Source organism: Chryseobacterium sp. GM_Chr_2 (assembly GCF_026540445.1).
Taxonomy (GTDB): Bacteria; Bacteroidota; Bacteroidia; order Flavobacteriales; family Weeksellaceae; genus Chryseobacterium.
The window spans coordinates 115,344-173,014 of sequence record NZ_JALNUD010000004.1; the positions used below are offsets into that span (position 1 = coordinate 115,344).

Genomic DNA, 57,671 nt, shown 5'->3' on the forward strand with positions numbered 1-57,671 from the left:
AAAACTTCAATTAAGAAGATTAATATTGTTGAAACGAAATATTTTAAGCTACACTTGAATTTCATATTGATTTTTTGGCTAGATTTTTTTCATTAAAAAAACGGACTAAAGCCCGTTTTTAATTGATATTTTTACAAATATATTATTTTTTCACTTTCACGGTACAACCGATTGCGACAGTTTTCGTCATTTTTATCGGCTCATTTTTAATCAAAGCATTCACTGCATCCTGAACATAATATTCGGAAACATCGTTCGGATTTTCGTAATTATTATCGATAGCACCGATGTATTTCACGATATTTTTACCATTTTCTTTTTGCAGAAGAAACACATGAGGCGTTTTTGTGGCTCCGTATTGAGGGGAAATTTTCTGCCCTTCATCTACTAAATACGGAAAAGTAAAACCTTTCTGCTTTGCCCTTTCGATCATCTGCTTATAACCATCTTCAGGCTGCACATTAGGGTCATTTGGGTTGATGGCAATTACGGGATAACCCTGAGATTTATACTTTTTGTCTAACTCTACAATTCTGTCTTCATATTTTTTAGCATAAGAACAGTGATTACATGTGAAAACAACGATAAACCCTTTTGCTGATTTAAAATCTGCTAGAGAAACCATTTTTCCATCAACATTTTTCAGCTTAAAATCCGTAGCTTCATCACCAACTTCATAGCCTTTTATAGCAGATTTATTTTCATTATCATTTCCGTTTTTACCATGATCTATTGTTGTAAAACTCAGTAAGCCAAGCACAACAATAAAAGCAGTTATTAATAATTTAAAATTTTTCATAAATATCTGTTTATAAGTTTTTTACAATTATATTTTCTAATACATCTTTGCTCATCTCACCATCATTAAAATGAACTTTCTCGCCATTTTTATAGAAGATCGTCACCGGAATATTTCCATCCCAATCTTTTTCAAAACGGGGAATCCAGGTATTCATCCTTTTGATATCATCCAATAAAATAACTTCAGCGGTGAGATTTTTACTTTTAATAAATTTAATCACTCTTTCTTTATCTACCAATCTATCCAAGGAAACCAAGATCATTTTAAATTTTGGGTTATCTGAATATTTTTTGTTGATTTCCATAAAATGCGGAAGTTCTTTCACACAAGGAGCACAGGTGGTCGACCAAAAATTGACTACCAAAAGTTGATCTTTTTCTTGCTGAATTCTACTTTCAAGCTCTTCATATTTTATAGATGGAACATCTTTTTGTTGAGCATTGAAAACTGAAATAGAAAAAAGAAATAAAAATAGATGGATTATTTTTTTCATACTCAAATTTAATGAAAGGTTTCTTTTTCAACAATATTCACACGTTAAAATTATACAATCAGTCTGATTTAGGCGCTTTTTTTGCATTCACAATACATTCATCAAATCCGTTTACTATGAAAAAAGCACTTCTTTCTTTAATGCTTTTCTTCGGCATTATTGCATTTTCTCAAGCCAAAGAAGATTATATTCCTGAATTTAGTAATGTGAAAAATATTCCGGATTATGGGATTTTACGAACTCGAATGAAGCTAAATGATGTCGTCACCACAGCCAATACTCTTCCTGAATTTCCTGGCGGAACCGATACTTTTAAAAGACAATTTGCAGAAAAAATGGATGTCATTGATGTGAAATCAGACCAAATAAATACGCGAGTCTATTTCATTGTTGAAAAAAACGGATATGTAAGATTCGTCACTGCTACCGGAGATGATAAAAAGCATTCGCAAGCCGCTGAAATAGCCGTAAGAAGACTATTTGTAAGATGGAAACCCGCCACAAATAATGGTGAGCCTGTTCGTTTTTTATATACTTTCCCTTTGACGTTAAAGAAATATGATTAGTTAAAAATTATTTACCAATCATCTTTTTAATGGCATTCAGCTTCATTAGAGCCTCAATCGGTGTCAACGTATTAATATCAATTTTCGTCAATTCTTCACGAATATTTTCCAAAACAGGATCGTCTAACTGGAAGAAAGACAATTGCATATTTTCTTCTGTCACTCTTTTAATATTTTCAGAAGAACCACCACTTTGAGAACGGCTTGCTTCCAAAGTTTTCAGAATTTCATTAGCTCTGTTGACTACTTTTGCAGGCATTCCCGCTAATTTCGCAACGTGAATACCAAAACTATGCTCACTTCCGCCCGGAACCAATTTTCTTAAAAAGATAATATTCCCTTTATTCTCCTGAATTGAAACGTGGAAGTTTTTCACACGCTCGAAGTTTACCGTCATTTCATTTAATTCATGATAATGCGTTGCAAACAAAGTCTTTGCCTGAGTCGGATGCTGATGAAGATATTCCGCGATCGCCCAAGCAATGGAAACTCCATCGTAAGTAGAAGTTCCACGACCAATTTCGTCTAAAAGAATTAAACTTCTTTCGGAAATATTATTTAAAATATTCGCGGCTTCGTTCATTTCAACCATAAAAGTTGATTCCCCTGCAGAAATATTATCTGTTGCTCCTACTCTCGTGAAAATCTTATCTAAAACTCCGATTTCAGCATGTTTCGCAGGCACAAAACTTCCGATTTGAGCTAAAAGACAAACAATCGCAGTCTGACGAAGAATCGCCGATTTACCCGCCATGTTTGGTCCTGTAACCATGATAATCTGCTGAGAATCTTTATCTAAGAAAACATCATTCGGAATATATTTTTCACCTAAAGGAAGTGCATTTTCGATAATTGGATGTCTTGCTTCTTTTAAATCGATAGCGAAACCGTCATTCAAAACGGGCTTTGTATAACTCTCAGAAACAGCAAGTTCGGACAAACCAACTGCAACATCCAATTGCGCAATGATTTTAGAATTTTCCTGAATCTGATCGATATAAATCATCGTTTCAGCACATACATTTCTGTACAACTGATTTTCTAAAGCTCCAATTTTTTCTTCCGCACCAAGAATTTGGCTTTCATATTCTTTAAGCTCTTCGGTAATGTAACGTTCAGCATTTACCAACGTCTGCTTTCTCAACCAATCACTCGGAACTTTATCTTTATGTGTATTTCGGACTTCAATATAATATCCAAAAACATTGTTAAAATCAATTTTAAGACTTGTAATTCCGGTTCTTTCGATTTCTCTTTGGCACATTTCGTCTAAGAAACCTCGACCTTTAGATTGAAGACCTCTTAATCTGTCCAATTCCTCGGAAATCCCTTCTTTAATGACATTTCCTTTCGCTAAATTGACAGGAAGCTCTTCATTCAAATGATTTTGAAGGCATTTAATCAATTCATCTTGATCGTACAAAGGTTCCAGCCAAGCCAAAATATCAGCATGAGGATGAAGCAACCCTTTAATTGTATGAATATTAATTAAACTCTGACGAAGATATCCCAATTCTTTTGGTGAAATTTTTTCTGCCGCCAGTTTTCCCATCAATCTGTCTAAATCGGAAATCGATTTTAATAATTGGGAAATATCATATTTAAGCTGATCGTTTTCGTTTAAAAAATCAATTAAAGAAAGCCTTCTGTTGATTTCTTCGACGGATTTTAAAGGTAAAATAATTCTTCGTCTCAACAATCTCCCTCCCATCGGAGTTGATGTTTTATCGATAATATCTAACAAAGATTTTCCTTGTGCATTACTTGGGTAAACAATTTCAAGATTTCTCAATGTGAAATTATCCATCATTAGAAAATCCTCCTGTGGAATCACCTGAATTTTGGTGATATGAGCCAATAAATTATGATGCGTATCTTCTACCAAATAAGCGAAAATCGCTCCTGCCGCCGTAATTGCCAACGGTTGGTTTTCAACCCCAAAACCTTTTAACGAATTGGTTTTAAAATGACTCGTCAGTTTTTCGTAAGCGAAATTATATTGATACGCCCAATCTTCAAGCTTAAAGGCATTTTTATTTTTAATCTGCTCCGGAATCTGAACGCTTCGCTGATAAATAATTTCACTCGGGTCAAAAGTATTGACGATGTGAAGCAACTTTTCTAAATTTCCTTCACTCACCAAAAATTCTCCCGTAGAAATATCAACCAACGCAATTCCGAATTTCTCCTTTTCTTTATGAAGAGACAACAGGAAATTGTTCTTTTTTGAATTTAAAACCTGATCGTTGAATGTAACTCCGGGTGTTACCAGTTCCGTAACTCCCCTTTTTACAATTCCTTTGACTGTCTTTGGGTCTTCCAACTGGTCGCAGATCGCAACTCTCATTCCTGCTCTTACCAATTTTGGAAGATAAGAATCTACTGAATGGTGCGGAAATCCGGCCAATTCTATATGACCTTCACCGTTTGCTCTTTTCGTTAAAACGATTCCTAAAATCTGAGAAGTTCTAACAGCATCCTGCCCGAAAGTTTCATAAAAATCCCCCACTCTGAATAGCAAAAGCGCATCAGGGTATTTCGCCTTGATGGTGTTGTACTGCGTCATTAACGGGGTTTCTTTCTTCGCTGCCTTTGCCATTACAATCGTTCTTAAAAATTAGGTCGGTAAAAGTATGAAATAAATAGGAATTAGGTTGCAGGAATCAGATCTCGGCTTAAAGTTTTCACCATACTTAATTTATTCTATCCTTGTCAATATCTAAAATCTTGACAAAGATTATTAAAAAACTATCAGCAGACAGTTTATTTGATCTTAGCCAAAGCCTTCGAACTCTTTTTATACGCCCATTTCTGCTTGTAATTCACCCATTTAGCTTTAAAAAGTTTTCGCATTAATTTATCTGTATATCTCATAATGAAAACATGATACAACATATTGGCAAAAACATTCGGTTTATTCGGAAGCGCACGAAGCGACATCGAAAAACCAGGCTCTAAATATCGGTTGAAATGCCAAAATGCTCCCGGAATAAACAACGCATCGCCATGTTCCATAAAAATTTCAAAACCTTTGGCGTACTTCAGCGCAGGAAATTTTTCATAATCAGGATTTTCGTAATCTACATCATAAATGGTATGAACCGACAACGGAACTTTATATAAAAAGGCAGACTGCTTTTGATCAAACAGTAAAATTCTCTTTTTCCCTTCAAAATGAATATGTAAGAAATCCCCCAAATCTACATCATAATGCATCAAAACATGAGCTTCACTTCCACCGAAAAATAGGGTTGGAAGTCGCTTAAAAAATTTCATCCCTAAATCCGGATAAGTGAAATTTTTTAATAATTCAGGAAGACGATCTGTGATGATGTAAAAGAAAATTCGAAGATCAGAAGGATTACTTTTTATCGTATCAATATAATCCTTCATTTTCATTTTTGTGACTGGCGCATCTGTACTTTTATTCGCATCCGCAGGTTTGTTATCATATAAAGGAACTTCCTGTTCACCAGCTTTTTCACGGATAAAGTCGAAATTCCATTTGTCGAAAGCATCCCATCGACTTGCAAAATTTTTTATCAAAAGAGGTTTATGCTTTTTGAAGTAATTTTTCTGGAAATCTTCTTTACTAATATCTGTGACAACATCTACGTTTTGGAGGATCATTTTGATTTGGTATTTAAAATGAGATCTAAAAATAGTGTTTTTTTGAATTTTGAAAAAATTTTGAGGGTAGATTTATCTTCCTCAGATTTCACAAATATTTTACAGAATACAGCTCCGAACGGAATGAAAGTCTAATGAAGAATCCTTTTTCAACACAAAAGGCGCAAGGTTTTTATTTGAAAATTTCATGCATATTTTTCCTTTCGCAAAGGCATTTCATTCAGCAAATGATAGCATGAGCTTTAGTTTTAAACAAAATTTTAATTTTTTTAATAAAGTTCGGATAAAGCGAAAATTTTATCTTTGTGAAACCAAGAGAATTTATGAGAGTTTACAACACCAAACATTTCCTGAAAATCCTTTTCAGTTTACATAAGAGCGATACATTGAAAATTTTATTCCCAAGCATGATCCTTGTGGGATTATATTCGTGGGGAATTGAATATCTGGAACTTGAGTATTTTCATTTAACTTCAAAATCGGGAATCAGTAATGTGGGAATGATTCATTCTTTGTTGGGATTTGTACTTTCTTTGTTATTGGTTTTCAGGACAAATACGGCATATGACAGATGGTGGGAAGGCAGAAAACTTTGGGGAAAATTAGTCAATGACACACGAAATTTTGCCATAAAAATCAATACAATTCTTGGAGATGACAGACAAACTGCTGAACAAATGGCAAGATATTTAAAATTCTTTCCACATTTTTTAGCGAAACATTTATCGAAAGAATCTACAAGATTGGCGTTGGATGAAGATTATTCTGAAATTGAAAAAGAACTGAAAAACCACGGTCCGAGCGAGATTGTAATTTTAATGAGTCATAAATTAAATCAATTAAAAAAAGAAGGAAAAATTTCGGATATTGAAATGTTGTATTTAGACAGTCAATTATCAGGTTTTCTTGAAGTTTGCGGCGGTTGTGAGAGAATTAAAAACACTCCGATTCCGTATTCTTATTCTTCGTTTATCAAGAAATTTATTATTCTGTATGTTTTCGCCTTGCCGATTGCTTACGTTATCAATATCGGGAATTTTATCATTCCGTTGACGGTTTTTATTTATTATGTTTTGATGAGTCTTGAATTAATTGCTGAAGAAATTGAAGATCCTTTTAACAACGACGAAAACGATATTCCGATGGAAACTATTGCCCAAAATATTGAGAAAAACGTTCATCAGATCATGGGTTCAAGAAAATAAAAAATCAAGCCTTATAGCTTGATCTCTTTTATTTCGCCATCCTGTTTTATCTCTACAAACTTGCTTTCTCGGTTTCCTGCATTGTAGCCATAGAAAAACGTTTGATAGATTGGGGTAGAATACAAATATCCTCCGTAAGCGTTATAAGCATCCGATTGTCCGGTTTGTTTCTGATAACTTGCAGTTGCTGTAAAATTAATAATGGTTTCCAGATAATATTTTCCGGGTTTCAGTTTTTCGAATTTAAATCTTCCGTGGTCGTCAGTCAGGGCTTCAATTCTGTATTTAAAAGCTTCTTCAGACATATAAACGGTCGTCTTTTTATTTTCATACTTCTTTCTCATATCGTAAAACTCCTCAAAATAAGGAGTTACAGGAAAAAGCATCACCACGGTTCCTTTTTTGGCATAATGCTTTTCTGCCAGCAAAGGTTTGATTCCCCAGTTGTTTTTCTGCTTGGTGGAAGCCACACCTTCAATGGTTGAGTTCCCGAAACCGATCATGTTTTGTGCTAATTTTTTATCGAAAAAAGCCTGCGGATAGTATGTATTTTGTGCTTTGGTAAAAGTAAAAGCTGATACCATGGTCATTAAAACGAGTACATTTTTCATAGCTGATATTTTAGCCAAATATAGGTATTTCATAAAAGAGAATAAATACCCAAATTTGGGGAGAGAAATGTTAAAATTTTTCATGTATTCATGAACATTAATTCACATTATTGCAACAAACATTAATTTTAAACAAAAAGAAAAATTATGAAATATCCATTATTAATTGCCATCTGTACATTCGGAATCATGTCTGCCCAAAAACCTTGCGGATTCAAAGACGGATTGCAGGAAGGAAGCTGCAAACAGTTTTATGAAAACGGACAGGTAAAAGAAATTGCAGAATGGAAAAAAGGAAAACTGGAAGGTGATGCTATTTTTTATTATGACAATGGAAAAGTGCAGGCCAAAGGAGAATATAAGAAAGATTATAAGGTGAAAGAATGGTCTTACTTCAATAAGGAAGGTATTTTAACCTCAAAAGAAGTTTTTAGAAACGGCGAAAAAAATATTTATGACAACAGTTTGGTTGCCACTTTTTATAATCCTTCTGGAATCATTACTGAAATTTCAAATTTTAAATTTGGTAAATTGCAGGGCGAAAGTAAACTTTTTTATGAAAACGGGAAATCTGTAAAGCAAATCGGATATTACGATAACGGAATTGCCACAGGAAAATGGAAAATGCTTTACCCGTCTGGAAAAATCCAAAGGGAAACGGAATTCGTAAATGATAAATGGAACGGAACCAGAGTTCATTACCGCGAAAACGGAAGCATCGAGAAAACAGAAGTTTACAAAGACGGAAAATTAATCTCAACAAAATAAGACATTGGTACACAAATTAAAACTGGAAGAACTCAACAGAATAGATGTAGAAACCTTTAAATCGGTTGAAAAAATTCCTTTGGTCGTGGTTTTAGACAACATCAGAAGTATGCATAATGTAGGTGCAACCTTCAGAACGGCAGATGCATTTTTGGTTCAGAAAATTATTCTTTGCGGAATTACGCCTCAACCGCCACACCGGGAAATTCACAAAGCCGCTTTGGGAGCAACGGAAAGTGTAGACTGGAGCCACGAGAGTGATATTAATACAACCATTGCTGATTTAAAATCGCAGGGTTTTGAAGTTGTGGGTATTGAGCAAACAACAAGCAGCCAGATGATTACTGATTTTACGATCGATAAATCGAAGAAATATGCAGTTATTTTAGGAAATGAAGTTGAAGGAATCAGCGATGAAGCGTTGCCGAATATTGATTCTTTTATTGAAATTCCTCAATTGGGAACCAAGCATTCTTTAAATGTAAGCGTTTGCGGTGGAATTGTAATGTGGGAGTTTGCAAAGGTTTTGGGAATAAAATAAAAAAGATTTCTAATTAGATCTCATGTGATCTTTGTTGAGTGAAATCGAAGATTCGACGTAGTCAAACGCCTTTGTAAACTTACAAGCATGTAGTAGTCAAAAAAAAATTACTTTGCGAACTTTGTGTTAAAATAAAATTGAAAAAGCTTTAAAATAAAAAAACTGCATATGCCTAAGAGACAGTGCAGTTTGAAATAAATCTAATAAAAAGTAAAAATGAAAGGCGACAAAGGTACCTTTTTTTTCGACACGAACAAATTTTAATTTCAATTTTTTAAAATTTCAAGAAAAAAAGTTTCATTTTCAGAAAAGGTTTTATTTAATTTTTTATAAATTAGCACAATGTTTATCAAGGACTATATCTCAAAAGACTTCCCATGCTTTAGCCTTACTGACTCGATAGAATCAGCAAGGAACATGTTAGAAGACTTTGGATATTCTCATATTTTCATTAAAAAATCTCACCACTTTTACGGGGCCCTTGCGCAGGATTTTCTTTACGAAGAAGAAGGAACGCTGAAAGATTTGGAGCATCAAATCGAGCGTTTTGCTATTCCGGAAGACAATAATATTATGGACAGCATCCGGCTGTTTCATACCTTTAATGCCAACGTGGTTCCTGTGATTAATAAAGCGGAGAAGTATCTGGGATATATAAGTTGTGAAGATATTTTCCAGGATTTATCGAAATACGCATTATTTTCAGAATCGGGAGCCATTCTTACAGTAGAAACCCCATCCAGAAAATATTCGATGACGGAGATCGCCAATATTGTGGAGAGCAATAACTCGAAATTTTATGGTGCGTTTATCAGTTTCATGTCCGACGAGGTGATTCATGTAACGATAAAGATCAGCAATGAAAATCTAAGCTCCATTGATGAAACATTCGACCGATATGATTACAGAATTGTAGAAAAATATTATTCTGATGAAAAATCGGATTTGTTGAATGACAGATTCGGATTTTTCCAGAAATTTATAGAAATATAAACTAATGAAGGCAGCCATATATTCTCAGAAAAAAGATCTTGATACTTTTTTATATTTAAGCAAATTTATTTCCGAATTGGAAAGCAGAGGCGTAAAATCTGTTTTGTACGATGAGATGGCTGAAGCCCTTCAGTTTTCAAAGATTTTCGAAACCTTTAACAACAAACAGGATCTTATCGATAAAGAAGTCGATCTGTTTTTCACTTTTGGTGGCGACGGAACGATTGTAAATTCTCTAACCTTTATTGAAGATCTTGAAATCCCGATTGTTGGTGTAAATACCGGAAGATTAGGCTTTCTAGCGAGTTTCACCAAAGAAGAAGCCTTTAAAGAGCTTGATTCTATTTTGAAAGGTGATGTAAAAACCAGCCGCCGATCTGTTATTCAAGTGGTTTCGCCTGTTTTAGAAGATTTTTTCCCGTACGCTTTAAATGATGTTACCGTTTCCAGAAAAGAAACGACATCGATGGTAACGGTGGATTCTTATATTAATGATGAATTTTTAAATGTATTCTGGGGAGACGGTGTTATTGTTTCAACGCCTACCGGTTCTACGGCTTATTCGTTAAGCTGTGGCGGTCCTATCATTTCTCCGAACAACGAAAACTTTGTTATCACACCTATCGCTCCGCACAATTTAAATGTAAGACCTTTGGTGGTGAACGATAGTGTGGAAATTAAATTTAAAGTTGAAAGCAGGGTTTCACAGTACTCCCTTTCGCTGGATTCACGACTGATACATATAGAAACCGATAAAGAAATTGTAATTAAAAAGGCAGATTTCCAGATTTTACTGGTGCAGCCGAACGATTTAAGTTTCTACGAAACCATCCGCCAGAAGCTACTTTGGGGAAGGGATAAAAGAAATTAAGAATATTTTTAAAAATTATTACCTTTACAGGAATTTTACAAACCCTAATAATTTATATTAAAACGTAAAACATGAGCAGAATTTTCCCGGCAGGAGTTGCCACAGGTCAGTTAGTTACTGATATTTTTCAGCACGCTAAAGAAAACAAATATGCATTGCCTGCAGTAAACGTAATTGGTTCTAGCAACACAAATGCAGTTTTGGAAACGGCAGCAAAATTAAACTCACCTGTTATTATTCAGTTCTCTAATGGTGGAGCTGCTTACAACGCAGGAAAAGGATTAAGCAATGATGGGCAAAAGTCTGCAATTTTAGGAGCTATTGCTGGTGCTAAACACATCCACACGCTTGCAGAAGCTTACGGAGCAACTGTAATTCTTCACACAGACCACGCGGCAAAAAAATTATTGCCTTGGATCGACGGATTGATGGATGCTAACGAAGAGTTCTTCCAACAAACAGGAAAATCTCTTTATTCTTCTCACATGCTGGATCTTTCTGAAGAATCTTTAGAAGAAAACTTAGAAATTTCTGCTAAATATTTCGAAAGAATGGCTAAAATCGGAATGACTCTTGAGGTAGAAATCGGAGTAACCGGAGGTGAAGAAGATGGTGTTGACAATTCTGATGTTGACAACTCAAAATTATATACTCAACCGGAAGATATCGCTTACACATACGAAAAGTTAAAAGCAGTTTCTGATAACTTTACGATTGCTGCTGCTTTCGGAAACGTACACGGAGTTTACAAGCCAGGAAACGTGGTTCTTACACCAAAAATTCTTGATAATTCTCAGAAATATGTTCAGGAGAAATTCGGAACTGTTGAGAAGCCAATCAACTTCGTATTCCACGGAGGTTCTGGATCTACTTTAGAAGAAATCAGAGAAGCAATTGACTACGGTGTAATTAAAATGAACATTGATACTGACCTTCAGTTTGCTTACACAGAAGGTATCAGAGATTATATGGTAAACAATGTAGATTATTTAAGAACTCAGATCGGAAACCCTGAAGGTGAAGAAAAACCGAACAAAAAATTCTATGACCCAAGAGTTTGGGTAAGAAAAGGTGAGGAAACTTTCGCTGCAAGATTAGTTCAGGCATTTGAAGATTTAAATAACGTAAATACGCTTAAATAAATTATAATTGATAAGAGATGAATGATAGCTGATTTGTAAATCGCTTCTTTTATCTCTTATCATTTATCACACATCAATTATATACAATATGGCATTCGAGTGGTTTAAAAGAAAAGCACAAAATATTACGACATCTACTGATGAGAAAAAAGATGTTCCCAAAGGTCTTTGGCATCAGACTCCTTCAGGAAAAATTGTTGAGCATGACGAATTAAAGAGAAATAACTATGTTTCTCCAGAAGACGGATTTCATGTAAGAATAGGAAGTGCAGAGTTTTTTGATATCCTTTTTGATGAAGGTAAATTCACTGAATTGGATGCTAATGTTGAAAGTATTGACATCCTGAATTTCAAGGATACAAAACCTTACGCAGACCGTCTGAAAGAGGTAAAAGCAAAAACAAAACTGACAGATTCTATCAGAAATGCTGTTGGAACTGTAAAAGGAACTGAAATGGTAGTTTCTTGTATGGATTTCGCTTTTATCGGAGGTTCTTTAGGATCTGTAATGGGTGAAAAAATCAGAAGAGCGGTAGATTACTGTATCAAAAATAAACTTCCTTACATGATCATTTGCCAGTCTGGTGGAGCGAGAATGCAGGAAGCAACATATTCTTTGATGCAGTTGGCAAAAGTTCAGGCTAAATTGGCTCAGCTTTCAGAAGCAGGACTTTTATACATCGCTTACCTTTGTGACCCAACTTTTGGTGGAATTACCGCTTCTTTCGCAATGACAGCCGATATTATTATGGCTGAACCAAAAGCATTGATCGGTTTTGCAGGACCAAGAGTTATCCGTGAAACAATCGGTAGAGACTTACCGGAAGGTTTCCAGACTTCGGAATTCCTTCAGGAAAAAGGTTTTGTAGATTTCATCGTGAAAAGAACTGAAATACAGGAAACCGTTGCTAAAACAGTAAAATTATTAGCAGTAAATGCTTAATAATTTGTAACAAAATACTACAATCTCTCTCTAATTAGGGAGAGATTTTTATTGATGAGAACTTTTAAAATATTTTTTAATACGATCCGAAGCATGAGCTTTAAAAAGATTTGTCGTCTTTTAGGGCTTGTTCTCCCCCATCCTATTTTCGCCGTATTAAGTTTTCATGCTACCGTGCAGGCTTTTACCATTGCTCAGAAAAAGTTCCCGAAAACCGCTTCTAATAACGGAATAGGTAATGCTTTCAGACACGCACTCTGGTGCTGTTTTATTACGATGTACTGCTCAAAAGTTTCTTCTCCTGAGAAAGCTCTTGATTTCTGTAAAAAAATCACCGATATGCATGAAGAATTGTTTCCCAACAAACCTTTGGAAACTAAAATGGATCTTCATAATAACACATTCGGAATGAATTTTTACAGAGAATTATTACCCGGAATTCACCGCCAATTTTTTGAAAAAAGTTTTTTCATTGATGGATTGGAAAAGAAAATGAAAGAAGCCAAAGTTTTGAAAAATCTGGATGATAATTTTGACGGATTTTTGGTTTATCTTGATGAAAAGTAATCGTTTTATTTACAAATTTCAATTTCTTTTTACACTTTCATTGTCATCCTAAACGAAGCAAAAGCGAAGTCAATAATCTATTATTTTAAATTCATCTTCGTGAAATTTGTCATCCTGAAAGGATCTAAACATCGTTAAAATAACCGCTGAGATGCTTCCAGCATAACAAAAATGCCGTTCAATTTAAATTTATATTGAAATGCTTTGTCATTCCATTCCCGCAATGACTTAAAAATTCACCGTCTCTTTGTAATCTGAAGTTTTTTTGATAAGTTTAAACAATCTTAATTCAAACAAATGGTTCTCAGCAGAATTTGGTCGGCATTTATCATTATTGCCATTGCCATTGCCAGTATAAAATACGTCTCATCAAGTAACTACAAAACTATTTTCAATGATATGGTGGTAGGAAAAGGCGGCGATACGGTAAAAATTGCAACACAAAAAATGAATGTTGTTGCGCCGATCGTGCGAGACAGTTTGATGAAAAAAAACAGTTTTGAAGACAACCGAATTCATTATAAAACCGATTCTTTAAAACAGGAAGTAAATGTGTACCGCGTTCAGGAAACAGATGGCGTGATCGGGACTTCGGAAACCGCAGTGAAAATCTGTCTGGGATTGATTGGGATTATGGCTTTGTTCATGGGCTTTATGAGCATTGCAGAAAAAGCAGGCGGAATTAATCTTTTAAGCCGATTAATTCAGCCATTTTTTTCAAAATTATTCCCTGAAATTCCTAAAGATCATCCCGCTTTTGGGCATATGCTGATGAATTTCAGTGCTAATCTTTTGGGGTTGGATAATGCCGCAACTCCTTTTGGATTAAAAGCCATGGAAAGCCTTCAAAGTTTAAACCCGAATAAAGATACAGCGAGTAATTCGCAGATTATGTTTCTCTGTCTTCACGCCGGAGGAATGACGTTAATTCCGGTTTCGATTATCGCGTTGAGATCTTCTGCAGGTTCTAAAAACCCCACGGATATTTTCCTGTACTGCATGATCGCAACTTTTGCTGCGACTTTAGCTGCAATGATTATTGTTTCAATTTATCAAAAAATAAATCTTTTAAAACCTGTTCTTTTAGCCTATATCGGAGGAATTTCTGCATTGATTGGTCTTCTCGTTTGGTATCTAACTGGTTTGAGTAAAGAAGCCTTGGATATATTCAGTCAGATTTTAAGTAACGGCTTAATTCTTTTTATTTTCGTCGCAATTGTATTGGGTGCTGTTTATAAAAAGATCAATGTTTTTGAAGCTTTTGTAGATGGTGCGAAAGAAGGCTTTACAACGAGTGTGAAGATCATCCCCTATTTGGTGGGAATGTTGATTGCGATTTCACTTTTAAGAACTTCAGGCGTTTTTGAAGTCATTATCGACGGAATGAAATGGGTTGCTAATGCTTCCAATTTAGATGCACGATTTGTGGATGGGCTACCAACCGCTTTAATCAAACCATTATCCGGTTCTGGAGCACGTGGAATGATGATGGATACGATGGCGACTTTCGGTCCGGATAGTTTCCAAGGGAAGTTGGCGGCGGTTCTTCAGGGAAGCTCAGATACGACGTTTTACGTGATTGCCGTTTATTTTGGGGCAGTAGCCGTTAAGAATACGAGATATACGGTAATTGCTATGCTTTTGGCAGATTTAGTGGGTGTTATTACCGCAATTGTATTGGCACATCTTTTCTTTGCTTAAATGGTTAGAACATTTTACATCATATTTTTTTGTTTATTCATTGTCAGTTGTAAAAAGGACAATGTAAATGAACTTGTAAAAAGCAATTTTGCTCAAAATAAAAATCTAAAAGATTATATCGATTTCAAGTATGATAAAGTCATTGCCTTTGTCAGCGTAAATCCTATGGATTATTATGATGGAGATTTTGATAAAGAATTAAATGTAAAAAAGTTTAAAGATACAATCAGCAAAACGTTAAAGCCTTTTCAAATAAAATACCTTAACGATATCTTAAGCGGACGGGAAAATCAAAATCCATTCGCATCAGTTATTTTTACTGATTGCTTCTATCCTAGGCATAATCTTATTTTTCTTAAAGATAAAAAAATTATTAATTATATTTCCGTCTGTTTTGAGTGCAATAATATTAAAAGCAGTAAACCTCCACATGCAAACATGAAAAATTATATAGCTTTTTTTAATTCTATTAATTTAAAGATGTTTAATAACCCTATTGAACATTCAAAATATTATGATTCTATTAAATTAGCACACAAAAACGTAAACAATTTAAATAAAAAGAAATGATTACAGATAAAGAATTCACATTAAGATTAATACGCCAGTTAACTCAAGCATTAGAAAAGCTGATTTTAGATAAACCTGAAGAAAGTTTAATGCAGAAAGAATTGGATTTCGAAACATTAATGAAAGATATCTTCAAATTTGATTTTACAACGCTTGCATCGAAATCAAAAGAAGAAATTATTGCAATCGTGAACGAAAGACAAGAAAGAGATCACAAAGATTATTATGAAATGTTGGGGAATCTTTTCTATTTTAATGGTAAAGCGAGTCAGAATAATGACTTTTTAGACAAAGCAAAAACGTTTTACGAACTATATCTTCAAACCAGCGGAATATTTGCACTTCCCGTTATCAACAGAATCAACGAAATAAAAAAAGCACTTGAATAAAGTGCTTTTGTATCTTTAGAAAGTAATTTTATAAGATCCGGTGGAAGAAACATTCGCTTTTTCAGCTTTTACATATTTCTTAACCCAAGCCACTGCGTTTGATGAGATACAAGGATCTGACGTTCCGCTTAACCTTCTTGCAGAAACTACATTTCCCGCTTTATCTACAGTGTAAGCAACGGTAATTGTTCCGCTTGCCGTACAGCTGTTTGATGGTTGCGCTCCGCCCCTACCCATTGTTCCGGGAATAAAACCGATCAATTTCCTGTCGATTCCCACTTTACTGTCTCCGTTTCCGTCGCCTCCTAAAGGATCTCCTGCATTTCCGACTCCCGTCCCGTCTCCTTGACTTCCCGCTTTTGTTCCTCTTCCTTTAATTAAATTTCCTATAGCCGCATTTCCTTTTCCGTCACCGCTTCCGGTTTTAGAATTGGCGGTTGTGGCGCCCGCTTTTTTAGTATTTTTAGATGCTGATGTGCTTGTTGATGCTTTATCAGCTTTTTTAGATTCCTCTTTTTTAGGTACGGAAACTTTAGAATTATTTCCTGTAAGGACTTTATCTTTCGGTTCAGATTTTTTGGCAACAGGTTCCGGTTTAGGTTCCGGCTTAATGACTGTTTTCGTTTCAGGAACAGGCGTTTCAATAGGTTCCGGAGTTACTTCTTCCGTTGCCGCGGCTAAACTTCCTTCCTGTTCGGCAGGCTCTTCAATTCCGTTACCATTTCTGTTGTCTCCGAAATTGACAAGCATCGTCGTTATAACCTCAGGATCTTTCTCGATTTCAGGCTTTAATTTATATAAAAAAACAAACAACAGGATGGCAGACCAAACCAGGATAGAAAGCAATGCACTTTTTATCCGATCTCTATTTTCCTCGTCTTTGTTTACAATATGGCTTCTCATCTTGAAATGATCCTTACCGGAAATTCCGGTTGTATTATTTATCTTTAACCGTTGCAATGGCGATATTAAATTTATTTTTTTCAGCAATTTCCATTACAAATACCACGTCTTTGTGCATCGTATTTTCATCAGCACGAATGGTAAAAGATTTGTTGGTCTGGTTGGCCAATTTACTTACCACCGTGGGTTCCAACTGATCTCTTGACACCGGATTATCATCCACAAAATAAGATCCGTCTGGCTTCACGCTTACCACCAAAGGATTCGGAACATTATCTGCTGCCGTATCTGCTTTGGGTAATTTCACATCTATGGCACTCTGATTGGCCGCCGTAGAGGTAATCATAAAGAATATCAGCATCAGCAAGATAACGTCTGTCATCGCTGCTAAACTGAATTCAGGATTCGCTTTATTTCTTCTCTGAATCTTCATAAGAAAAATTATAAAGGTTTATTGATAAGATCTAAAAATTCACCAGACATATTCTGTGCTTTCAGTACAAATTTATCAATTCTCGTTAATAAAATATTGTAGAAAAAGTTAGCCGGAATTGCCACTGCAAGACCTACCGCCGTTTGTCCTAACGCCGTATAAATACCCTCAGACAAAGTTTTTGGAGAGAAAGATCCCGTGGCATGAGATAGATTAAAGAACGCAATAATCATCCCGATTACCGTTCCCAATAGTCCCAACATTGGAGCGATACTCGGTACCACTGCCAAAAGATTCAGGTTTTTCTCCATATTGGCAACTTCCACCTGAGCTTGCGACTCCATTGCGCTTACAATATCTGAAACGGGGCGCCCTAGTCTTGAAATACCTTTCTCTAAAATCCTTCCTTCCGGAGAATTCTGTCTTTTGCAATAATCTGCTGCCGATTCTATTTTGCCTTCTTTAATGAAGTCTTCAATATTATCCATAAAATTGGAATCTGTTTTCGAAGTTAATCTTTTGATAAAGAAAAAACGTTCAAAAAACAGATATACGGAAAATATACCCAATGCGATCACGGTAACCATCACTATTTTAGCGAAAGCCCCACCGTGGAACATGATCTTCCAAAATGAAAATTCTAAATCTTCTGCAGCCACTGCAGGTGTAGCAACTTGTGCAAACAACATCGTAGTAAGTTCCGTTAACAGCATTAATGTGTATTTTTATAAAAGTTTTAACGACAAAAATAATGGAATATTATTAATTCATGTCTTAAAAATAGCTTAAAAACAACTTAAAAAATTGTTATTTCTCAAAAATAGCAAATTTCTCTCCAAAACAGGTTTGAAAAGAAATCTGATCTATAAAAAAATAGGGAGGATGAAAATTAGAATTAATCTTCGTCTACCTCAATATCATCTTGCTTAAATTCGCATTTTAATCTGAAAGGAATCGGCGTATCAGATCCCGTATAGAAATCGTCAATGGTTCCTTTCCAGATCACCTGCAGCTCTCCGTCTTCACTTTTTTCAAATAAAAGCTCATTATCATAGATAAAAGCCTCTTCGTCGTCAAAAAGATCTACTTCGGTGTAAGTATCTTCATCAGAATCGTTGATTGTGATTGTTTTTCCTTCTATTTCCGCAGAGTCGATAGGAAAATCGAAAACTTCAAGCGAAAGCTGAGGAAAGTTGTACTGTAAAGAATCATCTTCTACGTGATCCAAACCGTCATCCGTAGTAATTTCAACCTCTAAAAAATGTTGCTGGTTGCTGTAAACTGCTTTACAATAAGTATTTCTAATATTGTACTTTAGCGTTTCGTCCGGATGGTAAATTTTTAAAATCCCTTTCATTATTTCTTAAAAAAGAACTGTAATAGTATGATTGTTAAACGTTAGCAACAAAGATAAAAAATAGATTGAACGTGAAAAATATTTTGAAAAGTATTTTTTAAAAATACGCTATAATTATTAATTCGGCATATTCCAATAATACTTAATTTTGTTTCACAAAGATTCTGAAAAATGAAAAACATTATATCGAAAAGTATTTTAGGCGTAGGGCTTATCATTGGTCTTGCTTCCTGTAAAAAGTCGGATTCACCTTTAACGAAAGTTACGCCCTCCAATCTAGATTCTATTGCTTCCAATTATTATGAGCAATATCTTAAATTATATCCCCTGGAAGCCACTTCTCAAGGTGATTTGAGGTATAATGACCAATTGCCCATCAATATCGATAAAGATTTTATTTCCGGAGAAGTAGCCTTTTACAATTCGGTTCAGAAACAGCTGGATAATGTAGATTATAAAAGTCTTTCGGATGAAGATAAAGTTGTCTATGATGTTCTGGATTTTACGTTGAAAGATAAAATTGAAGCTTACGCTTATCATCCTGAATATATTCCTTTCACGCAGTTTGGAGGTCTTCCTCTGAATTTTCCTTTGTATGGAAGCGGTGAAGGCAGTCAACCTTTTAAAACAGAAAAAGATTACAGTGACTGGCTTCAGAGAATGGAAAAGTTTCCGGATTGGATGAATGCGGCTCAGGATAATTTTAAAGAAGGAATTAACAATAAAATGGTTTTACCTAAAAAACTGGTTATCAAAATGATTCCTCAGATGAGAGCGGAAGAAATTGTTTCTACCGATCCTGACAAAAATATTTTCTACGGGCCAATTAAAAAGTTTCCGAAGAATTTTACTCAAGCTCAAAAAGATAAATTCTCAGCGCTTTACAAAGACGCCATCACTAAAAAAATCATTCCGGCTTACACTAAAATGGGTGATTTCTTAGAAAAAGAATACTTACCGAAAGGTCGTGATACCGATGGATACAACAGCCTTCCCAACGGAAAGGAAATCTATCAGTTTTATGCAAAAAGCTGGACGACCACCAATATTTCTACAGAGGAAATCAATAAAATTGGACTTCAGCAAGTGGCAATGCTTCGCGCTGAAATGGAAAAAGTAAAACAACAGGTTGGCTTTACAGGAACGTTGGAAGAATTCATCAATTTTGTAAAAACGGATGAAAAAGCAATGCCTTATAAGACTTCAAAAGAAGTTTTAGCCGCATTTAATGGAGTTTTAACGAAGATTACTCCAAAACTGAAAACCATGTTTAGTGTAACTCCGAAAACGAAATTTGAGATCAGACAAACGGAAAAATTCAGAGAAGCAAGCGCGAGTGCCGAGTATATCCAGGGAACTCCGGATGGCAAAAGACCCGGGATTTTCTATGTTCCGCTTCCTGATCCTTCGAAATTTAATGTCACTTCAGGAATGGAGTCTCTTTTCCTTCACGAGGCAATTCCAGGGCATCATTATCAGGTTTCTTTGCAACAGGAAAATACAAAACTTCCTAAGTTTATGAGATTCGGTTGGTTTGGAGCGTATGGCGAAGGTTGGGCGCATTATTGTGAAACTTTAGGTCCTGAATTCGGATTGTACACAGATCCTTATCAGAAAATGGGGTATTTGAGCGATCAGATGTTGAGAGCCGTAAGATTGGTTGTAGACACCGGAATTCATTCAGGAAAAATGTCTAGAGAAGAGGCTATTAAATATTTTTTAAGCAATATTTCTTACGATGAAGCGGGCGCAACTGCCGAAGTAGAAAGATATATGGCAATGCCCGGACAGGCTTTAGGCTACAAAATCGGTTCGTTGAGAATTCGTGAGTTGAGAGAGAAATACCAAAAACAGTTGGGTACAAAATTCAATTTGGCGAGTTTTCATGATGAAGTGTTGAGCCAGGGATGTCTTCCTTTAGATGTTTTGAACAGAAAAATGGAGCTTTGGGCTAAAAAGCAGAAGTAATTTTAAATAAAATAAAGGTCACAAATTAATTTTTGTGACTTTTTTTAGTTTTACGTTAAACAAGAATATGCAAAAAGTTGTTCATTTCATCTTAATAAATATCTTAATTTTTGGAATTATTGGTTGTAAATCTGATAAGAAAGAGACGCAACATTTTGAAAATTTTAACATCGATAAAACCTTGATTAACAACGATACGATCCGATTACTTTTAAAATATCCCGAACTACAATTATTCAACAATGAAAAGCTAGAAAGCAAAACACGAACAGCTTATATTGTTCAGAAAGCAAGTTATACAGACTCTTCGAAAAGAACATTTACTTTTGATGATTATAAATGTAAAGCTATTTCTAAAGAAGATACTCTCGAAATTTGGTTAAATAATAACAACGGTTATTTTGGAAATGGTGTTCTGATCAAAGCTTTTAACGGGAAATTCTTCATCAAAGATATTGATCCTAAAACATTAAAAGGAGAATTTAAATTAATTAAAAATTCAAAAATTATTGCTCAAAAACTAGTCCTTAATAAAGTTGATTTTAAGAAAAATGACAGCATTTACGGATTTATAGATTATTATGCTGATCTTGACAGCTTGGTTTCAAAAAAATTCAGAGGATATTTTAAAACAAAAATTAGATAAAAAAATGATCACAGAAAGCTTACAATCTCTTTTCACGAGAGATTTAAATAAATTAAAAGAAGAAATTGAAGCCTATACCAACGAAGAAGCTATCTGGAAAATAGATAAAAACATCTTGAATTCCGCGGGGAATTTATGCCTTCATTTGGTGGGAAATATCAATCATTTTATTGGTGCTTATCTTGGTGATACGGGCTATATCCGAAACCGTGAAATTGAATTCTCATTAAAAGACGTTCCGCGTGAAGAATTGATCTCACAAGTAGAAAAAACAATTGAAGTCGTAAATTCTTCCTTGGAAAAATTATCTTCTGAAGATCTTGAAAAAGAATATCCGCTGGAAGCTTTAGGTTACAAAATGACGACAGGATACTTTTTGATTCATCTTTTTGGGCATTTGGGTTATCATTTAGGACAAATCAATTACCACAGAAGACTGTTGGATTTGGAATAGTATCTTAAATTATGATGAACTAACCAATCCGTCAAAAATTCTGTCTAATTACCGCCACCCCTCCATTGGAGGGGAATTTTATGCGTGCACATTTTTATTTCTCAAACAGCATTTTTGTAATAAAATCTTTCTCACCGTTCCCTCTTGCCGGAGAATATTCTCTTCCGTAAAAGATAATCTGAAGATGAAGTTTATTCCAAAGCTCTTCCTTCCATAATTTTTTGGCATCTTTTTCTGTTTCTACCACGTTTTTTCCGGAGGTAAGCTTCCATTGTGTCATCAATCTATGAATATGTGTATCAACAGGAAAAGCAGGAAATCCGAAGCCCTGGCTCATCACCACAGAGGCCGTTTTGTGCCCTACTCCTGCCAATTCCTCAAGCTCTTCATAGGTTTGAGGTACAATTCCGTTATATTTTTCCAAAAGTTGCTCTGCCATTTTTTTCAGATTCTTCGCTTTTGTATTTGAAAGCCCGATTTCTTTGATCAGTTCTTTGATCTGAAATTCTTCCAGTTTTGCCATTCTTTGAGGTGTTCCGGCAACGGCAAAAAGATCGGGCGTCACCTGATTTACCTTTTTATCCGTTGTTTGAGCAGACAACGCAACGGCTACCATCAGCGTATAAGCATCGGTATGATCTAACGGAATAGGAACTTCCGGATATAGTTTTTCTAATTCAAGCTGAACCAATTCTGCTCTTTGCTTTTTTGTCATGTAACCACTAAATTTGAACAAAATTAAATTATTATGTTGAAAGTTGGAGATAAATTACCTGAATTTGAAGGAATCAATCAGGATGGAAACACCATAGAATCATCAAAATTATTAGGTAAGAAGCTGGTTGTTTTCTTTTATCCTCAGGCAAGTACACCGACTTGTACGGTGGAAGCCTGTAATTTAAGTGATAATTATTCAAAATTAGAAAAAGAAGGTTTTCAGTTGTTGGGAATAAGCGGTGATTCTGTAAAAAAGCAGAAAAATTTCCACAGTAAGCATGCTTTTCCTTATGACTTAATTGCGGATGAAAATCGTGATATTATTGAGAAATTCGGAGTATGGCAAGAGAAAAAAACGTTCGGAAAAACGTATATGGGTATCGTAAGAACCACTTTTATTTTTGATGAAAAAGGAGTTTGTACAAGAGTTATTGAGAAAGTGACCTCGAAAACTGCCGCCGAACAAATTTTGGAAGGATAGTTTTTCTTAAACACTAGTTTCACAAATATTTTCACGAAAAACACGAATCATTATTGTGGTATTTGTGAAAATATTCGTGTGATTTGTGGTTTATTTTAGTCTAATGTTTCGTAATACATTAATTCTTCAGAATCTTCCGGAATCATAACCATTTTTTGAAACTTCAATCCTAATTTTTCGATTAATTTTTGAGAAGAATAGTTATTTTTTGAAGTAATCGCGGAAATTTTCTTTAATCCAAAATCATCCATTCCGATAGATTTAACCTTTAAAGCAGCTTCATAGGCATAACCTTTTCCTTCAAACTCATCCAATAAAGAAAACCCTATATCTACAATCTCCAGACCTTCTCTTTCGAAGATTCCTACTCCACCAATTTTGTGATTTCCTTCTTTCGTTAAGATCAAATAATTTCCAAAGCCCAGCTTTTCAAACTGAGGCATAAAACGATTTTTGATGTAATTTTCCGCATCAGCAACCGTTTTTATATTTCGATCACCAATATGCTGGATGAATTTCGGTCTATTATACAAATCAAAAATAAATTCTCCATCATCCAAAGACATCGGACGAAGGATTAATCGTTCGGTTTCGTAGAAATTATCGGCGGGTAGATCGGGTTGATTTTTTAGGCTCATTTTTTGGTTCTTCCTTTTTTTCGATTTTTAAAAGTCTCGGATTATTCGGACATTTTTTGTTGTAAAGCTCGATATAAGTCCCGTTATCTTTTATATCTTTTATGGTTCCAGACGCTTTATTTACCGTTAAAGTAAAATGTTTTTTCTGGTAAGGGCATTCTTTGGAAGTCAATTTGCCGATTTCCAGATAATAATTCATTTTATCTTCCGAATAGCTGGCGGCGATATCTTTAAATTCATCATCGATAAGATAGCCGTCAATTGTTGCGATAATAGCTGCTTCTTCTGCATTATCTGTTTTTCCGACGAACTTTCTTAACCCATCAAAATCAGTCACATAATTGATATTCCCACCCGAGGAATATACGATGTAATAAAAGCTGTCTTCGCTAGGAAATAAGTTGAATCCCGCGGCCTGCGGAGTATAATCTTTCTTTTTCCCGGAAATTTTCACTTCATTATTTTTCCCGTATTCATTATGAACCAATACCCAAAAATCTACGCGCTCGTTGGGAATAATTCCGTTAAGAACGCTTGAAATATTAGCAAACTTTTTCTTTTCCTGAGCATAAGATAAAACGCTTACGATCAAGAATATAAACAGTGTAAATTTGGATATTATTTTTCTCATAGTGAAAAGACTTGGCAGAAATTATGCCAATTATTTTACATGAATTTATCTCCTTTTTTGAAGTTTTTCAGATCAAGAACATAATCTTTAATTATTTGATCGTGATCTCTTGGACAAATCAAAAGTGCTTTATCCGTATCGACAATGATATAATCATTTAATCCATCGATGATTACCGCTTTATTATTGTTTTTTAAACGGATAATATTTCCTTTTGAATTATAGGTTAAAAGATGCTTTAAATTGGCTGCGTTTTCATTCTCATCTTTTTCACCATTTTCATACACCGATGTCCATGTTCCCAAATCGCTCCAGCCCAAATCAGCGGGAATTACGTATACATTTTTAGCCTTTTCTAAAATTCCGTTATCGATAGAAATTTTCTGAACTTTAGGATAAATAAGTTCGATGCAGCTTTGCTCATTTCCCGCATTGTATTCACAAGCCGTAAAATGCTGTGTCATTTCAGGAAGATAGGTTTCAAAAGCATGATGAATACTTTTAACATTCCAGATAAAAATCCCTGCATTCCACAGAAAATCACCACTTTCTAGAAAGCTTTTGGCAATTTCAAGAATTGGTTTTTCGGTAAAAGTTTTTACTTTATAATAATCAGAATCGTGTTTATCAACAAACTGAATGTATCCGTATCCTGTATCAGGACGCGTAGGAGTAATGCCCAACGTCACCAGATATTCATGTTCTGACGCTATTTTAAAGGCAATCTCAATTTTTTCTAAAAAAGTTTCCTCTTTTAAAATCAAATGATCTGCAGGCAATACAACCATTGTTGCATTAGGATCAATTTCGGCAATTTTATTCGCCATATACAAATTGCAGGCAGCCGTATTTTTCATCAAAGGCTCTCCTACGATATTTTCCTGCGGAATTTCCGGTAACTGCTGATGAGAAAGCTCTACGTATTCCTTATTCGTAATCACGAATATATTTTCTTTAGGAATTAGCTTGCTGATTCTGTCATAAGTCTGCTGAATCATCGTACGCCCAACGCCTAAAATATCCTGAAATTGTTTTGGAAATTTCTGAGTACTCATTGGCCAGAATCTACTCCCGATTCCTCCCGCCATTATCACACAGTATTTATCTGATTTTGACATTCTTAAGTGCATTTTTCTACCCTAGCCAAAGGCTTGAAAGAATACTTCCTTCCGGTAGCCAGGTTCTGACAAAGATAGTTTTTTTTAATCAGACCTTCTAATAAATACTTTTCGTTGCGATAGATAAAATAATCTCCTTTCTTTAATGTCTCAATAAAAACTAAGTTATCGTCCTGTTTTTCAATATGAAAATACTTAACCAAGTCTGGGCTCGACATAAAATTGGCTTTTGGAGATTTAGAAAACTTTATGATGATTGGTCTTAATTTTTCCTCATAAACATCAATACTTTGCAGTAACATTTGCCTGAAAGTATCTTTCCATTCATTACCGTGAGGAGAAATTCTTCTTCCATAATTTTCGAATGCGATAAGATGAGCCAATTCGTGGGTTAAAACAAAGAAAAAAAGCTGAGGCGCTAAGGTAGAATTTACAGTAATTTCATGGGAATTATCTGGGAGCTTTCGGTAATCTCCCAGTTTTGAATTCCTATTTCGTGTAACTTTTATATGAATATAATAGTCTGCAAACCAGATTTTTAAATATTGCAGTGTATTTTGTGGTAAATATTTTTCTAAAGACTGAATAGACATTTTACAAACTTAATGGAATTCCCGCATAGAAATTCAACAATTTAAGACTGAAAAGATAATTAAATTTAGCCTGAGCCACAGAACCTTGAGCATTCGCGTAGTTATTTCTCGCAACATTTACATCATAAATTGTAGAACGACCTGCTGCATAGCTTTTATCCGCAAATTCTAATGCCAGTTTTGTACTTTTTTCCGCTTCTACCGATGAAACATAAATTTCATAATTTGCATCAACATCAAATTGTGCCTTCTGAACATTCTGTCTCACCGTTTGTTTTTGTTGCTCTAAAGTAATTTTCGCAGCACTTTCATTAATTCTCGATTGCTCCACCTGAAGTTTTGTAATTCCTTTATTAAAAATCGGAATACTTAAAGAAACTGCAGCCTGCTGACCAAAGTTATCTTTATACTGCGAGAAAAATCCTTTTTCAGGAATATACAATAATGCCGAACCTATATTATTCGTATTCAAAAGGTTATTATAAAAACTTCCGACCCCCGCACTTGCTGTAAGTGATGGATAAAAAGCGGTTTTATCAACTTCAATTTGAGCTTCTGCAGATCTGATTCTACTTTCTGCTGCTTTTATCTGTGGCTGTGTTTCATAAGCCGTGGTCAGAACCTCATCAACAGATTTCAATTCAGGAGTTAATTGATCCGGAACGGTAACATCTTCCACATCAAACTCTTTATATTCTTTTAATTGTAACAACTGAGCCAATTCAAACAAGCTTCTTCCCACATTGATCTCTGCAGATTTTAAATTTTGCTTTTCTCTTGCCAAAGCTGCTTCTGCTTCCGCCAAAACCGTTTGAGCAGTTGTACCTACCTGTGTGGTAATTTTTGCTCTGTCGTATTGTTTTTTGGCATTTTCTACCGCTGCTTCAGAGATTTTTACAATTTCTTTATTCAATAATGTTGTTAGATACTGCTGAGCAATCTGAAGAGAAATATCATTTTTTATGGTCTGAATATCCCATTGGCTTGCCTCAACATCAAATTCAACTTTTCTGATGTTTTTTTCAAGCCTTCTGTTATTATAAATCAGAATATCGGCTCCGATATTGGAACTGTTGCTGAATCTGTCGTTTCTCAAGCTTCCTGTTCCGAAGGAGGTCTGCCCGAAACTCACGGTATTTCCTACACTTGCAGAAACAGAGGGAAGATAGTTTTTCTTTGCGATTTTTAGGTTATTATCCTGGATTTGTTTTGAATATTCATTCTGAATGACCTGTAGATTATGCTCTGCCGCATAGTCTACGCATTCTCTTAGAGACCACTTTTTCTGAGCACTTAGCCCCAGACAAGTTAATCCAAAAACAATAATCCAAACTTTTTTCATATTAAGCTTTTTCCGAATTAGACGAACCAAATATAAAAAAGTTACAGTTTCAAAAAATTAATATTTTATTTTCAAAAACTTTTGACAAATTTGCATCATGACAAACGAACAGTATAACGAAGCCGTAGAGTGGCTATTCGTGCAGGCTCCCAACTATCAGATCGACGGACAAAAGGCATATAAACCGGGGTTAGAAAATATCACCAAGCTGTGTGATTTTTTTGGTAATCCGCAGGAAAAAATCAAATGTATCCATATCGGAGGGACGAATGGAAAGGGCTCTTCGAGCAATATGTTAGCATCCGTTCTTCAGGAAGCGGGCTATAAAGTCGGTCTATACAACTCGCCACACCTAATTGATTTTACTGAGCGTATTAAAGTTAACGGGAAAATGTGTGAGAAAGAATTTGTCTTTAATTTCATTCAAAAGCTTAAAAATTTACCTGAAGATATTCGCCCGTCATTTTTTGAATTTACTACGATTATGGCATTCGAATATTTTGCTCAGCAAAAGGTAGACTTTGCCATCATTGAAGTGGGATTAGGCGGAAGATTAGACGCGACCAATATCATCACCCCTCTGGTTTCAGCGATTACCAACGTTCAGCTGGATCATCAGAACATTTTGGGAGATACGATTGAAGAAATTGCAGGCGAAAAAGCAGGTATCATAAAACCTTATATTCCTATTATTTCAGGAGATGATAATGAAGTGGTGAAAAATATCATCCAACAAAAATCAGAGAAAGAAAATGCTCCTCTTATTGATGCTACTTTATTAAAAACAGATTTAAAATCTGACTTAAAAGGAAATTATCAGTTAAAAAATATTCGAGTTGTCTTAGCTTTAATTGAAGAATTAAAAAAATTAAATCTAAACATCTCTGAAGAAAATATTGAAAACGGTTTATCAAATGTTCATAAAAACACGGGATTTATCGGTCGTTGGTTTGAATTTTCACAAAATCCGCTTACCATTTGTGATACAGGGCACAATCAAGCAGGTTTGGAATATGTTTTTGACCAGCTAAAGGCAATTGATAAGCACAAACATATCATTTTGGGCTTCGTGAATGACAAAAAAATTGATGATGTCATGAAATTATTACCCGGAAATTCTGAGTTTTATTTTGCGAAACCAGCCATTAACAGAGGAAGACACCCAAAAGATTACGAGAATTTGCTAATTGACGCAAAAATTGCTTATAAAATTTTTGATTCTGTACAGGAAGCGTATCTTTCTGCAAAACAATCTTCTACAAATGAAGAAATGATTTTTATAGGCGGAAGTAACTTTGTTGTGGGAGAATTTTTAGAAAAAAATTTGGAGGTAATAAAATAAGTTGTATATTTGCACCACTCTAAACGAGGAAACAACAACAAGTCTAGAGGGTTCTTAGCTCAGTTGGTTCAGAGCATCTGGTTTACACCCAGAGGGTCGGGGGTTCGAATCCCTCAGGACCCACAGAAAAGGAAACGAAACCTTTCAAAAAAATTCGGGTTCTTAGCTCAGTTGGTTCAGAGCATCTGGTTTACACCCAGAGGGTCGGGGGTTCGAATCCCTCAGGACCCACAGAAATCTCTCTTTTTTAAGGGAGATTTTTTTGTTTTCTACTATTTTTCCTCTATTCATGGGAGTTTACAGCAATTCTTATTTAAATTCTCAATTTTTTAAATCTCATTATTTTTCAATTTTAAGGCAAACTTTTAGGTGTCCTATTTTTCTTTAAGGTGTCCTATTCAGATTTTACCATAAAAATCTATCTCCAAAATCATATTTCACTTCTTCAAATTTAACAATATGTTTTACTTTTTAGCAAAGATTCAGGTGTCCCTTCAGGTGTCCCCAAAAAGTTCTGGTGTCCCATCTCAAACCCCTATTAATACAACAAAATGAAAATACTATTCTATATAAGAAAATCTAAAATGAATGTAAATAACCTCTGTCCTTTGACCTGTAGAATTACCAATGAATTAGAAAGAAAAGAGTTTTCAACTGGTATATTTATAAACCCAAATTCTTGGAATGCCTCAAAGCAAAAGGCATTTCCTCATAACAAAATAAATAATCAAATCAACACTCAACTAAGCCTGATTAAACAAGATATTAATCAGGCTTTTTTATTCCTTCAAGTTCAGGAAAAGGACTTTGATGTAGATGACATCTACAGACAATACAAAGGAGAAAATATTAAGCAGGACAAATCCATTAATGAAATGTTTCACCTTCATATCACTAAACAGGAAAAACTGATTGGTATTTCTACCACTAAAGTGTCTGTAGCTAAGTTTTACCAGACACAAACTCATGTAAAGTCTTTCATAAAGCATCAGTACAAAAAATCTGATTATCTTCTGAAAGACATGACTATGGCATTTATTACTGAGTTTGAATTTTATCTTAAGACTGAGAAGCTGTTTAAGCAGAATACAGTCCACAAGACAATACAGAGGTTCAAACAGATAGTAAAGTTAGCTGTAGGACTGGATTACTTAGCTAAAGATCCTTTCCTACTCTATAAAAACAGGAAGCCTAAAAAACAAGTGATATTCTTATCTAAAGAAGAGTTAGAAGCATTAGAAAAGTATCAGTTTGCTTCTGAAAGATTACAGCAAGTAGCTGATATGTTCATATTCTGTTGTTATACAGGATTAGCTTATACAGAGATGTCAAATCTTAAAGTAATTGATATTCAGACAGGTTATGATGGCAATAAGTGGATTCATATTCACAGGCAGAAAACAAAGAGAGATTATGACATTCCTTTGTTATCTAAAGCTGAAAGTATTTTAGACAAATATAGAACAGAAACACAGCTTCTTCCTCTTATTACTAATCAGAAGTTCAATTCTTATCTAAAGGAGATAGCTGAGATTGTAGGTATCAATAAGACTCTTACACATCATATAGCCAGAAAAACCTTTGCTTCAACTATTCTCCTTTACAATGATGTACCTATGGAGATAGTATCTGAGCTACTAGGTCATTCAGAAATTGGAATTACTCAACAACATTATGCTAAGGTGGTTAAAAAAAAGATTGGTGAGCAGATGAGCAAGCTAAATTCTAAGCTAAAGTGACTTCATTATTAACTGCTTTGTATTATTTTTACAGAGCAGTTATATTTTATATTATGTCAGAAGATAGATTAATAAATAATTACTTTAATGATTTTCCAATAGATTTTTTCACTTTCAAGGAAGAAGATTTTAACAATAGTCTAAGTTCAGATGTATTTACTTTTGAAAAACAACCTTTAGAAATCCAAGATGGCTTTATTGGAAACTCTTTATATAATAAAATCAATTTTTCTGAAAAAGAAACAACTGTTGTCAATTGTGCTGTAGGACAAGGAAAAACTTCTGCGATCTTACATTCCATAAAAGAGTATTTAAATACACAAGATAGTATCAATACTTATTTCATTATTGCTGTACCATTAGTGAGTTTAGTGACCCAATACAAAAGGGATTTATTGGAACTAGGTTTTGAGGAAAATCAGATTTATAGTTACGAAAGTATTTCAGATAATATCCCTGAAAGTGGTGAAGATTATATTGATGTCAACTGTAAAATTCACCTTGTTACAGTTAATACCTTATTAGGTAATGCTGGAGAACATGCAATACTTCAATCTACCAGAAAGTATAACTACATTAAAGCCTTTTCCCATGAGCTAAGTTCTACAGGAAAACAATTAATTATTATTTATGATGAAATTCATGAAGCTATCAGAAACTTTACACCAACAGGTATTGCATATCTTTCTCATTTTTCAGGTGTTATAGGCAAGAATATTTTACTTAGTGCAACTTATAATATCCAATCAATCCCTGTGATTAAGCTATTAGCTAATCAGACTGATTACAAAATAAGAGTGTTGGAGTCTGAAAGAAAGGTTGTAAGAGAGCAAAGTCAATTGTTTTTACATTATCATAACCAATATGGAGTTAAGAATCATAAGGCTATTACAGAGATTATTCGTAGCCTTGTAACTAGAAATAAAAACATTGATGTTCTTTGTTATTCTAAAAAACTTTGCAAAGCCTTACTCAATACAGATAAGGAGCCAGGGAGAATGCTTTCTCAAAAATTTGGAACACTAAGAGACTGCACCTCCTCAATTGAAGGGAATCAAGGTGATAATGATGAAAATCTAAATAGAAACAGGTTTGATAATAGCTTCTGTAATATTGGAACAAACTTTAAATCTGGGGTAAATATTAATAAAACAAACCACGCCTTTGTTGTTGTCTTACCTCCTGCTAGTGCCAGAGGAACTTATGCCAATTATAGTAGTATCTATTCTGAGGGGATTAATGCTGTGATTCAAGCTATTGCCAGACAACGAACTACTGGAGAAATACATATAATCTTACCCAGACCTATTATGATGGATTATGAAAGCTTACCTAAGGACATGAATACTGTACAGAAAGAAAAGTTCATACAAACTTATAATAAAATCTGTATTCCTATTTCTACTGTTCCTTCTACGAATAATGTAAGAATTTTACCAACAAAATATATCTCATTCTCTGAGCATATTGAAGTGGGAAAAAGATGGTGGGAAAACCAGCAAGAAAGATTTAGAATACCTTTATTATTAAAACCAGATTTAAAACTGCCAGACTTTGATAGCTTCATTCTAACATATGGGGAAAAATGTACTTCGAGAGAAAGTTTTTTAGGAAGAGACCTATCTTCTTTTGTCACTTATGCAGCTTTCACAAATCAGTTTTTTAACACTAAACTTCATTCATATTATGCTCCTTCTGATGTTAACTATGACAATATAGAGGAAATTCTCACAGAGACATATTCAGATATTGAAGAAGATGAAAATATCAGTAGTAAATTCTACTTATTAGAATCTTCACTTGACTTATCCAGAGCTGATGATAGTTTAAAAAGGAGTTTAAGACAACAAACCCTAAACTTTGCATTAGATAATGAAACTAATATCTCAACAATAACCTCAGAAGATATAAAGCCTGCAATAAGGTTTATTATTTCATACTTCAATAACTTCCTGAATGAATCTCCAAATGAGCTAGAAACTCAGATTATTCATTTTAGAAGCCTTGTAGATCATAATATTATCATTAGAACCAACACTTCATATTATAAACCCTATGACATGTCTCAAATATTTTCTGGTCAAGCATCTAGTATCAAAAATATAATTGAACAGCTAAAAGGAATTTATCCTTTGGGAGAAGATTTTGCTAACTTTTTTGACAGTTATAATACACTATCTGATGAAGCTCTTGAGGATAGATTTTATGAATTTATTATCAAAACAAAGTGTAAAGCTGAGAGTCATCAACTAATGATTAATGGAATTAGAAAAAATTATCATAAGGTAATAAGAATCTTCTAATTACTTATTTTTCGTCACAAGTATATATGTATCAAACAAAAAACAAGTAAAATCCCTTTTCTTACCAAAACACAACCCCTGTAACCTAGTGGTATAGGGATTATATTATTTCTGTTAAATTATCTTTTCTATTTGAATACATTACACTCCTGCTGTACTAGCCTTAAAATGGATAGTTTCAGATAATGAAACAAGGGGTTCTTTTTAAATCTCCCCAACCTTAAAAATCTATGATTTAACAACGCACGAATTCAGAGGAGGAATCACTTCAGGGATTAGCTCTGCGAGCTTAAGTGATGCACAAAGCTAATCATTTCCAGTCACATACACAACTTTTTAAGCAATTTGAAGCTAATTGCCAAATTGTAATTTACTCATAAAAAATTTCATTTTTCAACTTTTTAAATTAATCATTATGCAATTAAAACAATCACAAAGACAACAAGTCAAGTTAAGACTTGGCTTGTCTGGAGCTAGTGGATTTGGAAAGACCAAATCAGCATTATTATTAGCCTATGGAATGACACAAGATTGGAGTAAAATAGCTGTAATAGACACAGAAAATTCTTCTGCTTCCTTGTATTCAGACTTGGGAAACTATAATGTATTGGATCTACAAGCTCCCTATTCACCTGAAAGGTACATTCAGGCTATTGAGCTGTGCGAAGGTTCAGGCATTTCAGTTATAATCATTGATTCAGCTAGCCATGAGTGGAATGGTACAGGTGGATGCCTTGATATTCATGAGAAGCTAGGAGGAAGGTTTCAAGATTGGGCTAATGTAACTCCAAGACATCAAGCTTTTATTAATAAGATTCTACAGTCTAATTGTCATATCATTACAACAACAAGAAGGAAAATAGCTTATTCTCTTGATATTGGAAGTAATGGTAAGACCCAGGTAGTAAAGCACGGGACTAAGGAAATCACAAGAGATGGCTTTGAATATGAGTTAACTATCAACTTTGAGCTCATTAATGAGAATCATTTGGCTAAAGCTTCAAAAGATAGAACAGGATTATTTATGAATAAACCTGAGTTTATTATTACATCTGATACAGGAAAAATGATTTTAGAATGGTGTAATTCAGGCTCACAAACCAATCCTTCTCAAATCTTTACACCTAGTTCTACAGGAAGAAACTCTATGCCTAAAATAGACCCAAAGGATGCTTTTGAATGTCATGATAATGAAAATGGATTTATTCCAAGTCAGGATTTATCAAACACTTCTGAGCAAGAGGTATTTGAATCCATTGGGAAATGTAACTCCATTCAAGAACTATATGCTCTTTACAAAGCATTTCCTCAGTTTCAAGCTAGTTTAAAGGTAGACTTTGAAGCTAAAAAATCATTAATTACTAATCTAACCAACCCTCAAAACTTTTCACAAAATGGACACTCAAAGTTTCAGTAAAACTCCTAACATTATAGAAGTAAGTGTAAGACCACAAGAAACCCCTGTAAATCTAAAGATAAGAAGTGTAAGCAATATTACTTCTGTAGAAAAGAAATCAATTAGAGATATTTTCCTAGATGATAATGAGAGTTTTGAAGATGCAGAAATATTTTATCAAAGTAAGATGAATGAAGAACATAAGCCTGAACCTAAAAATGAAGTTCAGGCTTTTTTAATGCCTGATTCTAAAGTACAGAATTTTGATGACACCTCTGCTGATCTAGGAAAAGGTGGAGTTATTGAGCACAAACCTTTTATTGTAGCAAATACATCTAAAGCAACATTACATCATCTACAAAATGATTGTATTATTCCTGTATTTAGTAAGGACAATGAGAAAACTATTGCACATCAGGAGTTTATTGAAGTTGTATTAAATGCTGTTCAGAAAGTCTTCCCACATCACAGTATTACAGAACCTGAAATAAGAGTTTCCCACCAAATTAAAGGCAGAATTCCAAGTGCAATCCATAAGCCTGTAAAAGAGCTTTTGGAGCATGAAAAAACCATTTATTATGAAAGGATGGCATTCATTATAAAAGTTCCAGCCATTACAGATATTGTGAATGGTAATGAACTTTCTCTTACTATTGGAGGAGTACGAAGTTACAATTTGGAAAACCTTTACAATAAGAAGTCTTTGGAGAAGTTTAAGTTCTTTATTGGATTTCAGAATCAGGTTTGTATGAATCTCTGTGTAAGTAGTGATGGTTTTGTTGAAGATATGAAGGTTGGAAGCTCGCAAGACTTATATACTAAGGCATTAGAAACCATGCGGAATTATAATACGGAGCTTCATCTCATGGAAATGAAAGAGCTTACTCAAGATTTCCTTTCAGAACATCAGTTTGCCCAGCTTATTGGAAAGTCAAGGCTTTATCAACATCTCCCAAAGTCAGAAAAACAGAATACTCCTCTACTTAACTTTACTGATAGTCACATCAATACTATGGCAAAGGATTATTATGAGGATAAGAACTTCTGTAGAATGGAAGATGGCAGGATTAATCTCTGGGATGTTTATAATCTTTTCACACAAGCTAATAAGTCTTCATACATAGATAATTTTCTAAATAGAAATTTGAATGCTTTTGAATTTTCAAAGGGTATTCAAAAGGCACTTAATTGTAGTTCTGATTATCATTGGTTTTTGAGTTGAATTGAATTGAGTTGTCCACCTCACTTAATTGTGGGGTGGTTTTTTAGATAAGCCAAATAATTTTTTTATAATCTTCAAATAATTTTTTTGCATATTCTGGTTCAATTGAGTTTATATAATAGATTTTTCCAAGAAGCCATTCTTTATAAAACCTTACATCTCCTTTTTGTATATAATGTATATGACTTTCCACACCAAAATTTAAACATCCATAAATATGCTTTTTTACTTCCTTTTTAAATTTTCTATGCACATGTACATCATTTGATACAGTTAATCCAGTGACAAGTTGCAATCTACCTTTTTTACTAATTTTAGCCTTTTTCCAATTTATTCTAAATCCTTCATCAATTATTATTTTAGATAATAATTTAAATGTTGGAGTCTCATCATAATTTCCTGAAAAAGTTATATCATCTGCATATCTAGAATAATTAACTCCTAATTTATTAGCTAAACGTGATAATCTGAAATCTAACCTATTTGCCACTAAATTTGATAAAATAGGGCTTGTTGGAGCTCCTTGAGGAAGTACACAATCATTTGCTTTGACAATTTCTCTATAAAGTTTAAACTCTTGATCTTTAAAAGTGTTTAAATATTCTTCAGGTAATTTTACTGTTGTTAATTTGGCAAAATCTAGTGCTAAGTTTTTTGCATATCCTAAAGACTTAAAGATCCCATATATCCTTCTCTCCGTTATTGAATCAAAAAATTTGAATAAATCTACATTTAATATTTCTTCCTGATTCTTGTGTGCTCTGGCATTATCTAAAATTGATTTTCCTTTTACAAAGCCAGTCGCATGTTCATTTATTATAATTTTATCAAGAATTTCAGTTTTAATAAAATTTTGAATATACCTGATATTACTATATGGAACTACTATTTGCCTGTAACCCCTACCATTTTTTTTCTTTATTTGATAAAATTTGTAAAGACTATTTCTAATAGTTATTATTTGTATTAGTTCAGAATATTCCATATTTAATAATATGGAAAAATGCTTTAAGGAGAATATGACAGGGAGGTTTTTGGATAAAAGATTATTGGCGTATTTGATGGATGAGTTTATAAACTCATCTGAATGGTTTCTTAGCCTAGCAACTCTTATAAATTCTTCTTGGTTAAAGGTCATAAGTTATTTACTCTATTCTGAATATATATCACAGATTAATTAATTTTTATGCTTTGTAGTGATGAAAAATAGGCTGGTTAGCTGAGGGTAATTTTTCATCAGTATAATGTAAAGAAACTTTACTTATTGCTTTGCTCAAAGAGCAAATCTTCTCTAAAAAGAGAAACAACTAAATATTTATGACCTTCCCAAGAATTGTTCTGGAATATATACTTTTCCTTCTTCCAAATTTAATAAATCTTTTTTCTTTCTTTTGGTTTCTTTTAGTTTATTTAGAATATTTTTATAATTATTTCTGCCTAAAATAGTTATGGAGTTCTTTTTGTCAAAATATCCTAGTTTTTGCCCTTCATTATAAATACCATCCAGTTCATTCAATGTTATATTTAATACTTGACAAATAATAGGTTCGCTAATATTTTTTATTTTTAGTCTTGTTAAAGCAAGAACCCTATAATTTATATCACTAAAATGAATTGATTTAAATTGGTTTATATCACTCACAATTTTTAATTCTTTAGCAATATTCATCCAATGTATAGTACTCATCCTAAATTCCTTGTATTTAGAAATTAAACTTTCACTACTTCTCGCAAATAATGGAGTCCAAGAATTTTTATTTGACCAAATAATAGGTATAGTATTATTAGGAGAGGTATGATTAAAAACAATTAAAGCTTGCGAATCACCGTATCCTAATGGATAATTAGTTGTTATTCTCTTTTCTTCATCAAAAATTGAGAATAAGTGTTGACCATAATTAAAACAAAAATTTTTTATACTAATCATTCTTTTCCTATATCCAAATACAGAGCCCAAATTAGAAAAGGCTTTTCTATAAGGTGTACCAATAATTTCATAGTTTGATACATTTTGTTCTATCTTTTTCTTAGCATCTTCCATATATGCAATACATAGAAATATTGTTGTTATATTTAATTTTTTGCTTAATAGTTGTTGCTTTATTTCATGATTAAAAAATTTAGTTACAGATTCACCTGTTCCAATAAAATCATCAATCAGCAAAAGAACATCATCATTTTTTATTTTTGTATGGATTTTTCTTAAATGTTGTAATATTTTGAATTTAAGATCATTATTTTTATAAGTTGGACTTTTTTTGAAGTAATAAATTAAATGACTTCCACTTTTACCAAACTCTCCTAAGAAAGATACATAGATAGTTTTATCAGGATATAAGTTTAATATTTTTGCTAGAAACGTATCTAATTCATTTAATATTGAAGGTGTGTTAAAGTATTTTATTTTTTCTGAAATTGTTAAGGCATTATCCCAATCTTCTTCTTCAAAATTACCAAGCCAATTTATTACATCAAGTTGAGTAATAGAATTCTCTAGCTTTAAGCAAATTTTATTAATTCTAGCTATCTGTTGATTTGAAAATTTGTAAAAAGATCTAGGCATAATTATATTATTTTTGAAACTTATTCTTAACTAATACCATTCTTCAGGAATTAATGCATCTAAATCCTTATCCCATTTTTCTACTAAGTGAAAGGAATCTGTATTTATATTTTCCCACATAGATGTAGGAACGTGCTCTAAAATAATTATTTGTATTTTATTATTAGTTCTCTTCACGAATTCATATGTAGTTTCAAATATTTTTTTTGTGTCAGCAATATCTTTTGATCCTTCAGTAAATTCTTTAGGGTAATATACTTGACTGGGTTGATCAAGAACTAAAAAAGTAGGAACATAGTTAACTTTACCTACCTCTTTAAGTTGATTAAGATATTCATGTAAACCAAATAATGTTGCTAAATGATATCCCATATAATTAGCACCACTTCCAATCCTTGAAAGAAAGTATTTATTCTTAGTTTTTATATCTTCAATCTTAATATTTAAACTTTCTGTAGGATCAAAATGTACTATTCTGTTATGCTTGTCTTCAATAGGTAAGAGTTTTGAGTATTCTGAAATAATATTACTTAATTTTTCAAGAGATGCTTTTTTATTAAATTTTTTATACAGCCCATCTAACTTTAATTTTTCTGTTGCAATATGTTCTTCTAATTTTTTAATTTCTAAAAAAAGTTCGCTTGAAGGTGATATTTTATTTAGATTATCAATAACATGTTCTATCTTTCCCGAAAATTCATATATTTTTTGAAGGGAATCATTCTCTTCTTTTTCCTTAGATAATAATAGATGTAAGTTCTCATCAATATCTGAAATAGCAATTTCATTTTGGTAAATTTCTAGTTTTAAAAAAGCTTTTTCCTTCTCAAAACTAAGTTCATTTGATTTTGCTTTTTTAAGAACTTCTAAATTCTTTAGCTTTTCTTCATTTAAATAAATTAATTCATTGACAGCCTTTTTTGAATTCTCACCACAGAATGGGCAAGTATCATTTCCTTTCCTTTGTAAAAACCATTCTATTGGTTGTAATCTTTGTTCCTTCTCTCTTGCTACATCATCTACATAAGAGACTCTTGAGTTATCTAGTTGGACTATTTTGTTATATTTAAATTTTAAATCTTCCAGTACTCTTACTATTGAATTTCTATCATTGTTAAGCTCAATTACTTTTTCAGAAAATCTATTTATACTACCATTTTTATATAATTCCCCGGAATTTACTCTCTTAACAATGCTGACTAACTCATTTTTAATCTCATCTACAGTGGAGTTTTGAATATTAATATCAGAAATTGTTAAGCCTAAAGAGATAGCCTGTGTGTAGTATTTGTAAACATTTGCTTGCCAATTTTCATACTGAGCTTTGATCTGTTCGAAAGTTATTACTTTTCTATTTTTTACTCTTTCCAACTCATTTATTTCTCTTTCTAAATCAATTATTTCATATGACTTATATCCTAATATTAATGGGAAAATTGTTTTCAACTTTTGCAAATGTTCCCAAGAATCAGTTTTATAGAACATTGTTGTTGGATTTGCAATAATATTTTGGGTCTGAAACTGAAATGCTGCTGTATCTCTAAAACTTGCAGCATGGTCAAAAGAACTTTGATTGTCTCCATTTTCAATATTTTTAAACCCCGCAATATCATTCATAAAAGATTTAAAGTAAGAAGTATTAATTGAGTAATCTTCTTTATTTCTTAACCATTTATTACTTCTAAGCTCAATTTTTTTATCACTATTCGATTCTTCTTTGTAGAAGTACATTTTAGATTTATGGTCATCAAAATTTTCTCTTCCAAAGAAAAAAAACTCATTATTGATTTTTACGTAGATTGCAAAAACTTCTGTAGTGTCTCTAATAAGTCCAATAGGTATGTTGCATTCACCACTACCCAAGCAATAATCAATTATATTTATTATTGCTGATTTTCCTTTTTGACTGGTGCCTGTTATAATATTAATTTTTCCCTCTTTAAAAGTTAAAAATCTAGGTTTTAGATCTTTATTTTTAGGGTATAGAATGATATTAAGTATTTGAAAATTCATTAAAATCTTATATTTAATTCTAATTGTATGTTTTTATCATCAGTTTTTGCAAACATATTACCCAGCCTCCTTGCTGTATCTTGTATATTTTTGATTGTATTTTCTCTACCAGAAAATGAGGGTATAGAAATTTTATTTCTTAGGTCTTCAGGTTTAATAGTGATTTCATTATTATCATTGATTGATAATAATTCTCTATTGAATGCAAGGTTTAAGGCATCAAATGTTTGAGGAGACATTTTATTTGCTCTTTCTTGTAACCCTAAAAGAATAGATTTATTTTTTATTAGAACAGTATATAATTCTGTTGATGACTTAAATGTTCTCATAGTATCTTGATGGTATACTATTGGTAAAACATAGAATAAATATTCAAGTTTGGGGAAATTATTCTTATTCTTTTTATTTACAGCCAAAACACAATAACCTTGTACAAAACTATAGCATGCCAAAGCTCCTATTCCAACATTTTGGATAATATCGTAAAGGTTAAATTCTTGTTTAAGATTTTTTATCATCTTCTAATAATTTTTCCCAATTTGGATGCCATCCAATTTCAGGGATATTTGACAACTTTAAAAAACTACCATTTTTTACATACATATTTTCAATATTGAAACCTATATCAAACTTAAATTTCATCTTTAAATCATTAATTATGTAAGTATATATTTGGAATCCTAACTGACCTAGTTCATCATCACTATACTCATGTATCTCTTTGCTTATAGTTGAATAGAAATGATTTTCCCATTCAATTTTACAATTTTGTAAAAAATCAATAAAATCCTCTCTGGTTAGGTTTCCTGTACTTATAATGTGAGTATGCTCAATTTCATATTTAATAAAGTCTTCTATAGAATTTGTAATAAAATGTTCTTTTGATTTACTATTTATATTCAACAAATTAATTTGCTGTACAAAAATCTCATCTTTTTTGGATTCAATATCTATAGGTAATATATTGATATCTTTTTTTGCTCTAAAAATTGCATTGACAATGGAAGATGATCCTAAACAAAGTTTTAATCTTTCACTAAATTGAAGTTTTGTAAATTCTGCGTGTTGACTACTTTTCCAATTATAAAAACATGTAGTTGTCAACCAGCCAAACAATTCTTCATATATTTTATTTTGCTGTTGGTTAGTATAAGAATCAATATGTAATTTAGTAATTATTGACTTTTTTACATCAGTACTCTCCTTGATTTCAATATTCTTACAAATACTTTCCAATTCTTTTTCATTTGCTAGAGCAAAATCTATCAGGGTCAAAATTTGTGATATAGTATTACCCCTCTTACCATCCTTTGTTTTGTAACCATTTAATTTTTTTTGCTGAGAGTTTCTTAAATCCTGAATTTTCTTTTTTACATCTTCAAAATTATTCTTTACAATAAACTTTAATAATGAAGTATCAGAAATTTCTTTATTAGTTGAGCAATATAATTTTGTATTAGAAGTTATTAGTCCTGTTTGAAGTTTTTGAATCCATAGTTGAATTGTCCTCCATAAGGCATATTCTGTATCTTTGAAAGTTGACCCACTTTCTAATATTGAATGTTTATCCTGTTCTAAAAGTAGTATAGAACCTTCTTCAGAATGAGCAGCAATATCATCTATTTTTTCTATTGAAATAGAGTGTGTTTTTTCCTCTAAATTACAAAGAAGAAAAAGTGCTCTTTCAAATTGAAATAAATAGCCTGATATAGAACCTATTGCGGAATCTGTCATTTTGAAATTTCATGGTAATATCAAATATAATTATTTTTTATTAAATCTAATAATATTGATTTTACATTATTTAATTTCCATATGGTTATAAGAGTATTTTTATAATTCTTTTAAATCATACATTAAGAAATGTGATTTCAAAGATTTGCATTCGTCACTGATTTTTTTCAATTCTATTTCTAAAATACTTTTTTGAGTATCTATAGTTAAACTGGTGAAGTATGGAATCTTTTTTTCTAATTGCTTTTTGATTGTAGATAGGAGTTTTTCTCTATCTGCTGTAGGTCTTTCTACATCACAAACCATATCAATAAAGTGTTTACTCGTGATATGCTCCAATTCATTAATTTCATTTCTGACAACTTTATTAAACTCTTCAACAGCTATTTTCGCATCTAGATTATAAAAAAAACTTTCATAAAATTTTTCAAAGCCTAAAAGAATTTCATCCTGATTAAGATCATCAGTATTTGCAACAATAAATCCAAAAGGTGCTCTATCATTAAAATCTGTATTACTCATTATTGTTGCACCTTTACATACAGCCAAATATAGCCCTAGTGCATTTTTATAATGAACATTCAATTTTCTTATAATAGGTATTATTTCTTGCCATTCAACATCTTCATTATTCTTTAAGTTTATACCACCACTATAGCCATGGATTTCAAAATGAAGAAAATAAAAATAATTATTTTCAATAGCTTCATCAACTATTTTATTTAAAATGTTAAAAAAATCCTCTCTATTTTCTATATCGTAGTATTCTAGATGTAAAACATTGTCTTCAAACTGTTTATATCGCAAAGTTGTTGTGTATAAACTATATCCAGTTTTTCTTTCATTAGTTGGTAATGATTCAAAGATAATTACTCCAAACCTTTTAACATCTTCACTTTTCATATGTAAATTAGTTTTAATTAAATAATATTACAATTTTTTATTCAAAAGGATCAAAAGCATTGTTGTAAAAAAAATATATAAAATAAAATTTTTTACAATTTATTCTCACGCAATCCTCCCCACACCAAACACCCCCACCTATGTTGGAATGGGGAAACTCCCCCTTACCTTTTTCTGAAAAAACAAGTTTTTCAGGCAGATTGAGCTTTAGTTGAAAGTAAAGTTTAGTTTGTTGGAATCTTGTTTCTCAGAGAGATCATTTTATAACTCAAAAACTTAGAACAATGGTAAGAATTATCAGTTACAAAACAAGACAGAAAGAAGATGGAACAAACTTTTATCTACTAGAGGTGCAGGGAGGTATTGAAATGGTATTAAGCAAAACTACAGGTCAATACTATGCTACAGCTAAGAGAGCAACTGTATCAACTACATTTGATGAAGAAACCTGCAAAGGCTTAATAGGCTCTCAAATGGCAGGTAAAATCTCCAAAATTACTACTGAACCATATCAGTACACAATCAAAGAATCTGGTGAGGAAGTTACTCTGAATCACAAATACATCTATCTTCCTGAAGGTGTAGAAAGTTCTGAGGAGAAACTAGCAAAGCAACTTGAAGAAGCCTTTGCATAAAAAATCAATACGTCCATTTTTCCTGAATCCATATATAGGTTTTAAGAATTTTGGACGTATTTAAATTTCTCTTAAATAACAAGAGAATGTTCATTCTGTGTGGTAATACTATATACTTCTGTACAAAATAGACATTTTTAATTCCTTATCTAATGTATCTATTAGAAAAAGTATGAGTTTTTGCAGGAGTATATATAGTAAATACAGAAACTCATACTTTTTAAGATTATTAATTCACTAACAACCTCAATCTTTATATGAAAACAAATGCAAAAGTTGCAGAATTACTTGTTTCTTACTCTGCACATATAGTGTCTGAACAAAAAATAAGTAATAGCGGAGAAACTTACAGTCTTATAACTAATCACTGGAATCTAGATACAATAGAAATGTTGGAAGAAGTAAAGATATTGCTACTCAATAAATCTAATAAGGCTTTGGGAGTTTATGATTTATCAAAAGGAGGAATGTCATCAAGCATCATAGATGTTAAAATAGTTGTTTCCATAGCATTAAAAACCCTAGCTAGTGGGATTATTATTGCGCACAATCATCCCAGTGGAAACCTCAGCCCTAGTAAAGCAGATATTGATATTACTGAAAAATTGAAATCAGCCTGTAATTTAATGGATATAACTGTCTTGGATCACTTAATAATTTCAAAAGATGATTATTACAGCTTTGCAGATGATGGACTTTTATAAATGGGTTGTTTATGCTTCCAATATCACAGAGCATTGTAACTGGTTATAAGTGCCAAAGTGCCATTTTATCCTGAGTTTAGTTTTTGAAATCAGTCCTAAAACATAAACAAAAAAATATCAATAGATTATATTTTAGTTTAGTGGTACAGAGCTGTATTGAAATGAGTTCTCAGATATTTTGGCACTTTGTCACTGATGAATCTCCTGTATTAATGAGATTATTTTAATTCTAAAATTATTCACACTCGCACATGGGAGCTAAATACCATTCCAAATAATCCAGATTCAAGGCAAATGGCTAAATCTTACTACATATATATCATAGCTAAATCATAATATTCTCTTGGCTACTAGATGAATCTGGGGAGCTAATAATGAATGAAATAAGATTACTCATAGGCTTCTAGATGAAAATGGGGGTTATACAAAAGAAATAAGCAGTAAAAATCTATATAACTGACAAATAGCCAAATTGAATTTTTTTGTAATTTTACTTTTATGCCTATTATTACCAATTCTACTTTTGGTCAATTAGTAAACTCTTCTGCTGGAAAAATCAGCAGAGAAAAATATGTTGATGATTTAACATTTTTCCTTCAAAATGTAATAAAAAATAAATTGCTTTACTATATTTTCAACTTTTATGAAAGGAAAAAGCTTTTTACTGCTAAATACCTTTTAGAAAATGAAAAAGAATTTATAAATGAGTTTTACAGGGCTCTAGAAGCTAGAAGTGATAATAAAACTTATGTTTATTCAAAAGGTGGAAAATATAAATATCATCTTTATGAAAATTGCAAATCTGTTAGTAGCGAGTACATTGATTTTATAATACCTGATGATATAAGATTATTAGGAGATGAAGCTGTTAATTATTTTAGAAAATGGTTTGATGATAGAGGTTACAAGAATATGTATTTACAAGCTAGGAATCGAGATGCTATTAATGCAAAAATTCAAGTTGCCTATAATAGTGTATTTCCAAAACTTTTTAAACTTAATAAAGTAAACGTAGAGTATAATTTCATCAGAGAACGGACAAATTCAGGAAGCACAAAAATAGCTCCCAATTTTGATCTGGTTTTAAATAAAAATGAATTGAACAATTTAATTGAGGAAAGAAAAAAACTAATTGGGGATAATCTTATTAGAATGAAAATGGCAAATTATGATTTTTTATTAAATAAAGATGATACTTTTATTTCAGAATATCTTTTAAAAAAATTTGAACATGACATCTGTTCTTTATATGGTTTAAGAAACATAAAAAAATTTTGGCAAAAACATTTAGCAATAAAGCAAAAAGTTTACGATAATTTAATTGAATTTTTTAAATGGACTTACAATTTCAAAGAGAAGAATTATGATGAAATTGATCTGGAAAAATTAGGATTTGAATGTTGCAAAATTTGCTTAAAGACACAATCTAGTCCTGAATATCAAGCAATGCTTTGATATCAACCTCTAAAGCTTCTGCAATTCTGTAAAGAGTAATTACTGTAGGATTTGTTCTTCCTGCTTCAATTCTTGATATATTAGTTGGGTCAATATTTCCTTCCATTCTACCCACTAAATCAGCTTGAGAGATACCTTTCTGTATTCTCAACTCTTTAATTCTTTTACCAATTAATTTTAATATTTCTGATTTTTCCAACTTGCCATATTTGTCAAGTCAAAGTTGTTGATTATATTTACAGTTTGTAATGTCATATATGGCAACATTGAATTTTACCTTTTTGTGGATTTCCGTAATGTATAAATATGAATTACAATTAATTTGCTAATTAAATAAACTTAAAAACATGAAAAAAACTTTACTATTATTCATCTTAATATGCTCTACATACCTATACTCTCAAACATCTCAATATGTAGAATTCCCGAACATAAATTCTGATGTATCTCCTAATAAGGCTAGAATTTATGTTATTAGACCAACAGGAAAATTAAGCCATTATTATATAACACTATCATCTAATGGAAATATGATAGGAAGGCTTGATTATAAAAACTATCTGTGTTGGGATGTAGATGCAGGTAAATACAATTTAGAAGGAGCTTTTGAGGGCAACAAGATCAGAAAGGATCAGACTGAAAATAAAGATTTCTTTACTGTAAATGCTAAAGAGGGAAAGACTTATTACATAAGACTTAGTCCAGCTTATGGTCTAACAACAGTAAAAGCTTCATTTGATATTATTGAACCTGACAAAGCAAAAGAATATATCAAGAAGTTTCCACAACCTAAAATAAAATATGTTGATTAATTAAAATAATAAACTTAGCCAATAATGAGAAAAATATTAATACTATTCGCCATAGTACCTTCAGCATATCTTTACTCTCAACAGAATGTATTCCAATATGCCACAACAGACAAAAAAGGAGTTGATTACTACTATAAACTGGAAGGAAACAATCTGTATGGAATATCACAAAAGGTATGGATAAAATACACCGCTGAATCTAAGCAAGTCAAAAACAAAAAAGGTAAATTAATTAGCTCTGGAGGAGGTAAAGTATTAACATTGTTTGACATATCTTGTCAAAACAATACTTATCAAATTCTAAATACAATCAAATACAATAAACATGGTGAAGTAATATGGTCTAATAACATACCTTCATCAACTGAGAATGTAGTTCCAGATTCACTTATGGAGGGGATCTATGAAACTATTTGTACAAAGGAATAAACTGTTCATTAATAAATAACAGACTTAACCACCTCAAAGCAGGTGGTTTTTTAATATCAAAACTAAAATGAAACCTAAAATACCATTCCGTATAGGTTACCAATATGATAACTGGGAGCTAGATTTGATAAGCATTGAAAATAGGATCAAAGATAGTGATTTGTATTCTAGCTACTTATGGGTAGGAAACAGGATGAAGAAGTTTCTTAATTTTACACCTGATAGAACAGAACTCATTTTTCATTGGGATAGATTGGAAGTAGTTATTCTTAGATTTAGCAATAAATCAAAAGGTTATTATGATAAATTAAATCAAGCCCTATTACAGAGATTTCCAGATTACACTACTGAAACCAATTCTGATGAGGATATAATCTTTAAATACAATACTTTAAAAGTAAGCTATTGGAATATTTATTATCCAAAAACAAATAAGATAAAAGTAATGTATTTCTCAAAATCTTTTCCTCCTAAAGAATTAATCTTAAAGTACAATCAAATACAATTACCACAAACCTTTGAGGAGTTAGAAAATATGTTTCAAGAACTCAAAAATGAAGTTACAGAATTACTAAACTTAAAAAAGGTTCGTCAACTAACAATATCTGAAGAACATCATATGAAAAAAAGCTACGAAAATAGTTTAGCATTAAGGTTCTATCTAAAAAAAGAAGGTAAAGTGAGTAATCAATTCATTACCTTTTACCTATATTTCTTATTCAAAGACAGAAGAAAATGGAGATGAGTTATGCATAGATAATTTTCACTAAAGGCATACTTTTAGGCATACCCTCATTAATAAAAAGATGTAAAATATTAAATATCAACCTGTAAACTAAAAGAATTCGAATCCCTCAGGACCCACAGAAATCTCTCTTTTTTAAGGGAGATTTTTTTTATATTATTTTTTTTATTTCAATTACAATCAATAATCATTTCTCTACATTTTATTAAATTTGACGTACCAAATTATGTCGAAAGATTAAAATGATTGTACTATGGACATTCTAATGTCGAAAAAGGAAATACTAAGACGCCTGAATACTTTGCGAATAAAACCTGAAGAAATTCAGCAGAGGAAATATGGCGTTTCTGTGAAATATTTCACAAATGATGAGCAAATTCCTTCTAAAAGAGTCGATTATGACATCGTTGTTGATTTACAAATCGAAGATCATAAAGGTTTTTTAGTTCTCAATAAAGAAAATATTTTATACGATCAGCATCCATCAGATAGCATGAGCGAAATTTTATCTGATGCCATTTCCCGGTCACTCTACCCTATTAAAACTCACATCAACGAAAAAGGAATTTCCAGCAACGAAATTATTAATCATGATGAAATAAAACAACGTTGGATTCAGGAACGCTCGAAAATCCTAGAAAAATATTCCGGAGCATCTTTAACCGACTTCTTTCTTACTGTTGATAAAAAACTAGACAACAAAGACAATTTGGAAAAAAATCTCAAAAATGATTGGTTTTGGAATTTATTTTTTCACCCCAAATTCATTGATTACGGAGAAACTCGTAAAGTTGAAATTCCACTTTATCTGTCTGTAATTCCTTACAAACCACCTTTAAAGTTTAACGGAACTCAAACCATTCATAAAATTCCTACAAATTATCATTCTTTTCAGATTGATTTTCAAAGCGACGAACAAACTGCTGCTGAATATTTCATTCCTAAAAATGGTTTAGCTCAACATTATTTTATGAGTTTGAAAGTGATATTTGATGTGGATCTTTATCATCATTTCCCAATGCATATTCAGGCTTATTTTGAAGTTTACACTAAAGACTGGGCTGGAAATAAAATTTTAGTAAAAAGAATAAATTATACCCAATTTCAAGAAAACACTGAACAATTTAAAGATAAAGAATTAGACAAAAACAGCCCTTTTATCACTGGCGGACTTGTTGTTTCCGAACCTAACAAATGGGGATTTTACAAAAATGAATATGAAAACGACTGGTAAATTTCAATTTGAATAAAAAACACTAATTTTACAACACCACACAAATTATATTAATATGTCTTTGAAAGAGAAAGTAGTACAGGGAGCCTTGTGCCAATGTCAGTTTGGGACTACTCCGGACAAATTAAAGGTACTCACACAACAGAAATATTTCATCAACGACCTTAATGGAAGTCAGAAACTGGCTGCAACACACAAAGATATCGGAACCACTTTCGAGAAAAATACTTTCGGCTCATGCAAGAAAAAAAATAACTCACCATGCACCGTTACGATAACGGAATGGAGCGGGTTTTATGAAAAAGAAAAATATTCTCCGCCAGACGGCTATATTTTACTACAAGACAGCAAGGCGACCTGCCCTGTCGGTGGAAAAGACTGTATTAGTATTATGAAAACCGGACAAATTGGTGAACCGTCACAAAGTGTTATTCAAAATGCTGATGATGAGCTTCAGTCTCATGTAAACCCGATTATCGATATCAAAAATTATCCTCTCACTTATCCATATGATCATTTAAATGCAAGATAATATGGAAGAAATCAGAAAAGGGATAAGAGCCTGTTATCATGAAATTGACGGGACAAAAGCGTTTACCATTGTTCCGGATTCCGTTATTTATATATTGAGCGGAAGAAAACACCGTTTTATTTTAGAAAATGACGCCACAGTTTTAGGCGAAAAAACGACCAACCCAAAAACCACGGTTACTGAAGCAAAATGGGCATTTATCTTATCCTATTTATGGGCGGAAGCAAAGAAAACACCTCAAAAAGAAATGCTTCCTTTATGGGCAGATCTCGGTGGCGGAAAAGACAGTGTAGAATTTTTAGGAATTGATAAACAGTACAAGCAAGGCTCAATATTAGAATTAAATCCGAGTTCTGATGATGTATGGTTGGGAAATTATCATCGAATGGAAGTTTTCAGTCACATCCCTGGAAAAGGTTTATTTTTTCATTTTCTGACGATTGATAAACCACATATTTATCTTGCGTATTTCGACAAACAGAAAGTAGATCCTGAAATCAAAGAATTTAGCCTGAAAGATGGTTATTATTCTTATGGTGAAGTGATTAAATTTCATGTGGCTACGCATATGCTTCCTCTGAAAATCAGCGATCAATATAAAAAACAATACGGAAAAATTGAAGAAGAACCCTCTTTTAAAGATCTTGAAGTAGAAATTCATATTACGGATGAAAATCATAAGGTTTTAAAAGAAGATCCGATTATAAAAGGCAAGTTAATTGACTATTCTCCTGCCGTGAAAGATGCCGCCGGAGTTAATATAAGCTCAGGAACCGCTAACATCAGCTATGAATTTCCGATTTTTATAGACCCAAAATGGAAGGATGATATTCATACCAAAGGTCAGAAGACCAAGGCTTATTCCGTCAATATTAAAATTACCAATACCAAAACAAAAAAAGAATATACAATAGATCTTAATCAAAACAAGATCAGAAAAGTAGCCCAATCAAAAAGAGATTTTGAAGATGTAGATGTTTCCCCGGTTTTTTGGGTAAAATACGAGTCGATGGACACCGTAATGACCAGAATGGAACAGAAAAAAGCCAACATGATACAATATATCGGCGATATTGATTACAGCATCAAAGAGAAAAACCCCTGTGCCTATTCTAAAATTACGATTAATGATGGTAAAAATGATTACGAAATTTTTAATGAATATGCCAATCAAAACGGTTCGGTAAAAGATAAATCTCAAAACTGGATCACTGTTATTGCAGGCGATAAAGAAGCCAAGGAAATAAAAATTACGGCAAAATATCTCAAAGATAAAGATGCGACACCGGAAAATGTGAGAACCGCGAAAAACGGTTATATGTGCCAAATGATCCTCAACGATGGTAAACCTCACAACGGCATACGAGATGTTTTTAAGATGGATTGGATCGTAGGGCAATATAAACCCTCGCAAGATCCAAAATTATTCATGGAAAGGATTTTAAGTTTTGCGAAAGCTCCTGCTCCGTCTTCACCCATGGTTTTTCATCCGTCAAATTCAGACAAAGCACCGAAACTGGCTGGCAATAAAGCTCCTACCGATCAGGAAATGAAAGGAACTCCGCAGCCTAAAGAAGTTCAGGAAGCCTTTAAAGGAGTTTCCGTTTCAGGAATTCAGGGTTTGCAGGAAGGAACTGATTTTACGATTAATGAAAGTGATGATTCCATTACCTTAAAGCTTAAATATCAATACAATAAATCATACGACGATAAGATTGCCAATTATCTTTACGGGGAACAGGATTATTTATCGAAAGGGCTTTTTAATAATAATTATAAAAATCTTTGGGTTATAAGATATTTAATTAAATTTTTCGGCAACGAGCAGCTTCATCAAACTTATTTTGTTCCCGTTACCACATGCAGATATCCTAATCAGATTGCGGGAATTCGCGTTTTTCCGGATATGAAATGGGTCTTTAATTTTAATTATAATATTGAAACACCGCTTTATTACAGTGCCACTACTCCACTTGAGGAATACTACAGTGGGTTCAGCGAAGGAAAAATAAATACCCAAAACAATACTACCCGAAAAGAAATAATGAACAAAACGGTAGATAATCGCCTTCAGCATTATGTAGGACGAAAAACTACCTTTGGAATTTATGTGGAATGTGAAGTAAATGGCGAAGACGACGTTATAAAACTCGGAAAAGATTTCAATGAAAAATTCCGGAAAATGCTTCAGCCACTGTTTTGGATGGTCAATAAAATTGATGGCGATTTGGGCGTTACCGATGCCCGAAATGAAAACAACAGGCTGCAAAACGCTCCAGGAACTCAAAAAGGATTAATGGCGAGGCTTAAAGCTTTACCGATGAGTTTTGAGCTTAATCCACCAAACATCGGGGTTGGTTTAGCCATCGGACTTGCCGGTTCGGAAAGCGGAAGGCAAACCTACGAGCTGGAAGGAAGATTAATTGCAGACCCAATCATTGGTGCTAAAGTAAAATTGGATATTTTAGCATTGGGAAGTAAATTTAAACCTTGGGGCGCGATTATTGATGCGCTAGACTTGGTTTCATGGCTTGCTAATCTTTTCAGCGGAGGACGTGTGGAAGTGAATTATGAATTGTATTTTGAGCTTTCAGCCTCCATTAAACTGATTGGTGAAGGCTCGGGCGATGGTGAATCTAAACCCGCTAACATCAGATATAATTTTGAAGATCAATCGCTGCAGGGCTCATTGGGATTACAGGGAGAATTGAAAGGTATTCTTCATGCAAGTTTTTCACTGAAAATTTATGTGAAAAATGAAAAAAACAAGTCGTTTGAAGCCGAAGAAAATAAAAAGAAATCTCTCGGATTGGGAATCGGAGCCGAAGCAAGCACAAGCGTTACCCTTACTTTGAGTAAAAATTTCGGTAAAAAAGATGATTGGGATGCCGATTTTTATTTTGCAGGAGTAACCTTAAAAATTTGGGCTGAAGCCGGATACTCCGATAAAACCGATGCGAAATCTGTGAAAATTATACCGGATGCAAAAAGCACCATAAATATTTTTAAAAATAAAGGCGAAGTAAAATGATAAAGAATTTTTTATTAACGGTTGGCTCCTGCACCCTATTTTTTGTGTGTTGTAGCAACGAGCAGAAAAATACCGCTGAAAATAATAAGAAAACCGAACAAACGACACCAAAAACAGGAGTAATGAAATCATACTTTTTAAACCACGAAATAAGAAATGTAGATTACGAAATATATATCAACGATTTATTGATTGGTCAATCTCATGATAACAATGGGGTTCCGGGGCCGTATAAGATCAATCAATATCTTTTTTCTAACGGAAAACAGGAAGTCACTATAAAACTAACTGCCAATAAGCAATATCAAAAAGAAATAACTGCAGATCTTTTAAATCAAATCAGCAGAAATACAGGAATTTACCTTTTACAAAATAAAGATTACGGAAATATTCAGGAGGTAAAAAAACTGGAATTCCCTAAGCTTGAAAAAGGCGTTCCGACGTATGAATTTAAATGGAATTTTGACGCAGACGCAACCCACGGAATTACCAACCTCAACAATTCTGAAGATTTAGCTAAAATAGATAAAGATGAGCTTCTAAAGCAGGTTTCTAATAAATATGACGAGTTGAGAAATATGCTTCATACGGGAAATACAGATCAATTCATGAAAGAAATTTCGAAGGCTAAAAATGATTTATTCATTGCCGACGGACTTCCCGAAAGCGAGCAACAGAAATATAATGAAAATCTTAAGAATTATTTCGCCTCACACAAAGACCTTCTCCCCGATTTCAGCAGCTTTACAATGAAAGTTTTAGGGCACGGACGAGCGGTGGTTTTAGAAAACATGGATCATAATAAGGGAATGGGCGTTTTAACGGCTGAAGACAAGCAACAAGGCCTATTAAATTCAAATTACATAATTTTGCATAAGCCAAAAGGTTCCACATCTTTTGAAGTTTTCAGATATAGCAGTTCGTTTTCTGAATTAAAATAAAACTTTAATTAATTATCATTAAATAAAAGTGAAACAACTATTTGCCTATTTAATTTTATGTTTGAGTTTCTCAACTATTCAAGCTCAAAAAGTAAAAAAAACAACCATACCGGAAGTCGTAAAACCTGTAAAAACAACAGACATTTATTTTGCAAATAATGCAACGTACAGCTATTATATTGATACCAAAAGCATCAATATTATTAAGCCCAAGCAAGTTTATTTAAAGATTTTGATTTTCGAAAGCAATGAAAAAGCTTTTCTCGAACTTTGCTCTCCGAACAAGCAAGTAAAGTTGATTGATCAGGATATTAAAAAATCTCATGTACAATATGATACAAAAGAAATAGAACTGGATTCTGAAATAAAAAACGGAATAATTACGTTAACCAATCCGCTGGATAAGAAGAAAATAACATTAAAAATCAACAGATCCGGCGAATATATTAAACTCACAGACATCAAAACAAAAGAAGTTTATATTGCTGAAGAAAAACAGAAAAATCTTCCGGCAAAAGCAATAAAGTAAAACCTTTCACAATTGAAAGGTTTTTTTATTTAAATTTTATCGATAATCTTTTGAATATTAAGCTCTTCAAGACAAGCCCAGTCATCACGATAGCATTCTTTATCTCCAAAAACAGAACATGGTCTGCATGTAAGATCTTTCACCTGAACGACGTCATTATCACTTTGTCCAAACCCAAGAAATCCGGCAAAAGGATGCGTAGCACCCCAAACGGAAACACATCTTGTTCCCACAAGGCTCGCTAAATGCATATTCGCAGAATCCATAGAAATCATCACTTCCAGTTCAGAAATTGTATGAAGTTCTTCTTTTAAGCTTAATTTTCCCGCTAAACTTTTCGTATTTGGGATCATATTTTCCCATTGTTCAAGGGTTTCTTTTTCAGCTTTTCCTCCGCCAAAGAAATAAATAGGTTGTTTTTGAGCCAGAATTTTTACCAGCTCGAAAGATTTATCCAAAGGCAACATTTTTCCTTTATGTTGGGCAAAAGGAGCAAAGCCAATTCCTGATTTTTCAACAGATTTTGGTCTTAATTGATGAGAAAGCTCAACTTTATAGCCCATTTCGCGAAAAACATCGGCATAACGTTCAACTGTTTTTTTTAACTGAACTTTATCCAGATTCCAAACATCAGTAAGTTTTTCTTTTTCTTCCTTTCCTTTATTGATTTTAAAAACCTTTAATCCTTTTCTTCTGTAAATTTTATCTAAAATTTTGGTTCGAATCACATCATGCAGATTAGCGATAAGATCGGGATTAAATTCTTTAATTAATTCATTAGACAATCTTCTTAATCCAAAGAAACCTTTATAATCATCAAGATTGATTCCTTTGAATATAACATTCGGAATATCAGCGAATAAATCCTCAAAATTACTTCGGGAAACCATAATAATTTCCACGTCCGGATTTTGTTCTAAAAATTCACGAAATACAGGCGCCGTCATGGCAACATCGCCAAAAGCGGAAAATCGATATGCTAAAATTCTGGTCACGACTAAGACTTCAGCTGATAAGCAACTGCATAAAATTTAATTTGCTTGGTCATCGCCATCAAACCGTTGGCTCTGGAAGGAGAAAGAAACTCCTGCAATCCGATTTCGGCAATAAATTCGAAATCAGAATCTAAAATTTCCTGAGTAGAATGCCCGCTGTAAATGCTTACCAGAAGAGAAACAATTCCCTTTGGCAATATACCGTCAGAATCTGCATCAAAAAATAATTTTCCATCTTTAAATTCAGCATCAATCCAAACTTTGCTTTGGCATCCCTTGATTAGATTTTCGTCTGTTTTTTTATCTTCCGAAAGGCCTTTCAGCTCTTTTCCAAGGTCGATAATATATTCATATTTCTGCTCCCAATCGTCAAGAAACGCAAATTCGTCGATAATTTCCTGCTGTTTTTCTTTAATGGTCATTTCTATACTTTCTTTGTGCAAAGATAACCAATTTAAAAAAGATAATTTAATTTAGATTTACTACGAAATATGGATTATCTTTCTTCTACTTTTTACCCTGTTAAATATATCCGCAGCAACTGTCTTCCCGTAGGGATCTAAGCATAGTATTAGAAAAAAGAACGGAAAGATTCAAGCCTAGATGCTTTTAGCATGACAAACTTGATCAAATAATTTAAAAAAATTAAATTAAACAGAAGCTCGTTCAAAAACCTCAAGCAACTTCACTTCTTCATTTTCCCAACAAAGTTGATTAGCCGCTTTTTCAAGTTCAGGTAGATACTTTCTTCGTCCTTTATCTAAAACTTTCTTTATTGCTTCTGCTATATTTTCAGGTTGATGATCTTTTATCATTTCGCCAACATCAAACTGGTTTTTGATATTTTGCAATTCCGGAAGACCAGATAAAATCACTGGAACTCTGGACTGAATACAATCTAAAACTTTATTTGGCAAAGAATAAAAATAGCTTTCTCCCCCGTTCTCTTCAATGCTCATACCGCAATCGGCTGAAGAGGTAATTTCGCGTAAATTTTCAGGTTTAAATTTTCCTATAAACTGAACTTTATCCTGAAGGTTTTCCTGAATAACTAATTCCTGATATTCTTCTTTTTTAGGCCCAAATCCAGCAATTTTAAATATTACATTATCTAAATGATGCATCGCCAAAATCGCCTTATCAATCCCCCGAAAAGGATTGATTGCTCCCTGATATAAAAGAATTTTCGGATTGTTATCGCGAATTTCATCTTTGAATTCAAATCTGCGAGGCGCATTCTGAACCACAACTGGATCTACATGATACTTTTTTTTGAACCATTTTGCATAGCTTCCACTGGCCGTAATCATGAATTTCATGTCAGGAATGAGCTTTTTTTCAAGATAACGCCACAATTTTTGTGACATTTTGCCCTGAATCGCAGGCATTTCCGAAAAAATTTCATGACTGTCGAAAACTAACGGAATATTCAGCTTTTTAGCAATCAAATAATTGGGAAGTAAAGCATCAATATCATTGGCATGAAGAATCGTGTTTTTATCTGCTTTTTTCTTTAACTCATGGTATAATTTCAAGTTGAATTCGAAATAAGCGGTTTTTAAACTTTTAGAAATTAATTTAATTCTGGAAAAAGAATAGGGTCGCGACATTTCTTCGGCGCCATTCCAGTCATTTCCGATGAGATCAATCTCGTAGCCGTTTTCATGTAAAGTTCTGCAAACCTTCTCTATACGCTGATCTGTGTATAAATTGCTGAAAGCAGAGGTTATAATTTTTTTTCTTTGCATTATTTCTTTTTAGCCAACAAAAGGTGGTAAATCTGAATAAAGCAAATTAATCCGTTCGGAATAATGATCGGCCAAAGCATTCCGCTGAAAATACCATATATGACAAAACAGATACAACCCACCATATTCACAATCCTGATTTTTCTGATATCTTTCAATATGAAACTCAGTACAATGAAAAGTGAAGCGGAATATCCGACATAGGTAGCAATTTCGGGATTCATGAGAAATTTTTAAAAGACAACAAACTTAATCATTTTCAATAAGATAATAAAATTTTTTCTGCCATAAAGTCATTTATTGATTTTTGGTAAAATATTTGCAATTTAGATAATGAATAAATGGCAATGTTGCTTTTATTCTAATGAGATATATTATGGATTATAAGTTTTCACAAGGTTTGAGCCAAGTGTTCAAACAAAGCAAGAGCGAAGCGAAAAGGCTCAAAAGTGAATTTCTTAATACAGAACATCTACTTTTAGGTATTATAAAAACAGAAAACTCTGCAAAAGAAATCCTTCAAAACCTTAATGCGGATTTAACACAAATCAGAAGAAAAATTGAAACTTTAAATACAGCAAGTCTTAGTCCTATTTCTGAGGAGGTTACCAATATTTCTTTCACAAAAATGGCAGATCATGCTATTAAACGTGCAGAGTTAGAATGCAGACAATATAAAAGTAATGAAATTAATACCGTTCATTTGCTTTTAGGCATTCTTTATAAATATGAGGACCCTACTTCAAATATCTTAGGAGCTTACGACATCGATTATGAAGGAGTTTCAAGAGAATATCAAACGATGCTTAAAAATTCTGGAGAGTCGCCACAAATGAGCGCTTATGACGATGACGATGAAAGAGAGGAATTTGAGCAAATGAGAAAGCCTACAGGAAATTTGGGTTCTGCTAAAAGTAAAACACCAACTTTGGATAACTTTGGTAGAGATTTAACTTCTTTGGCAAGAGACGGGAAATTAGACCCTGTAATCGGTCGTGAAAAAGAAATTGAAAGAGTTTCGCAAATCTTATCGCGTAGAAAGAAAAACAATCCGCTTCTTATCGGGGAGCCGGGAGTTGGTAAATCTGCGATTGCAGAAGGTTTGGCATTAAGAATTCAACAGAAAAAAGTGTCGAGAGTTCTTTACGGAAAACGTGTAATCACTTTGGATTTGGCAAGTTTAGTTGCCGGAACAAAATACCGTGGTCAGTTTGAGGAAAGAATGAAGGCTATTATGACCGAGCTGGAAAAAAACAGAGATGTCATCTTATTTATTGATGAGCTTCATACCATCGTTGGTGCGGGAAGTTCAACAGGAAGTCTAGATGCTTCGAATATGTTTAAACCGGCTTTGGCGAGAGGTGAAATTCAATGCATCGGGGCTACAACTTTGGATGAATACCGTCAGTACATCGAGAAAGATGGCGCTTTGGAAAGAAGATTCCAGAAAGTAATGGTGGAACCAACTTCTATTGATGAAACCATTCAAATCTTAAATCAGATCAAAGACAAGTATGAAGAGCATCACAATGTAATTTATACTCCGGAAGCGATTGCCGCGTGTGTCAATTTGACATCAAGATATATTACAGA

At 33.0% G+C, this 57,671-nt stretch carries 60 protein-coding genes and 2 tRNA genes (2 of these 62 cut by a window edge); 35 read left to right on the plus strand and 27 right to left on the minus strand.

Translation table 11 applies throughout. From position 1 onward, the window contains the following. The 3 genes from OXQ85_RS08205 to OXQ85_RS08215 form a co-directional block, all read right to left on the minus strand. Positions 1 to 65 carry the 5' end (the start) of a DUF2809 domain-containing protein gene (locus tag OXQ85_RS08205; protein ID WP_267403464.1) on the minus strand. Its footprint begins 328 nt before the window's first position, so 65 of the gene's 393 nt are visible here — the first part of the coding sequence; its start codon is at positions 63 to 65; its stop codon lies off the left edge, out of view. Positions 66 to 142: 77 nt separating this feature from the next. Then, a complete protein-coding gene (locus OXQ85_RS08210; RefSeq protein ID WP_267403466.1) occupies positions 143 to 799 on the minus strand; it encodes a thioredoxin family protein in 657 nt (218 codons plus the stop codon). A 10-nt stretch (positions 800 to 809) separates the two neighbouring features. Next, positions 810 to 1,295, minus strand: coding sequence for a TlpA disulfide reductase family protein (locus tag OXQ85_RS08215; RefSeq protein ID WP_267403468.1), 486 nt, complete (start codon positions 1,293 to 1,295; stop codon positions 810 to 812). Between the two features lie 116 nt (positions 1,296 to 1,411). On the opposite strand from OXQ85_RS08215, the gene OXQ85_RS08220 reads away from it, so the two are divergent. Further along, positions 1,412 to 1,861, plus strand: a complete 450-nt coding sequence (locus OXQ85_RS08220; RefSeq protein WP_267403470.1) for a hypothetical protein — start codon at positions 1,412 to 1,414, stop codon at positions 1,859 to 1,861. 7 nt (positions 1,862 to 1,868) lie between these two features. On the opposite strand, the gene mutS is transcribed toward OXQ85_RS08220, so the two are convergent. Further along, positions 1,869 to 4,460 carry a DNA mismatch repair protein MutS gene (mutS, locus tag OXQ85_RS08225; protein WP_267403472.1) on the minus strand — a complete coding sequence of 864 codons (2,592 nt, stop codon included), beginning with the start codon at positions 4,458 to 4,460 and terminating at the stop codon, positions 1,869 to 1,871. Between the two features lie 164 nt (positions 4,461 to 4,624). Next, positions 4,625 to 5,491, minus strand: coding sequence for a cupin-like domain-containing protein (locus tag OXQ85_RS08230; protein ID WP_267403474.1), 867 nt, complete (start codon positions 5,489 to 5,491; stop codon positions 4,625 to 4,627). 305 nt (positions 5,492 to 5,796) lie between these two features. Here OXQ85_RS08230 and OXQ85_RS08235 point away from each other — a divergent pair, with 305 nt between their 5' ends. Next, a complete protein-coding gene (locus OXQ85_RS08235) occupies positions 5,797 to 6,696 on the plus strand; it encodes a bestrophin family ion channel (RefSeq protein WP_267403476.1) in 900 nt (299 codons plus the stop codon). 11 nt (positions 6,697 to 6,707) lie between these two features. On the opposite strand, the gene OXQ85_RS08240 is transcribed toward OXQ85_RS08235, so the two are convergent. Continuing rightward, the gene (locus tag OXQ85_RS08240) at positions 6,708 to 7,307 is read right to left on the minus strand and encodes a hypothetical protein (RefSeq protein ID WP_267403478.1); all 600 of its coding nucleotides are present in this window, start codon (positions 7,305 to 7,307) and stop codon (positions 6,708 to 6,710) included. A 147-nt stretch (positions 7,308 to 7,454) separates the two neighbouring features. On the opposite strand from OXQ85_RS08240, the gene OXQ85_RS08245 reads away from it, so the two are divergent. The 10 genes from OXQ85_RS08245 (at position 7,455) to OXQ85_RS08290 (ending at position 15,792) form a co-directional block, all read left to right on the plus strand. Beyond that, positions 7,455 to 8,075, plus strand: coding sequence for a toxin-antitoxin system YwqK family antitoxin (locus OXQ85_RS08245; protein WP_267403480.1), 621 nt, complete (start codon positions 7,455 to 7,457; stop codon positions 8,073 to 8,075). A gap of 4 nt (positions 8,076 to 8,079) precedes the next feature. After that, positions 8,080 to 8,616, plus strand: coding sequence for an RNA methyltransferase (locus OXQ85_RS08250; RefSeq protein ID WP_267403482.1), 537 nt, complete (start codon positions 8,080 to 8,082; stop codon positions 8,614 to 8,616). A 417-nt stretch (positions 8,617 to 9,033) separates the two neighbouring features. After that, a complete protein-coding gene (locus OXQ85_RS08255; RefSeq protein ID WP_267403484.1) occupies positions 9,034 to 9,609 on the plus strand; it encodes a CBS domain-containing protein in 576 nt (191 codons plus the stop codon). 4 nt (positions 9,610 to 9,613) lie between these two features. Next, positions 9,614 to 10,480, plus strand: a complete 867-nt coding sequence (locus tag OXQ85_RS08260; RefSeq protein ID WP_267403486.1) for an NAD kinase — start codon at positions 9,614 to 9,616, stop codon at positions 10,478 to 10,480. A 71-nt stretch (positions 10,481 to 10,551) separates the two neighbouring features. Beyond that, positions 10,552 to 11,622 carry a class II fructose-bisphosphate aldolase gene (gene fbaA, locus OXQ85_RS08265; protein ID WP_267403488.1) on the plus strand — a complete coding sequence of 357 codons (1,071 nt, stop codon included), beginning with the start codon at positions 10,552 to 10,554 and terminating at the stop codon, positions 11,620 to 11,622. Positions 11,623 to 11,710: 88 nt separating this feature from the next. Then, on the plus strand, positions 11,711 to 12,565 hold the full coding sequence (accD, locus tag OXQ85_RS08270; protein WP_267403490.1) for an acetyl-CoA carboxylase, carboxyltransferase subunit beta: 855 nt from the start codon (positions 11,711 to 11,713) through the stop codon (positions 12,563 to 12,565). A 54-nt stretch (positions 12,566 to 12,619) separates the two neighbouring features. Then, positions 12,620 to 13,132: a hypothetical protein gene (locus tag OXQ85_RS08275; RefSeq protein ID WP_267403492.1), complete on the plus strand. Its 513-nt coding sequence runs from the start codon at positions 12,620 to 12,622 to the stop codon at positions 13,130 to 13,132. A gap of 297 nt (positions 13,133 to 13,429) precedes the next feature. After that, complete coding sequence (locus OXQ85_RS08280; protein WP_267403494.1) at positions 13,430 to 14,833, plus strand: spore maturation protein; 1,404 nt, start codon at positions 13,430 to 13,432, stop codon at positions 14,831 to 14,833. Then, positions 14,834 to 15,403: a hypothetical protein gene (locus OXQ85_RS08285; protein ID WP_267403496.1), complete on the plus strand. Its 570-nt coding sequence runs from the start codon at positions 14,834 to 14,836 to the stop codon at positions 15,401 to 15,403. It begins immediately after the preceding gene. Further along, complete coding sequence (locus tag OXQ85_RS08290) at positions 15,400 to 15,792, plus strand: hypothetical protein (RefSeq protein ID WP_267403498.1); 393 nt, start codon at positions 15,400 to 15,402, stop codon at positions 15,790 to 15,792. The genes OXQ85_RS08285 and OXQ85_RS08290 overlap by 4 nt, the downstream gene beginning before the upstream one ends. A gap of 15 nt (positions 15,793 to 15,807) precedes the next feature. On the opposite strand, the gene OXQ85_RS08295 is transcribed toward OXQ85_RS08290, so the two are convergent. From OXQ85_RS08295 to OXQ85_RS08310, 4 genes are all read right to left on the minus strand, one after another. After that, entirely contained in the window at positions 15,808 to 16,695 is an 888-nt protein-coding gene (locus OXQ85_RS08295) for a ferric siderophore ABC transporter substrate-binding protein (protein ID WP_267403870.1), read from the minus strand. A 34-nt stretch (positions 16,696 to 16,729) separates the two neighbouring features. Beyond that, the gene (locus OXQ85_RS08300) at positions 16,730 to 17,128 is read right to left on the minus strand and encodes a biopolymer transporter ExbD (RefSeq protein WP_267403500.1); all 399 of its coding nucleotides are present in this window, start codon (positions 17,126 to 17,128) and stop codon (positions 16,730 to 16,732) included. Positions 17,129 to 17,136: 8 nt separating this feature from the next. Next, positions 17,137 to 17,841: a MotA/TolQ/ExbB proton channel family protein gene (locus OXQ85_RS08305; protein WP_267403502.1), complete on the minus strand. Its 705-nt coding sequence runs from the start codon at positions 17,839 to 17,841 to the stop codon at positions 17,137 to 17,139. A 182-nt stretch (positions 17,842 to 18,023) separates the two neighbouring features. Then, complete coding sequence (locus tag OXQ85_RS08310) at positions 18,024 to 18,485, minus strand: hypothetical protein (RefSeq protein WP_267403504.1); 462 nt, start codon at positions 18,483 to 18,485, stop codon at positions 18,024 to 18,026. A 171-nt stretch (positions 18,486 to 18,656) separates the two neighbouring features. Between OXQ85_RS08310 and OXQ85_RS08315 the strand changes: the two genes are divergently transcribed. The 3 genes from OXQ85_RS08315 to OXQ85_RS08325 all read left to right on the plus strand — a co-directional run bounded on the left by OXQ85_RS08315 (position 18,657) and on the right by OXQ85_RS08325 (position 21,553). Further along, positions 18,657 to 20,453 (plus strand): DUF885 domain-containing protein, encoded by a 1,797-nt coding sequence (locus OXQ85_RS08315; protein ID WP_267403506.1) that lies wholly within the window; start codon positions 18,657 to 18,659, stop codon positions 20,451 to 20,453. Positions 20,454 to 20,520: 67 nt separating this feature from the next. Next, a complete protein-coding gene (locus OXQ85_RS08320; RefSeq protein WP_267403508.1) occupies positions 20,521 to 21,099 on the plus strand; it encodes a hypothetical protein in 579 nt (192 codons plus the stop codon). 4 nt (positions 21,100 to 21,103) lie between these two features. Beyond that, on the plus strand, positions 21,104 to 21,553 hold the full coding sequence (locus tag OXQ85_RS08325) for a DinB family protein (protein ID WP_267403510.1): 450 nt from the start codon (positions 21,104 to 21,106) through the stop codon (positions 21,551 to 21,553). 94 nt (positions 21,554 to 21,647) lie between these two features. On the opposite strand, the gene nth is transcribed toward OXQ85_RS08325, so the two are convergent. Then, a complete protein-coding gene (gene nth, locus OXQ85_RS08330) occupies positions 21,648 to 22,268 on the minus strand; it encodes an endonuclease III (protein ID WP_267403512.1) in 621 nt (206 codons plus the stop codon). 33 nt (positions 22,269 to 22,301) lie between these two features. Here nth and bcp point away from each other — a divergent pair, with 33 nt between their 5' ends. Then, positions 22,302 to 22,751, plus strand: a complete 450-nt coding sequence (gene bcp, locus OXQ85_RS08335) for a thioredoxin-dependent thiol peroxidase (RefSeq protein WP_267403513.1) — start codon at positions 22,302 to 22,304, stop codon at positions 22,749 to 22,751. A gap of 95 nt (positions 22,752 to 22,846) precedes the next feature. Here bcp and OXQ85_RS08340 read toward each other — a convergent pair whose 3' ends face one another. The 5 genes from OXQ85_RS08340 to OXQ85_RS08360 are packed head-to-tail and all read right to left on the minus strand — an operon-like array spanning position 22,847 to position 27,073. Next, positions 22,847 to 23,389, minus strand: coding sequence for a GNAT family N-acetyltransferase (locus OXQ85_RS08340; protein ID WP_267403515.1), 543 nt, complete (start codon positions 23,387 to 23,389; stop codon positions 22,847 to 22,849). Continuing rightward, entirely contained in the window at positions 23,352 to 24,020 is a 669-nt protein-coding gene (locus tag OXQ85_RS08345) for a hypothetical protein (protein ID WP_267403517.1), read from the minus strand. The genes OXQ85_RS08340 and OXQ85_RS08345 overlap by 38 nt, the downstream gene beginning before the upstream one ends. Positions 24,021 to 24,055: 35 nt before the next feature. Next, a complete protein-coding gene (locus OXQ85_RS08350; protein ID WP_267403519.1) occupies positions 24,056 to 25,138 on the minus strand; it encodes a mannose-1-phosphate guanylyltransferase in 1,083 nt (360 codons plus the stop codon). 2 nt (positions 25,139 to 25,140) lie between these two features. Beyond that, positions 25,141 to 25,731: a SprT-like domain-containing protein gene (locus tag OXQ85_RS08355; protein ID WP_267403521.1), complete on the minus strand. Its 591-nt coding sequence runs from the start codon at positions 25,729 to 25,731 to the stop codon at positions 25,141 to 25,143. Between the two features lies 1 nt (position 25,732). Continuing rightward, positions 25,733 to 27,073: a TolC family protein gene (locus tag OXQ85_RS08360; RefSeq protein WP_267403523.1), complete on the minus strand. Its 1,341-nt coding sequence runs from the start codon at positions 27,071 to 27,073 to the stop codon at positions 25,733 to 25,735. 97 nt (positions 27,074 to 27,170) lie between these two features. Between OXQ85_RS08360 and OXQ85_RS08365 the strand changes: the two genes are divergently transcribed. From OXQ85_RS08365 to OXQ85_RS08395, 7 genes are all read left to right on the plus strand, one after another. Next, complete coding sequence (locus tag OXQ85_RS08365; RefSeq protein WP_267403525.1) at positions 27,171 to 28,415, plus strand: folylpolyglutamate synthase/dihydrofolate synthase family protein; 1,245 nt, start codon at positions 27,171 to 27,173, stop codon at positions 28,413 to 28,415. A 48-nt stretch (positions 28,416 to 28,463) separates the two neighbouring features. Further along, positions 28,464 to 28,538 (plus strand) — tRNA-Val (locus OXQ85_RS08370). 33 nt (positions 28,539 to 28,571) lie between these two features. Then, positions 28,572 to 28,646 (plus strand) — tRNA-Val (locus OXQ85_RS08375). Between the two features lie 320 nt (positions 28,647 to 28,966). Continuing rightward, positions 28,967 to 30,154 carry a site-specific integrase gene (locus OXQ85_RS08380; protein WP_267403528.1) on the plus strand — a complete coding sequence of 396 codons (1,188 nt, stop codon included), beginning with the start codon at positions 28,967 to 28,969 and terminating at the stop codon, positions 30,152 to 30,154. Positions 30,155 to 30,207: 53 nt separating this feature from the next. Then, a complete protein-coding gene (locus OXQ85_RS08385) occupies positions 30,208 to 32,457 on the plus strand; it encodes a DEAD/DEAH box helicase family protein (RefSeq protein WP_267403530.1) in 2,250 nt (749 codons plus the stop codon). Positions 32,458 to 32,872: 415 nt separating this feature from the next. Continuing rightward, on the plus strand, positions 32,873 to 33,874 hold the full coding sequence (locus OXQ85_RS08390) for an AAA family ATPase (protein WP_267403532.1): 1,002 nt from the start codon (positions 32,873 to 32,875) through the stop codon (positions 33,872 to 33,874). Continuing rightward, positions 33,852 to 35,075, plus strand: coding sequence for a DUF3871 family protein (locus tag OXQ85_RS08395; RefSeq protein WP_267403534.1), 1,224 nt, complete (start codon positions 33,852 to 33,854; stop codon positions 35,073 to 35,075). Before OXQ85_RS08390 ends, OXQ85_RS08395 begins: the two co-directional genes overlap by 23 nt. 43 nt (positions 35,076 to 35,118) lie before the next feature. Here OXQ85_RS08395 and OXQ85_RS08400 read toward each other — a convergent pair whose 3' ends face one another. The 6 genes from OXQ85_RS08400 to OXQ85_RS08425 all read right to left on the minus strand — a co-directional run bounded on the left by OXQ85_RS08400 (position 35,119) and on the right by OXQ85_RS08425 (position 42,288). Then, positions 35,119 to 36,213: a reverse transcriptase family protein gene (locus OXQ85_RS08400; RefSeq protein ID WP_267403537.1), complete on the minus strand. Its 1,095-nt coding sequence runs from the start codon at positions 36,211 to 36,213 to the stop codon at positions 35,119 to 35,121. Positions 36,214 to 36,390: 177 nt separating this feature from the next. Next, positions 36,391 to 37,638, minus strand: coding sequence for a hypothetical protein (locus OXQ85_RS08405; RefSeq protein ID WP_267403539.1), 1,248 nt, complete (start codon positions 37,636 to 37,638; stop codon positions 36,391 to 36,393). 30 nt (positions 37,639 to 37,668) lie between these two features. Beyond that, entirely contained in the window at positions 37,669 to 39,651 is a 1,983-nt protein-coding gene (locus tag OXQ85_RS08410; RefSeq protein WP_267403540.1) for a DUF3732 domain-containing protein, read from the minus strand. Then, a complete protein-coding gene (locus OXQ85_RS08415; RefSeq protein ID WP_267403541.1) occupies positions 39,651 to 40,169 on the minus strand; it encodes a three component ABC system middle component in 519 nt (172 codons plus the stop codon). The genes OXQ85_RS08410 and OXQ85_RS08415 overlap by 1 nt, the downstream gene beginning before the upstream one ends. Then, a complete protein-coding gene (locus OXQ85_RS08420; RefSeq protein WP_267403542.1) occupies positions 40,153 to 41,385 on the minus strand; it encodes an ABC-three component system protein in 1,233 nt (410 codons plus the stop codon). Before OXQ85_RS08420 ends, OXQ85_RS08415 begins: the two co-directional genes overlap by 17 nt. Positions 41,386 to 41,484: 99 nt before the next feature. Then, a complete protein-coding gene (locus tag OXQ85_RS08425; RefSeq protein WP_267403543.1) occupies positions 41,485 to 42,288 on the minus strand; it encodes a hypothetical protein in 804 nt (267 codons plus the stop codon). A 284-nt stretch (positions 42,289 to 42,572) separates the two neighbouring features. Between OXQ85_RS08425 and OXQ85_RS08430 the strand changes: the two genes are divergently transcribed. From OXQ85_RS08430 to OXQ85_RS08440, 3 genes are all read left to right on the plus strand, one after another. Next, entirely contained in the window at positions 42,573 to 42,923 is a 351-nt protein-coding gene (locus OXQ85_RS08430; protein ID WP_267403545.1) for a hypothetical protein, read from the plus strand. A 257-nt stretch (positions 42,924 to 43,180) separates the two neighbouring features. After that, on the plus strand, positions 43,181 to 43,627 hold the full coding sequence (locus OXQ85_RS08435; protein ID WP_267403547.1) for a JAB domain-containing protein: 447 nt from the start codon (positions 43,181 to 43,183) through the stop codon (positions 43,625 to 43,627). Between the two features lie 498 nt (positions 43,628 to 44,125). Further along, positions 44,126 to 45,082, plus strand: coding sequence for a hypothetical protein (locus tag OXQ85_RS08440; RefSeq protein ID WP_267403549.1), 957 nt, complete (start codon positions 44,126 to 44,128; stop codon positions 45,080 to 45,082). Here OXQ85_RS08440 and OXQ85_RS08445 read toward each other — a convergent pair. Next, positions 45,054 to 45,281, minus strand: coding sequence for a helix-turn-helix transcriptional regulator (locus OXQ85_RS08445; protein ID WP_267403551.1), 228 nt, complete (start codon positions 45,279 to 45,281; stop codon positions 45,054 to 45,056). The two genes, OXQ85_RS08440 and OXQ85_RS08445, sit on opposite strands and share 29 nt — an antisense overlap. Positions 45,282 to 45,429: 148 nt before the next feature. On the opposite strand from OXQ85_RS08445, the gene OXQ85_RS08450 reads away from it, so the two are divergent. The 8 genes from OXQ85_RS08450 to OXQ85_RS08485 all read left to right on the plus strand — a co-directional run bounded on the left by OXQ85_RS08450 (position 45,430) and on the right by OXQ85_RS08485 (position 53,335). Beyond that, on the plus strand, positions 45,430 to 45,894 hold the full coding sequence (locus tag OXQ85_RS08450) for a hypothetical protein (protein WP_267403553.1): 465 nt from the start codon (positions 45,430 to 45,432) through the stop codon (positions 45,892 to 45,894). Positions 45,895 to 45,918: 24 nt separating this feature from the next. Continuing rightward, positions 45,919 to 46,323: a surface-adhesin E family protein gene (locus tag OXQ85_RS08455; RefSeq protein ID WP_267403555.1), complete on the plus strand. Its 405-nt coding sequence runs from the start codon at positions 45,919 to 45,921 to the stop codon at positions 46,321 to 46,323. Positions 46,324 to 46,390: 67 nt separating this feature from the next. Beyond that, positions 46,391 to 47,068, plus strand: a complete 678-nt coding sequence (locus tag OXQ85_RS08460) for a hypothetical protein (RefSeq protein WP_267403557.1) — start codon at positions 46,391 to 46,393, stop codon at positions 47,066 to 47,068. A 253-nt stretch (positions 47,069 to 47,321) separates the two neighbouring features. After that, positions 47,322 to 48,302 carry a hypothetical protein gene (locus OXQ85_RS08465; protein ID WP_267403559.1) on the plus strand — a complete coding sequence of 327 codons (981 nt, stop codon included), beginning with the start codon at positions 47,322 to 47,324 and terminating at the stop codon, positions 48,300 to 48,302. Between the two features lie 55 nt (positions 48,303 to 48,357). Further along, on the plus strand, positions 48,358 to 48,834 hold the full coding sequence (locus tag OXQ85_RS08470; protein ID WP_267403561.1) for a DUF4280 domain-containing protein: 477 nt from the start codon (positions 48,358 to 48,360) through the stop codon (positions 48,832 to 48,834). A 1-nt stretch (position 48,835) separates the two neighbouring features. Next, on the plus strand, positions 48,836 to 51,865 hold the full coding sequence (locus OXQ85_RS08475) for a hypothetical protein (protein WP_267403563.1): 3,030 nt from the start codon (positions 48,836 to 48,838) through the stop codon (positions 51,863 to 51,865). Further along, on the plus strand, positions 51,862 to 52,806 hold the full coding sequence (locus OXQ85_RS08480) for a hypothetical protein (protein WP_267403565.1): 945 nt from the start codon (positions 51,862 to 51,864) through the stop codon (positions 52,804 to 52,806). Before OXQ85_RS08475 ends, OXQ85_RS08480 begins: the two co-directional genes overlap by 4 nt. A 28-nt stretch (positions 52,807 to 52,834) precedes the next feature. Further along, positions 52,835 to 53,335, plus strand: a complete 501-nt coding sequence (locus OXQ85_RS08485; protein WP_267403567.1) for a hypothetical protein — start codon at positions 52,835 to 52,837, stop codon at positions 53,333 to 53,335. Between the two features lie 29 nt (positions 53,336 to 53,364). Here the strand turns inward: OXQ85_RS08485 and OXQ85_RS08490 are convergent, their stop codons facing one another. The 4 genes from OXQ85_RS08490 to OXQ85_RS08505 form a co-directional block, all read right to left on the minus strand. Further along, positions 53,365 to 54,330, minus strand: coding sequence for a glycosyltransferase family 9 protein (locus OXQ85_RS08490; protein WP_267403569.1), 966 nt, complete (start codon positions 54,328 to 54,330; stop codon positions 53,365 to 53,367). A 2-nt stretch (positions 54,331 to 54,332) separates the two neighbouring features. Then, positions 54,333 to 54,752 (minus strand): SufE family protein, encoded by a 420-nt coding sequence (locus tag OXQ85_RS08495; RefSeq protein ID WP_225687539.1) that lies wholly within the window; start codon positions 54,750 to 54,752, stop codon positions 54,333 to 54,335. Between the two features lie 228 nt (positions 54,753 to 54,980). Further along, positions 54,981 to 56,078, minus strand: coding sequence for a glycosyltransferase (locus OXQ85_RS08500; RefSeq protein ID WP_267403571.1), 1,098 nt, complete (start codon positions 56,076 to 56,078; stop codon positions 54,981 to 54,983). After that, positions 56,078 to 56,302, minus strand: a complete 225-nt coding sequence (locus OXQ85_RS08505; RefSeq protein ID WP_267403573.1) for a uroporphyrinogen decarboxylase — start codon at positions 56,300 to 56,302, stop codon at positions 56,078 to 56,080. Before OXQ85_RS08505 ends, OXQ85_RS08500 begins: the two co-directional genes overlap by 1 nt. A gap of 152 nt (positions 56,303 to 56,454) precedes the next feature. Here OXQ85_RS08505 and OXQ85_RS08510 point away from each other — a divergent pair, with 152 nt between their 5' ends. Beyond that, on the plus strand, positions 56,455 to 57,671 hold the beginning of the coding sequence (locus OXQ85_RS08510) for an ATP-dependent Clp protease ATP-binding subunit (RefSeq protein WP_267403575.1). The gene runs 1,321 nt beyond the window's last position; only the first 1,217 of its 2,538 coding nucleotides appear in the window; it begins with the start codon at positions 56,455 to 56,457; its stop codon lies off the right edge, out of view.

Bases quoted from the DNA above. Each gene is read 5' to 3' on its own strand.
- OXQ85_RS08230 (WP_267403474.1), bottom strand. From the start codon at position 5,491: ATGATCCTCCAAAACGTAGATGTTGTCACAGATATTAGTAAAGAAGAT.
- OXQ85_RS08395 (WP_267403534.1), top strand. From the start codon at position 33,852: ATGGACACTCAAAGTTTCAGTAAAACTCCTAACATTATAGAAGTAAGT.
- OXQ85_RS08455 (WP_267403555.1), top strand. From the start codon at position 45,919: ATGAGAAAAATATTAATACTATTCGCCATAGTACCTTCAGCATATCTT.
- fbaA (WP_267403488.1), top strand. From the start codon at position 10,552: ATGAGCAGAATTTTCCCGGCAGGAGTTGCCACAGGTCAGTTAGTTACT.
- OXQ85_RS08500 (WP_267403571.1), bottom strand. From the start codon at position 56,078: ATGCAAAGAAAAAAAATTATAACCTCTGCTTTCAGCAATTTATACACA.
- OXQ85_RS08320 (WP_267403508.1), top strand. From the start codon at position 20,521: ATGCAAAAAGTTGTTCATTTCATCTTAATAAATATCTTAATTTTTGGA.
- OXQ85_RS08360 (WP_267403523.1), bottom strand. From the start codon at position 27,073: ATGAAAAAAGTTTGGATTATTGTTTTTGGATTAACTTGTCTGGGGCTA.
- OXQ85_RS08215 (WP_267403468.1), bottom strand. From the start codon at position 1,295: ATGAAAAAAATAATCCATCTATTTTTATTTCTTTTTTCTATTTCAGTT.
- OXQ85_RS08495 (WP_225687539.1), bottom strand. From the start codon at position 54,752: ATGACCATTAAAGAAAAACAGCAGGAAATTATCGACGAATTTGCGTTT.
- OXQ85_RS08220 (WP_267403470.1), top strand. From the start codon at position 1,412: ATGAAAAAAGCACTTCTTTCTTTAATGCTTTTCTTCGGCATTATTGCA.
- OXQ85_RS08505 (WP_267403573.1), bottom strand. From the start codon at position 56,302: ATGAATCCCGAAATTGCTACCTATGTCGGATATTCCGCTTCACTTTTC.
- OXQ85_RS08430 (WP_267403545.1), top strand. From the start codon at position 42,573: ATGGTAAGAATTATCAGTTACAAAACAAGACAGAAAGAAGATGGAACA.
- bcp (WP_267403513.1), top strand. From the start codon at position 22,302: ATGTTGAAAGTTGGAGATAAATTACCTGAATTTGAAGGAATCAATCAG.
- OXQ85_RS08315 (WP_267403506.1), top strand. From the start codon at position 18,657: ATGAAAAACATTATATCGAAAAGTATTTTAGGCGTAGGGCTTATCATT.
- OXQ85_RS08300 (WP_267403500.1), bottom strand. From the start codon at position 17,128: ATGAAGATTCAGAGAAGAAATAAAGCGAATCCTGAATTCAGTTTAGCA.
- OXQ85_RS08350 (WP_267403519.1), bottom strand. From the start codon at position 25,138: ATGTCAAAATCAGATAAATACTGTGTGATAATGGCGGGAGGAATCGGG.
- OXQ85_RS08290 (WP_267403498.1), top strand. From the start codon at position 15,400: ATGATTACAGATAAAGAATTCACATTAAGATTAATACGCCAGTTAACT.
- OXQ85_RS08470 (WP_267403561.1), top strand. From the start codon at position 48,358: ATGTCTTTGAAAGAGAAAGTAGTACAGGGAGCCTTGTGCCAATGTCAG.
- OXQ85_RS08405 (WP_267403539.1), bottom strand. From the start codon at position 37,638: ATGCCTAGATCTTTTTACAAATTTTCAAATCAACAGATAGCTAGAATT.
- OXQ85_RS08400 (WP_267403537.1), bottom strand. From the start codon at position 36,213: ATGACCTTTAACCAAGAAGAATTTATAAGAGTTGCTAGGCTAAGAAAC.
- OXQ85_RS08275 (WP_267403492.1), top strand. From the start codon at position 12,620: ATGAGAACTTTTAAAATATTTTTTAATACGATCCGAAGCATGAGCTTT.
- OXQ85_RS08475 (WP_267403563.1), top strand. From the start codon at position 48,836: ATGGAAGAAATCAGAAAAGGGATAAGAGCCTGTTATCATGAAATTGAC.
- OXQ85_RS08460 (WP_267403557.1), top strand. From the start codon at position 46,391: ATGAAACCTAAAATACCATTCCGTATAGGTTACCAATATGATAACTGG.
- OXQ85_RS08255 (WP_267403484.1), top strand. From the start codon at position 9,034: ATGTTAGAAGACTTTGGATATTCTCATATTTTCATTAAAAAATCTCAC.
- OXQ85_RS08280 (WP_267403494.1), top strand. From the start codon at position 13,430: ATGGTTCTCAGCAGAATTTGGTCGGCATTTATCATTATTGCCATTGCC.
- OXQ85_RS08210 (WP_267403466.1), bottom strand. From the start codon at position 799: ATGAAAAATTTTAAATTATTAATAACTGCTTTTATTGTTGTGCTTGGC.
- OXQ85_RS08340 (WP_267403515.1), bottom strand. From the start codon at position 23,389: ATGAGCCTAAAAAATCAACCCGATCTACCCGCCGATAATTTCTACGAA.
- OXQ85_RS08440 (WP_267403549.1), top strand. From the start codon at position 44,126: ATGCCTATTATTACCAATTCTACTTTTGGTCAATTAGTAAACTCTTCT.
- OXQ85_RS08245 (WP_267403480.1), top strand. From the start codon at position 7,455: ATGAAATATCCATTATTAATTGCCATCTGTACATTCGGAATCATGTCT.
- OXQ85_RS08415 (WP_267403541.1), bottom strand. From the start codon at position 40,169: ATGATAAAAAATCTTAAACAAGAATTTAACCTTTACGATATTATCCAA.
- mutS (WP_267403472.1), bottom strand. From the start codon at position 4,460: ATGGCAAAGGCAGCGAAGAAAGAAACCCCGTTAATGACGCAGTACAAC.
- OXQ85_RS08310 (WP_267403504.1), bottom strand. From the start codon at position 18,485: ATGAAAGGGATTTTAAAAATTTACCATCCGGACGAAACGCTAAAGTAC.
- OXQ85_RS08345 (WP_267403517.1), bottom strand. From the start codon at position 24,020: ATGAGAAAAATAATATCCAAATTTACACTGTTTATATTCTTGATCGTA.
- OXQ85_RS08425 (WP_267403543.1), bottom strand. From the start codon at position 42,288: ATGAAAAGTGAAGATGTTAAAAGGTTTGGAGTAATTATCTTTGAATCA.
- OXQ85_RS08420 (WP_267403542.1), bottom strand. From the start codon at position 41,385: ATGACAGATTCCGCAATAGGTTCTATATCAGGCTATTTATTTCAATTT.
- OXQ85_RS08385 (WP_267403530.1), top strand. From the start codon at position 30,208: ATGTCAGAAGATAGATTAATAAATAATTACTTTAATGATTTTCCAATA.
- OXQ85_RS08365 (WP_267403525.1), top strand. From the start codon at position 27,171: ATGACAAACGAACAGTATAACGAAGCCGTAGAGTGGCTATTCGTGCAG.
- OXQ85_RS08285 (WP_267403496.1), top strand. From the start codon at position 14,834: ATGGTTAGAACATTTTACATCATATTTTTTTGTTTATTCATTGTCAGT.
- OXQ85_RS08305 (WP_267403502.1), bottom strand. From the start codon at position 17,841: ATGCTGTTAACGGAACTTACTACGATGTTGTTTGCACAAGTTGCTACA.
- OXQ85_RS08435 (WP_267403547.1), top strand. From the start codon at position 43,181: ATGAAAACAAATGCAAAAGTTGCAGAATTACTTGTTTCTTACTCTGCA.
- nth (WP_267403512.1), bottom strand. From the start codon at position 22,268: ATGACAAAAAAGCAAAGAGCAGAATTGGTTCAGCTTGAATTAGAAAAA.
- OXQ85_RS08260 (WP_267403486.1), top strand. From the start codon at position 9,614: ATGAAGGCAGCCATATATTCTCAGAAAAAAGATCTTGATACTTTTTTA.
- accD (WP_267403490.1), top strand. From the start codon at position 11,711: ATGGCATTCGAGTGGTTTAAAAGAAAAGCACAAAATATTACGACATCT.
- OXQ85_RS08295 (WP_267403870.1), bottom strand. From the start codon at position 16,695: ATGAGAAGCCATATTGTAAACAAAGACGAGGAAAATAGAGATCGGATA.
- OXQ85_RS08325 (WP_267403510.1), top strand. From the start codon at position 21,104: ATGATCACAGAAAGCTTACAATCTCTTTTCACGAGAGATTTAAATAAA.
- OXQ85_RS08450 (WP_267403553.1), top strand. From the start codon at position 45,430: ATGAAAAAAACTTTACTATTATTCATCTTAATATGCTCTACATACCTA.
- OXQ85_RS08380 (WP_267403528.1), top strand. From the start codon at position 28,967: ATGAAAATACTATTCTATATAAGAAAATCTAAAATGAATGTAAATAAC.
- OXQ85_RS08480 (WP_267403565.1), top strand. From the start codon at position 51,862: ATGATAAAGAATTTTTTATTAACGGTTGGCTCCTGCACCCTATTTTTT.
- OXQ85_RS08355 (WP_267403521.1), bottom strand. From the start codon at position 25,731: ATGTCTATTCAGTCTTTAGAAAAATATTTACCACAAAATACACTGCAA.
- OXQ85_RS08465 (WP_267403559.1), top strand. From the start codon at position 47,322: ATGGACATTCTAATGTCGAAAAAGGAAATACTAAGACGCCTGAATACT.
- OXQ85_RS08410 (WP_267403540.1), bottom strand. From the start codon at position 39,651: ATGAATTTTCAAATACTTAATATCATTCTATACCCTAAAAATAAAGAT.
- OXQ85_RS08240 (WP_267403478.1), bottom strand. From the start codon at position 7,307: ATGAAAAATGTACTCGTTTTAATGACCATGGTATCAGCTTTTACTTTT.
- OXQ85_RS08390 (WP_267403532.1), top strand. From the start codon at position 32,873: ATGCAATTAAAACAATCACAAAGACAACAAGTCAAGTTAAGACTTGGC.